This is a genomic window from Brevibacterium rongguiense, from assembly GCF_009857845.1.
GTDB classification, from domain to species: Bacteria; Actinomycetota; Actinomycetes; order Actinomycetales; family Brevibacteriaceae; genus Brevibacterium; species Brevibacterium rongguiense.
The window spans coordinates 57,081-103,857 of sequence record NZ_WWEQ01000003.1 but is presented as its reverse complement, the minus strand read 5'-3'; the positions used below and the strand labels follow the sequence as shown (position 1 = coordinate 103,857).

The window sequence follows — 46,777 nt, the reverse complement described above, 5'->3', positions numbered from 1 at the left end:
GGCGGCCAGGCGGGCGCCCTCGCCGGCGCCGGCGCGGGTGAGGCGGTGGGGTCGCACGACCTCGCCGCCCAGCGCGGCGAACGTCGCGCCCGGGCGCGCGAGGGCGGCGCTCAGCGCGGTGTCGAGGTCCGCGCAGACGAAGACGTCTGCCAGCTGGGCGTCGAGGAGGCGGCCGAGGGCAGGGTCGTCCGCGGCGAGGAGCGCGCGGGCCGGGATGGGTTCGGAGCCGGTCAGCGCATCGGCGGCGGTGGGCGGCGCGGGCGGGGTGGGTGCGGCCGGTTCGGAGGCGGGCGCGGACTCCGGGCCGGCGGCGGGGGCGGGGACGAGGAGGTCGATGTCGGCGTCGGCACCCACGGCGCCGAGCAGCTGGGCCGCGGCGCCCATGCCGTCGACGACGACCGCAGCGGCGAGCTCGCCGAGCACGGCGGCCAGCGCCACCTCGTAGCCCGGGGCGATCGCGACGAGCTCGCCCAGGGGCGCGCGCACACCGGGGACGCCTGCGGCCAGCAGGTCCTCGGTGGCCGCGGCCAGGCGGGCGGCCAGCTCGAGGGCCTCGGCGCGCGCGGTGAGCCGGTCGGCCTCCGCACGGTGGCGGGCGCGGGCGTCATCGCAGTCCGCGAGGGCGGCGGCGGCGGCATCCGCTGCGGCGAGCGCGGATTCGTGGGCTGCGTCGAGTGCGGTCTCGCCCTCCTCCTGCGCGGCCGCGGCGGCCTGGGCCGCGGAAAGGCGCTCGCGCACCCGCGCGAGATCGCCCTCGAGTGCGGTCGCCCGCTCGTCGAGGGCGGCCGCGGTGGTGCCGGCGTCGTCGAGGGCGCGCTGGGCGACGGTGCGCGAGCTCTCGAGCTCCGCGCGCTCTCTCACCTGGGCGGCGATCTGGGCGCGGCGGCGGGTGAGCGCGTCCTCTGCGGCGCGCAGCTCCTGCTGGGCGGCCTCCCTGTCCGCGGTGAGGGCGGCCAGCGCCTCCTCGCGCTCGGCGCGCTCGGCCTGCGCGTCCTGGGCTTCGGCGGCGAAGCGCTCGGCGCGCTGGGCCAGCGCCTCGGGACTGTCCTTGCCCGTCGACTCGAGCGGCTGGGCGCGCAGGAACTCCACCCGGTCGCCGGCGCGCTGGGCGAGCGCGCGGGCGCGGGCGGCCTGGGCACCGGCGGCGCGCAGCGCGGTGCCGAGCTCCTCGACCTCGGCCTCGTGGCCCTTGAGCTGGGCCTCGGCGGCGGCGATCGCGTCGTCCGCGGCCGCGACCCGTGCTTCGAGCTGTGCGCGCCGCTCGCCTCGGTCGGCCGTCCGCGGGTCGGATTCGAGGCGCGCCTGGGCCTGGACGATGTCGTCGGCGAGCAGGCGGGCGGCGGTGTCGCGCAGCGTGGCCTGCACGCCGGCGGCGCGCTTGGCGGCCTTGGCCTGGCGGCCCAGCGGACCCAGCTGGCGGGCGAGCTCCTGGCGCAGGTCCAGGAGGCGGTCGAGGTTGGCCTGCAGCCCGGTGAGCTTGCGCAGCGCCTTGTCCTTGCGGCGGCGGTGCTTGAGGACGCCGGCGGCCTCCTCGATGAACCCGCGGCGCTCCTGCGGGTCCGCGTGGAGGATCTGGTCGAGGCGGCCCTGGCCGACGATGACGTGCATCTCCTTGCCCAGCCCGGAGTCGTTGAGCAGCTCCTGGATGTCGAGCAGCCGGGCGGGCAAGCCGTTGACCGCGTATTCGCTGCCGCCGGTGCGGAACAGCGTGCGGGAGATCGTCACCTCGGTGTAGTCGATGGGGATCGCGCCGTCGGTGTTGTCGATGGTGAGCGAGACCTCGGCGCGGCCCAGGGCCTGGCGCTTGGCGGTGCCGGCGAAGATGACATCGTCCATCTTGCCGCCGCGCAGGTTCTTCGCGCCCTGCTCCCCCATGACCCAGGCGAGCGCGTCCACGACGTTGGACTTCCCGGACCCGTTGGGACCCACGACGCACGTGATCCCCGGCTCGAGCGCGAGCGTCGTCGCGGAGGCAAACGACTTGAAGCCGCGCATCGTGAGGGTCTTGAGGAACATGGTGGGCCCAGTTTACGGGGGCGGTGGCGTAGGCGCGGCCGGTTCCGCACCACCGGCCGCCAGGGCATCGACGAGCGCCGTCACGGCATGGCGGTCGTCCCCCGCACGGGTGAGGAGGCCGATGGTCCGCTCGATGCCCGTGGCGACCGGCACGCGGTGCGTGCCCGGCGCGTCCGCCGCGGCCGAGGCGGGCACGAGTGCGCACGCGAGTCCCGCCGCGACGAGCTCCAGCTGGGCGGGGTAGGAGCCGATGAGGTGGGCGTTGCGCGCGGGGCGGCCGTGGGCGCGGGTGAGCTGGCGGAGGGTCTCGAGCGCCCCGCTGCCCGGCGGGCATACCGTCCACGGGGTCTCGCCGAGGGCCGCGAGCACCGCGCGCAGCGAGCGCGGCTCCGGGGCCGCCAGGCGCTGCGGGACCACGAGGTGGACCGGTTCGCGCAGCAGCGTGCGCTCCGCGAGCCCGCGGCCGGCCCGCGCCGCATCGCTCGGCCAGCGCTCGACGATCGCGGCGTCCAGGCCGTAGTCGGCCAGGCGTGCGAGGAACGCCGCGGCCTCGCCGTCCTCGAGCCGCGGCTCGAGGTCCGGGTGGGTGGTCTGGAGGCGCGCCAGCGCCGGGGCGAGGAGGGGCGCCAGCACGCTCATGGGGGCGCCGATGCGCACAGGACCGGCCGCCTCCCCCGCCAGGGCGGGCAGGGCGCGCACGAGCTCGCCGAGCGCCCGGGCCATGCCGCGGGCCTCGCGCGCCACGCGATGGCCGGCGGAGGTGAGCACGATCCCGCGGCCCATGGGCTCGACGAGGCGCGTGCCGAGCTCGGATTCCAGGCGGCGCAGCTGCTGGGAGACCGCGGGCGCCGTGACGCCCAGGGCCTCGGCGGCACCGGCCACGGAGCCTGTGCGGCTGACCTCGGCGAAGACGCGCAGCCGATCCCAGTTGTGCAGCTCGCGCCGGGCGGGCGTTCGGCCGCTCATGGGCACCCCTTTGCATAGGCCAACTGAAGAATTTCGTTCACTTCTATTCAATAGACCTTATCTGTCCCGACGGTCAGAATGGGAGGCATGCAGACTTCCACCGGCGAGCGCCTGTTCGCGCCCCTGGCGATCACGGTGCTGGGCTGCGCGCTCGTGGGCGCCTCGTCAACGTTCATCCGCCTCTCCGGGCAGGGTGCCGTCACCGCCGCGTTCTACCGCTGCGCGCTCGCGCTCATCCCCCTGGCGATCTGCGGCGCCCTCGAGTACCGCCGCCTGGGCCGCCTGTGGCCCGGGGCGGGTCGGTGGGCCCTGGGCTCCGGGGTCTTCCTCGCGTGCGACTACCTCATGTGGACGCAGTCGATCCTGGACACGGGCGCAGCGGTCGCCACCGTGCTCATCGGCTCGCAGGTCATCGTCTACCCGCTGCTGGCCCGCCTCATCGAGGGCGAGCGGCTGCGCCCGCGGTTCTTCCTGGCGCTTCCCGTCATGCTCGCCGGGCTCGCGCTCACGGGCGGGATCGGCACGCGCGCACTGCAGGCGGACAGTCCCGTGCGCGGCACGGTCTTCGGCGTGGCCGCCGGCGGCCTGTATGCGGGATACCTCTACTGCAACCGCCGGGCCACAAAGCTCGATCGGCGGCGCATCTTCGCCCCGGTGGCGCTCGGCACGGGCTCCGCCGCCGCGGCCATCGGCCTGTTCGGGCTCGTCACCGGCACGATCGCGGTGCACATGCCGGGCGCCTCATGGGGCTGGCTCGCGGCGGTGGCGTTCGGCGGCCAGTTCCTGTCGTTCGTCTTCATCGGCATGGGCACGGTGCGCCTGCCCGCGGACCTCGCGGCCCCCGTGCTGCTCCTCCAGCCGCTGTCCGGCATCGTCATGGGCCGCCTCGTGCTGCACGAGCAGCTGGGCGCGCTCCAGTACGCGGGCATGGCGCTGACCGTGGGTGCCGTGGCACTCATGTCCCTGCCGGCGCGGCGCAGGCGCGTGCGCGTAGCGTAGGAGCGAGGCTGCGAGCCCTGCCCGCGGCGACGTCGGCCGCGCTCACCGCAGCCGCTGCACCGGCTGGCAGCGCGGGCAGACGTGCGAGGCGCGACCTGCCCCGGTCAGCCGCCGGATCGGCGTGCCGCACCGCCGGCACGGCTCCCCCGCCCGGCCGTAGACGGCCAGCGAGCGCTCGAAGTAGCCCGACTCCGAACGGCACTCGACTCGTGCGCAGGTCCCGGCGCATCGAAACTCCGCAGAACCGGCGGCCATCCACAGACTACGGAGCCTCGCCTCTGCTCCGTGCTAAGCTTGCACCATCATGATCAGCCCGCTGCCGCAAGGCGCGGGCTGATTTTCTTTCCCGGGGAGGAGCATGGCCGAGTACGCGAAGTCGTGGCTGTCCGTCGACGAACAGATCGATCGACTGATGAGGCATGGAGTCGAGATCGAAGACCACGCCCGGGCTGCGTCGGTCCTCCAGGCGGTCGGCTACTACCGCCTCACCGGCTACCTCTACCCGTTCCGTGAGTCCGAGGATGACATCGACGACGAAGGTCGCGTGCAGGTCCGCGTGCTCAGCGACTACAGGACCGGCACAACGCTGCAGCACGCCGAGGACCTCATCGACTTCGACCGACGCCTGCGCTTGCTCGTCATGGACGGCGCCGAGCGCATCGAAGTCGCCGCCCGAATGCGGATCGGATACGTGCTTGGCCGAAGGTCCCCCTTCGCCTACGAGGACCCCGCCTGTTTCACTGAGTCCTTCACCGGCGAGAGCACCGACGCGGGGGATCCCGCGCCGAGCAAGCACGCGCAATGGCTTCGGCGTGTCAACGAGAGGAAGATCCGCTCGGACGAGCAGTTCGTCAAGCACTTCCGGGAGAAGTACGACGATCGGATGCCGGTCTGGGCGCTCACCGAGATCCTCGAGCTGGGCCACCTCTCAGTCCTCTATCGGGGGATGAACCAGCAGGACGCCGAGGAGATCGCCCTGGCGTTCGGATTACCGACTAAGCGCATCATGAGCAGCTGGTTGGCCAGCCTGAACTACGTCCGCAACGTCGCGGCGCACCACTCCCGCCTGTTCAACAGGAAGCTCCAGTACGCACCGGCCCGCCCCCAGGTCGGGCAAGTCCCTATCCTCGACCACCTGCGTGATGAGGCGACGGCGAAGGGCGTCTTCGGCACCTACAGCGCCCTCGCCGTCATTGCGTATCTCCTGCCGATCATCGACCCCAGCTCCGACTGGGCGCAACAACTGACAGCGCTGCTGCGGAGGTTCCCGAGCTCGCACGCCCTGACGGTCGAGTCGATGGGCGTGCCACGCGATTGGGAGTCGATCGAGCTCTGGCGAGGCTGACGCCTGCAACCGGCTCCCGAAGGCGCTGCCGCCATCCGCGACGCCATCGACGTCCGCGTCCGCGTGCTCCTCGCTCACCTCGATGGGAACTGAACAGCGCGCCACCGAGGCCCTCCGCGCAGCCGCTGCGCCGGCTGGCAGCGCGGGCAGACGTGCGTGGTGCGCCCGGCCACGGTCAGCCGTCGGATCGGCGCACCGCAGCGCCGGCACGGCTCGCCCGCCCGGCCGTAGACGGCCAGCGAGCGCTCGAAGTACCCGACTCGACAAGTTTGTGACGTTCACTCACAAGCGAGTCGAGTCGCCAGTCGACTCGCGAATGAATCGGCACTCGACTCGCACTCCCAATCCAGTAGGGCAGGACGCGTTGAAGACCATGATACTGAGGTGAGTCGCCGGGGTGGTCCGGGCGCTTTAATGGAGGCATTCGGCCGCGGCGGCGACGTCGAGCCACTCCTCTTCGGGCGTCGGCGCTCCTCCAGATCTTCAACACCTGCCGGTCGTCGCCTCCTGTAGCCCGCCTTGGACGCTCGCCCTAACTGGACAGTTTTCTGAGACCGGCCCTCGCATGATCGCGGGGCATCGGTCTCGTCTCGAGAAGGAGATGCATACGAGCCGCTCCTAAACGACCAGCCGCATGACGGAGCCAGTCACCGCCAGACCGAGGCCACTCGGACAGACATCTCATCCACATTCGGCATGTGCTGCTTCACCGAACTCTCCGCCTCCGCGGCCAGCCGGTCGGCGTCGGAGAGGCTCGTCGCGGAGGTGCGGACGAGCGCGTCGCCATGGAGCCTGTGCCCGACCCAGCGCATCCGCACCCGTTCCACCGACTCGACCTCGGCCAGATGCTCCAGGGCGTGCTCGGCGCGGTCGACGAGCTCCGGCTCGACGCCATCCATCAGCCGTCGGCCGACCGAGCGCACGGTACCGACCAGCAGCACCGCGATCATGGCCGAGATCAGCAGGCCTACGATCGGGTCGGCGAGCGGGAAGCCGAGCAGCACGCCGATCCCGCCGGCCACGACGGCCAGAGAGGTGAATCCGTCGGTGCGGGCGTGGATGCCGTCTGCGACCAGGGCGGCCGAGCCGATCTTCCTGCCCACGCGGATGCGGTAGACCGCGACCGCCTCGTTGCCGAGGAAGCCGATGATGCCGGCGGCGATCACCCAGCCGATGTTCTCCATGGGCCTGGGGTTGAGCATGCGGTCGATCGCCTCCCAAGCGGCGATGACTGCCGACAGGGCGATCATCAGGACGATGAACAGCCCGGCGAGGTCCTCGGCCCGGTTGAAGCCGTAGGTGTACTTCCGCGTGGCGACCCGACGGGACAGCACGAACGCGATCCACAGCGGCACCGCGGTCAGGGCGTCGGAGAGGTTGTGGATCGTGTCGGCCAGCAGCGCTACCGATCCGGAGAACGCGACGACGGCGGCCTGCAGCACGGTCGTTGCCAGCATGAGCACCAGGCTGATCTTCAGCGCGCGGATTCCCTCGGAGTGGGCTTCCATCGCGTCGTCGATCGAGTCGGCGGCGTCGTGGGAGTGCGGGACGAAGATCCCGTACAGGAAGCCCTTGAACCCCGTCGGGTGGGAGTGACCGTGCTCGCCGTGGTCATGGGAATGGCCATGACCGTGCGTATGCCCGTGGTCCTGGCCGTGATCACGATCCGCGTGATCGTGCGCGGACGCTCCGCTCTCCTGCTCGTGGTCAGCGTGCGGATGGGCGTGGCTGTGCTCCGTCATGCTTCTGCTCGTTCCTCGTGGTGGTGTGCCGGGACCTGCCCATTGGCGACAGAGTGCTCGGCCTGGAAGATCGCGTCGGACACCAGCTGGGAGGCGTGCTCGTTCTCCAGCCGATAGAACACCCGCTGCCCCTCCTGCCGGGTCGACACGATCCGGGCCATCCGCAGCTTCGCCAGGTGCTGCGACACCGCGGCCGGCGACTTGCCCACGCTCTCGGCGAGGTGGTTCACCGACAGCTCGTCGCTGCGACGCAGCGCGAGGACGATCCGGACTCGGGTCGCGTCGGCGAGGAGCCCGAACACCTCGACGGCAAGTTCCACGTACTGACTGTCGGGGTCGAGCCCGCATATCTGCTTATCTGCGTCCATACGCAGATTATTGCATACTCGAACGTAAGTGCGCATCGATGAGTGCCCCACGAGACGCCACCGGCCGCCCCACGTTCGGCTCGCGAGGACGACGAATTGCCCTGGCCGGCGATTCGGCGGGTCAGTTGTGATCGTTGGCGGCGAAGGCAGAGTGCAGGGTGACGACGATGACGCGGGCAGCGTCATCTCTGTCGAGCCGGCCGGCGGTGACTTCCTCGGCTGCGGCGTTCATGGTCAGGTGAGTGACCGCGAGGAGCCAGTCGACAGGCAGATCCGCACGGAAGACGCCCTCGCGCTGGCCGCGCTCGAGAAGGCCCCGCATCCGGGCTTCGGCCTTCTCGTGCATCTCGCGGATGCGGGCCGGCTGCAGCTCGCGCTGAGCCACCACGAGCACGGCGCGAATGTGCTCCAGGAGCATCCAGCTCGGGGCGATCAGGGCCTCGAACGCCTGGCCCGGATCACCGTCGAGAGGCACGTCGGCCAGGACGGCCTCGGCTCGTTCCAGGCTGTCGGCGAGGGTCGCGTCGATGAGCTCGGCACGCGTCTTGAAATGCCCATAGAGGGTCATCCGACCGACCCCCGCCTCGGCGGCGATGCCGGCGACGGAGGCATCAGGGTCCTTCCTGAGCGCATCCGGCGTCGCCGCGAGGATCTTCGCCCGATTGCGCTGGGCGTCTGCCCTCTGGTTGGCCGTCTTTCCTCGCCGCACCGGCTTCTGTTCACCAGCGCCGGCCGCGCCCTTTCCGTTCGGCATACCCACCTCTAACTCGTACGGGAATATACGAGCTAGTATAGCGGTTAGAAGTCGTACACCGATGCTTGACTTCGGCTGAGGGCCTCCCGGCCCGTGACAACCCTGTCGAGAACGAATGGACCAATGGAGCCATGAGAACGACGACGCAGAACAAGGAGGTGCGCCATGTCTGAGACGAATGCACCTGCACCCCGGACCGGGGCGAAGCAGTGGTGGGGGCTCGCGGTCCTCGTGATCCCGTCGACCCTGCTGTTCATGATGCTGACGATCTTGTTCCTGGCGGCCCCGAACATGGCTGCTGATCTGAACCCGACTAGCGCACAGCTGCTGTGGATTCTCGACATCTACGGGTTCGTCATGGCCGGATTCCTCGTCGCGATGGGCGTCCTCGGCGACCGGATCGGCAAGCGTCTGCTTATGGTGATCGGCGCGGTCCTGTTCGGAATCGTGTCCATCGCTGCGGCGTTGACGACCAGTCCCGAGCTGATGATCGCCTGGCGCGCCATCCTCGGCGTGGGAGGAGCCATGATGCTCCCGTCCACGCTGGGGCTGATCTTCGTGCTCTTCGCCGACCCGAAGGCGCGAGGCGTCGCGATCGGCGTCTTGGCCGGCGGGATCTTCGCCGGTGTCGCCCTCGGACCACTGCTGTCCGGCCTGCTGCTCGAGGTCTTCGGCTGGCAGGCGACGTTCCTGGTCGCGGTGCCCGTGATGGCGCTGGTGGCCATCGGCGCGCCGCTGCTGCTGCCTGAGCACAAGGATCCGACCGCGAAGATCGATCTGCTCAGCGCATTGCTCCTGGTCGCTTCGCTGCTGGCCATCATCTACGGCGTCAAGCGCTTCGCCACCCAGGAGCCGGCCGGCCCGTCGATCGGCCTGCTGATCGCCGGAGTACTGGTCGGGCTGTGGTTCGTGATCCGGCAGCTGCGCGCGACCCAGCCCCTGCTCGACGTCCGGCTGTTTGCCAACCGCACCGTCAGCGGAGCACTCGCGGTGTTCCTTCTTTCGGCCGCGGCGCTGGGTGGGGTGTATTCGCTGTTCACCCAGTACCTGCAGCAGGTGCAAGGGCTCTCGCCTATGCAGGCCGGACTGTCGATTTTGCCTGCCGCGGCAGTTCTCATCGTCGTCTCGACCCTCTCGCCGATGCTCGCCCGGAGGTTCCGGCCGGGCAACGTGATCGCCGTGGGCCTGCTCACCCAGGTCGTCGGCTACATCCTGTTCACCCAGCTCGACGCCGTCACCGGTCTCGCGCTGGTGATCGCGAGCTTCGTCGTCACCTACCCCGGGGTCGCGCCCTCCATGGCGCTGACCACGGACCTGGTGGTGAGCTCGGTCCCGCCGGAGAAGGCCGGCGGTGCCTCCGGGCTCGCGACGACCGTCAACGACCTGGGCATCTCACTCGGTGTCGCGGTCATCGGCAGCATCGGGATCGCCGCCTATCGCAGCCAGATCAGCGACTCCTTGCCCGATGGGCTGCCACCGGAGGCGGCGGCCGCGGCCGAGACCGGGATCGACGGGGCCATCGCCGCCGCCGGACAGCTGCCGGGCGACGTCGGAGAGGCACTGACGACCGCGGCCCAGCAGGCGTTCACCAGCGGACTGAACGCCGCTGGGATCACCTCCGCGATCATCGCCGCCCTTGCCGCGCTCATCGCCGCGATCGGTCTGCGGCACATCCGCCCCACCGGGCAGGCTCACGTCGACGCCGAGAAGGAGCCCGCTCAGGAGTCGTGACGCATCCTCGACCGTTCGTGTCCGGCGGACGGATGAGTCCGCCGGACACGAACGCCGACACCCGCCGCAGGTACACCGAGACGGCGGCTGACCCGTCCCGCGACGAGGCCGCCGAAACACGCCGAAGGAGTCCCGATGACCACGCTCAGAACCACCATCGACACTGTCCGACACTCACCGACGTTGCGGCGTGTGCTGCACTGTCTGTTCCGATGCGCCGCGTCGGGGGCATCGGACCGTCTCCCCCGGGTCACGAAGACGCCATGTCCGCGCAATTGAGGCGCAGGGCCGCGCACCCGGTAAGGTGCGCGGCCCTGATGCGTCAGTTCTCCTGGTAGGCGATCGTCGTCATCATCCCGGCTTCCCCGTGGTAGACGTTGTGGCAGTGGGTGAGCCACCGCCCGGGGTTGTCGGCGTCGAACTCGACGCGCAGCGTCGTGCCGGGCAGGACGATCGAGGTGTCCTTGCGCGGCCCGCCGCCGGGAAGCTGGTAGGTGTGCCCGTGCAGGTGCATCGGGTGCCACATCGTCGTCGAGTTCTTGAACTCGAGGGCGACCCGCTCCCCGTCGGCGATGCCGAGGGCGTCGCGCATCGGTTGGTCCATGTTCATGCGCTTGCCGTTGATCGCCCAGTCGTACTTTTCCATGCTTCCGGTCAGCTCGAGGGTGAGCGTGCGGTCGACGCCGCGCTTGGGAAGTGCGACCTCGCCGGCTGCCCTGAGGTCGGCCGCTGTGGCGGGATTTTTCGTCTGCGGCAGCGTCGTGTCCTTCGCGGGTGCGCTGCCCGATGCGGTGCGCAGGACGGCGAGGGCCTGGTCCTGCTTCCCCAGGGCCTCGGCGACGACCGCGAACGCGCCGTCGCCGGCGGTGATGATCGCGTCGTAGCGCTCCCCCATGCCGAGCACGACGCTCTCGGCCTCGAAGGCCTCGACGGGGAATCCGTCGGTGTGGGTGATCGTCAGCGGGTGCTCGCCGATCCCGAAGCGGAAGGCGGTGTCGCCGCCGGCGTTGATGATCCTCAGCCTGATCCGCTCCCCGGGCTTGGCGGTGAAGGTCTGGGGGTCGTTCGCAGGCGTGCCGTTGATCAGGTAGAGGGGGTAGTAGACGTCGCCGGCGTCGCCGCCGAGTAGCGGCGAGGTCGCGCCCATCAGGGTGTTGCCCATCCGCATCGGCCCCATGTCCATGCCGCCGTGGTCCATCATCCCCTTCTCGAGCTCGGCGAGGACCTCGTCGGGCGTCGCGGTGACGCCGTCCAGCCAGTCATCAAGAACGATCACCCATTCCTGGTCGTAGTCGCCCTTCTCGTGCGGATCGTCGATGATCAGCGGCGCATACAGGCCGCGGTCGAGCTGCACGCCGACATGCGGGTGGAACCAGAACGTGCCCGGCTCGGGCAGCGTGAACTCGTAGTCGAACGACCCACCGGGCTCGATGGGCTCCTGGGTGAGGCTCGGCACTCCGTCCATGTCGTTGCGCAGCGCCAGCCCGTGCCAGTGGACGCTGGTCGGATCGGGCAGGTCGTTGGTGAAGTCGACCTTCAGGGAGTCACCGACGTTGCCGCGCAGCGGCTTGGTCGCCGACGCTCCCCGATAGGCCCAGGTCTTGGCGGTCTTCCCTCCGAGGTCCAGGGTGACCGGCTCGGCGGTCAGCGCACGCCGCACGATCGTTCCGGTGCGGCGGCGCTTCGCCTCCGCGGAAGTGACTGCGGTGCTGCTGGACCCAATGAACGAGGTTGTCTTAGTGGCGGTGGTGCTGCATCCGGCGAAGCCGGCGGCAGTCAGCGTCAATGCGCCGACAGACAGGAACTGTCGACGATTCAGGGTGGAATGCATGGGTGATGTCCTTCTGTGTCGATGGTGAACGGGACCACGACATCGCGCCCGCGCGCTCGACGAACACGGGTGATCGGAGGCACAGAGCCGCCTGGGCCCGGAAGATGGGCCAGCGTTTTGGGACACGGTGTCGTGGCAGGCACGGCAGGGTCGTGGACCCGCCGAGGTGGCTGACTGAGGAGCGCCGCATCGGCGCTCCTCAGTGCTCACGTTCGGTAGATCGACAGCTCCAGATGCGTCAGCGCGAACCGGCGGGGCGTCTCGGACGGCGACGACGGCATGGGCGCAGAGACGAGTGTGGGCACAGCTGCGACGGACGGAACGGGGAGGGCCGGAATGCTCTGGGTCGTAGGCGCGGAGACACAGGTGGAGTCGCCGCTGTTCATGGCGTCTGCGCAGCCTCCGGAGCCGTGCACCGGACCCTGTGCTCCGGTCGCGCTCGACATGGAGGCGATAGACGTCATGCCCGTCATGCCGGGCGACTGCGAGGACGCGTGAGCCGGCGACGCCATGGGGGTCGTCGCCGCTGCCGGTCCGCCGACCAGCGCGTGCATGCCGAGGAGACCCGTGATCAGCAGCGCCGTAAGAATGATCAGCTGCAGCCAGTGCCGGCTGCGGCAGGGTTCATCGGTCGCGGTCTCCACAGCCCCAGCATACCCCGGTGGTGTATCCCCTCGACACGTGGGGATCATTCAGCGGCGAGTCCGCATCCCCTTGCGGGAATACCCGTCAGGGGTATACGGTTGCACTCACACAGGTACCCACCGGGGGTACCCAAATTGAGGAGGTTATGCGATGACTGCGAACGAGTACCAGGTGACGGGCATGACCTGCGGGCACTGCGAGATGTCGGTCCGCGAGGAGGTCAGCGAGATCTCTGGCGTCACCGATATCCAGGTCAGCGCGCAGACCGGCAAGCTCGTCGTCTCCGCCTCCGGCGAGGTCGACGATGCGAAGGTCCTGGCCGCGGTCGAGGAAGCCGGCTATACGGCGGTTCGCGTCTGATGAAGGCACCGGTCAGGCTCGCGGCCTACGGCGCTGGGCTGGTGGTGGCGTTCGGCGCGGCCTTCGGGCTCGCCGGCGTCGTCGTCCCCGACAGCGTCTTGGCCGCCTGGGCCAAGAGCAGCGACACGGGCTCGCACGGCGAGGGTCACGGGGACACGGAGGAGCAGAACATGGAGCACGCGATGAACGGCGTCTCGGCCAGCGCTGCCGGCTACGTCCTCTCTCCCGTCACGGCCCCATCAGGCACCAATGATGCCGGCAAACTGAGCTTCCGGATCCTCGATGAGGACGGGAAGCCGGTGACGGAGTACACGAGGACTCATGAGAAGGATCTTCACCTGATCGTGGTGCGCACCGACGGGACGCAGTTCCGCCACGTGCACCCGGACTTGGACGAGGCCACCGGCACCTGGTCGGTGCCGTCGTGGAACTGGGACGAGGCAGGAACCTACCGCGTCTACGCCGACTTCACCCCCGCCGGGAAGGACGCCGAGGGCGTCACGCTCACCCGTGCCGTCGAGGTCGCCGGCGACTACGCCCCGGTCGAGGCGACGGTCTCGCGCACCGACGAGGTCGACGGGTACACCGTCACCCTGGACGGAGAATTAAACGCCGGGAGCACGAGCGACCTGACGGCCACCGTCGAGCGCAACGGCAAGCCGGTCACCGCGCTCGAGCCGTACCTCGGCGCATTTGGCCACCTGGTCGCGTTGCGCGAGGGTGACCTGGCCTACCTGCACGTGCACCCCGCCGGCGACGAACCCCAAGCGGGGTCGACCGGAGGACCAGACGTCAGCTTCGCCGCCGAGGTCCCCACCGCCGGCCGATACCTGCTGTACCTGGACTTCCAGATCGACGGCAAGGTCCGCACCGCACAGTTCGTGGTCGACGCCGGGCACGGCGACGGCACCCAGGCAGACGACGAATCACACTCGGGCGGCCACTGATCCCCAAAGGGCCAGTCCGTCGACGAAGAAGCAACAGGAAAGGACACGCGGTGAGCACCCAAGCTGCAGCGAACACCCAAGCGCCGCTAGTCGCGGACGCCGGCATCGAGCTCGAGATTGGCGGGATGACCTGCGCCTCCTGCGCGAACCGGATCGAGCGTAAGCTCAATAAGCTCGACGGTGTCTCCGCCACGGTCAACTACGCCACCGAGAAGGCCAAGGTCACCGTGCCCGACGGGTACGACCCCGCCCTGCTGGTCGCCGAGGTCGAGAAGACCGGCTACACCGCTGCCATGCCCAAGCCCAAGGACGCGACGCCGTCGGGCCCGACCACGGACGATGGTGAGGCTCCCGACTCCGAGCTGACATCGCTCAAGCACCGCCTCATCGGCGCAATCGTGCTCACCGTCCCGGTGATCGCCATGGCCATGGTTCCTGCGCTCCAGTTCACCTACTGGCAGTGGGCCTCCCTGGCCCTGGCCGCACCGGTGATCGTCTGGGCGGCCTGGCCGTTCCACAAGGCAGCGTGGACCAACCTGCGCCACGGCACCGCGACCATGGACACCCTCATCTCCATGGGCACGACCGCGGCGTTCCTGTGGTCGCTCTACGCCCTGTTCCTCGGCACCGCCGGGACGCCAGGCATGACGCATCCCTTCGAGTTCACCATCGCTCCCTCCGACGGCGCGGGCAACATCTACCTCGAAGCCGCGGCCGGGGTGACGATGTTCATCCTCGCCGGCCGCTACTTCGAGAAGCGCTCCAAGCGCCAGGCCGGTGCCGCGCTGCGCGCCCTGCTCGAGCTCGGCGCGAAGGAAGTCTCGGTTCTGCGCAATGGGGCCGAGGTCAAGATCCCGACCTCCGATCTGGCCGTCGGCGACGAGTTCGTCGTCCGCCCAGGTGAGAAGATCGCCACCGACGGCACCGTCGCCTCCGGAACGTCGGCCGTGGACGCGTCCATGCTCACCGGAGAGTCCGTGCCAGTCGAGGTCGTCGCCGGCGACCCGGTCACGGGCGCGACCGTCAACGCCGGCGGCCGCCTGGTCATCCGCGCGACCCGCGTCGGGTCGGACACCCAACTGGCACAGATGGCCAAGCTCGTCGAGGACGCCCAGACTGGCAAGGCCGCGGTCCAGCGCCTGGCCGACCGGATCTCTGGCGTGTTCGTTCCGATCGTCATCGCCATCTCGGTCATCGCCCTCGGCGCGTGGCTCGGTGCCGGGTTCCCCGTCTCCGCCGCCTTCACCGCAGCGGTCGCGGTCCTCGTCATCGCCTGCCCCTGCGCCCTCGGCCTGGCCACTCCCACCGCCCTGCTGGTCGGCACCGGTCGCGGCGCGCAGATGGGCGTGCTGATCAAGGGTCCCGAGGTTCTCGAATCCACCCGCAAGGTCGACACTATCGTCCTCGACAAGACCGGCACCGTCACCACCGGCAAGATGACCCTGGTCGAGGCGATCACCGAGCCCGGCGTCGACCGCGCCGAGCTGCTCCGCCTGGCAGGCGCTCTGGAGGACGCCTCCGAGCACCCCATCGCCCAGGCCATCGCCAAGGGCGCGGTCCAGGAGATCGGGCAGCTGCCCACTCCCGAGGACTTCGCGAACATCGAGGGCAAGGGCGTCCAGGGAGTCGTCGACGGCCGCGGCGTGCTCGTCGGCCGGGAGTCCCTGCTGGCCGACTGGTCGCAGCACCTCTCCTCCGACGTCGCCGCCGCCAAGGCCGCAGCCGAGGACGAGGGCAAGACCGTCGTCGCCGTCGGCTGGGACGGACAGGCCCGCGGAATCCTCGTCGTCGCCGACGCCGTCAAGCCCACCAGCGCCGAGGCGATCCAGGGCCTGAAAGACCTGGGCCTCACCCCGGTCCTGCTCACCGGCGACAACGAGGCCGCGGCCAAGCGGATCGCCGCCGAGGTCGGCATCGAAAAGGTCATCGCCGAGGTCCTGCCCAAGGACAAGGTGGATGTCGTTACCCGCCTCCAGGACGCGGGCAAGGTCATCGCGATGGTCGGCGACGGCGTCAACGACGCCCCCGCCCTCGCCCAGGCCGACCTTGGCCTGGCGATGGGCACCGGCACCGACGTCGCCATCGAGGCCTCCGACATCACCCTCGTGCGGGGCGACTTGCGGGCCGCGGTCGACGCGATCCGGCTCTCCCGCAGGACCCTGGGCACGATCAAGTCGAACCTGTTCTGGGCCTTCGCCTACAACGTCGCGGCCATTCCGGTCGCGGCGCTGGGCATGCTCAACCCCATGCTCGCAGGCGCGGCGATGGCGTTCTCCAGCGTCTTCGTCGTCGGCAACAGCCTCCGCCTGCGCGGGTTCCGCAGCGTCGCCAAGCAGTGACGCCGCAGAACCAACCATCATCCGAACACACGAAAGGGATCCACCGAGAATGAGAATCGAAGACCAGGCACCCACCAGCTGCTGCAGCACCTCCCCCGCAACCGAGACATCCGCAGCCGAGGCACCGGTCAGCGCAGGATCCGGCTGCTGCGGCACGACCGGCGCAGAGAACCACGCCGCGAATTCCGGCCATCGCGAAAACCTTCTCGTCGAAGGAAGCGACGACATGACCACCTGCCCCGTCATGGTCGGCAATCCGGTCAACAAACAGGACGCCGAAGAAAAGGGCCTCTTCCGTGACTACGACGGGCAGCGCTACTGGCTCTGCTGCCCAGGCTGCGGACCGACCTTCGACTCCGATCCAGCCAAGTACGCCGCCAACATGGCCTGATCCTTCGATGCCCCGGGGCTGCAGTATTACTACTGCTGCCCGGGGCGACTGGATCGAAGCTGAGCGATTCCACGCCCACCGATCGATATTTGACCTATACCCCATAGGGGTATAATGTTGATCGGACTACAATGAATGGATAGGAGACTTTATGCGCAAGCGCCTCATGACCACCGTCGCCGCAGGAGTGCTCGGCGGAGCACTCGTGCTCTCCGGCTGCAGCACCGGAGGAGACCAGGACCAAGCGACCCCCTCGTCGACCAGCCAGCACGAGGGCCACGGAAGCAGTGGCAGCAGTTCTGACAGCGGCGGGATGGAGCATCCGATGGACGGCGGCCCCGCCCCCGAGGGCATCGAGAAGGCCGCGTCGCCGAAGTATCCGGTCGGCACCGAGGTCAAGCTCACCGCCGATCACATGGAGGGCATGGACGGCGCACCGGCCACGATCGCCGGGGCCTACGACACCTATACCTACGCGGTGAACTTCACGCCCACCACCGGCGGGGATCCGGTCAAGGATCACAAGTGGGTCGTGCAGGAGGAGATCAAGGATGCCGGAGACCAGCGAGTGGCCGACGGCACCGAGGTCACGCTGGAAGCGGAGCACATGGAGGGCATGAAGGGCGCGAAGGCGACCATCGCCTCCTCCACCGACGAGACCGTCTACATGGTCGACTATGAGTCCGACGGCATGAAGATGACCAACCACAAGTGGGTCGTCGAGAGCGAGATCAAGCCGGCCTCCTGAGCCGGCCGCCGCGGGCCCTGAAGGGTCCGCGGCGAGACACGACCCGATCGAAGGGAAGACCGGGGAAGAACGAGGGGAAGCGAAGAGCAATGACGGACCCGACCACGCATCACCATCACCACGGCGACGTCGCCGACGAGACCACCGAGTCCGGCCACGTTGACGACTCGCATGCCGAGCACGAAGGCCACACCATGGAACACGGCGACCATGCCGGGCACGGCGATCACGGCAGTGGCCATGGTGGTCATGCGGGCCACGGCGACCACGTCGGCCAGTTCCGTCGACTGTTCTGGATCAACCTCGTCATCGCCATCCCGGTGGTCGCGTTCTCTCCCATGTTCGCCATGCTGCTGGGCTACTCGGTGCCCGGCTGGGCGGGCTGGGTCGCCGCAGTGCTCGGCACCGTCATGTACGCCTGGGGCGGCACCCCGTTCCTCACCGGTGCCGTCAGCGAGCTGAAGAGCCGCCAGCCCGGGATGATGCTGCTGATCGCGCTCGGGATCACCGTCGCGTTCCTCGCCTCCTGGGCCGCCACTCTCGGGCTCGTCCATCACGAGCTCGAGTTCTGGTGGGAGCTGGCGTTGCTGATCGTCATCATGTTGCTGGGCCACTGGATCGAGATGCGCTCCCTGGCCCAGACCACTTCGGCGCTGGACTCCCTGGCCGCGCTGCTGCCCGATGAGGCCGAGCGGATCGAGGGCGACGACGTCGTCAAGGTCGACCCGGCCGAGCTGCGCGTCGGCGATGTCGTGATCGTCCGCCCCGGTGGCAGCGTCCCCGCCGACGGCATCGTCGTCGACGGCCGCGCCGACATGGACGAGTCCATGATCACCGGCGAGTCACGCCCCGTCGCCCGCGGCGAGGGCGAGAACGTCACCGCCGGCACCGTCGCCACCGACTCCGGCCTGCGGGTGGAGATCACCGCCACGGGCGACGACACGGCGCTGGCGGGCATCAACCGGCTCGTCGCTGAGGCGCAGGGCTCTTCCTCCCGTGCACAGCGCATCGCCGACCGCGCCGCTGCCCTGCTGTTCTGGTTCGCCCTCGTAGCCGCCCTGATCACCGCAACAGTCTGGACCCTCTTCGGACTGCCCGACGACGCGGTCATCCGCACCATCACCGTCCTCGTCATCGCCTGCCCCCACGCTCTGGGCCTGGCGATCCCACTGGTCGTCTCCATCGCCACCGAGCGCGCCGCCCGCGGCGGCGTCCTGGTCAAGGACCGCCTCGCCCTGGAGTCCATGCGCCAAGTCGACGCGGTCCTCTTCGACAAGACCGGCACCCTGACCAAGGGCGAGCCCACCGTCACCGGCGTCGAACCGACCGCAGGCATGGATGCCGACCAGGTGCTCGCCCTGGCCGCATCCGCCGAGGCCGACAGCGAGCACCCCCTCGCCCAGGCCATCGTTACCGCCGCCAAGGAGAAGAGCCTCACCCTCGAGCCGTCCAGCGGATTCACCTCTTCCCCCGCGGTCGGCGTCACTGCGACGGTGGCCGACCAGGAGATCCGCGTCGGCGGACCCCGGCTGCTCGAAGAGACCGGGCAGGACGAGGTCGACACGGCAGACGCGTGGCGGGCAGAGGGCGCGATCATCCTGCACGTCCTCCGTGATGGCAAGGTGATCGGTGGCCTCAAGCTCGCCGACGAGGTTCGCCCAGAGTCCCGCGATGCCGTCGACGCCCTCCATGAGCTCGGCGTCGAGGTCGTCATGATCACCGGTGACGCCGAAGCGGTGGCGAACGAGGTCGGCCAGGAACTCGGCATCGACCGCGTCTTCGCCGGCGTTCGTCCCGAGGACAAGTCCGCGAAAGTCGCCGCGCTCCAGCACGAGGGCAAGAAGGTCGCCATGGTCGGCGACGGCGTCAACGACGCCCCCGCGCTGGCCCAGGCCGATGTCGGCATCGCCATCGGAGCCGGCACCGACGTCGCCATCGCCTCGGCCGGGGTCATTCTCGCCAGCTCCGACCCGCGCAGCGTCTTGTCGGTGATCCAGCTGTCGAGGGCCGCCTACCGGAAGATGAAGCAGAACCTGTGGTGGGCCGCCGGCTACAACCTCATCTCCGTCCCGCTCGCGGCCGGCGTCCTCGCACCCGTCGGGTTCGTCCTGCCGATGTCGGTCGGCGCGATCCTGATGTCGATCTCCACCGTCGTTGTCGCCCTCAACGCCCAGCTGCTGCGGCGCATCGACCTCACCCCCGAAGCCAGCACCCGCTCCGTCCTGGAGCGCCAGAAGTGAAGGACACAACCATGGCCAACGACACTGCCACCGACAGCACCGAGATCAGGACCGACACCGGGACCCACCAGCACGGCTACATCAGCGACAAGGACCGCTACCGCAACCGCATGAAGCGCATCGAAGGCCAGGCCCGGGGGATTACGAAGATGATCGACGACGAGAAGTACTGCATCGATATCCTCACCCAGGTCTCCGCCCTCACCCGGGCCCTGCAGGGTGTGGCGACCGGCCTGCTCGATGACCACCTCAAGCACTGCGTCCTCGACGCCGCCAAGCAAGGCGATGAGGACGCGGCTATCGCCAAGATCCAGGAAGCCAGCGACGCCATCAACCGCCTCGTCCGCTCCTAACACCTTGGGATTTCGCTCCGCGCAGGCGTGAGCTGAGCATCGTCCCGCCTTCGGTCCCGGGGCGGGACGGAGGCGGAGATCGGGCCTGACGACATGACCAACATCTACCCGAGAGAAGAGCTCGATATGACCCCTACCCTTGCCGCACCAATCCGACCCTCCAGAAGCCGGCAGGGACTCGGCGCGACCATAACCGCGCTGGCAGCCAGCGCCGTCCTCCTGCTCAGCGGCTGCGCCGGTGCTGACCCATCCCCTTCCGCAGGATCCGATCAGTCTCTGGTAGCCCACCACGGCCTCGATGGCCTGGACGCCCGGGAAATCATCAAGCGTCTTGACACGATGCCGGTCATAGACCGCTCAACCGAACTCATGGCTTCGATCGAGCCCGACCAACTCGTCCTCACCGACGATCAGAACAACCAAACCACTCTGCCGATGCCAGAGGACGACTTCTACGTCTCTATCGCCCCGTATCTCGAGCAGACCCACGAGTGCTACTTCCACAGCCTCACTACCTGTCTCGGCGAGCTCGCCAACACTGACGTCGATGTCACAGTGGTCAACACGACGTCGGGCGAGACCATCCTCGAAGATTCGCTCACGACTTACGACAACGGATTCATCGGACTCTGGCTGCCCCGCGGTATTGATGCGACGCTCACGGTCAGCACCGAAGACCGCACCGCGAAACAGGGCATCTCGACCCGCCTCGACGACCCTACCTGCTTAACCACTCTCCAACTGACGTGACGCCCGGATGCTGAAGACGCCGAGGAAGTGCGGATCACCGACGATCAGAGAGCCCCGCCTTCACGAACACCATCCGGTCGACGTGTAGCCGGCATCGACATCCTTCAAAATGGATGCATGTCTAATCAAGCAGTGCCTAGTACCGGCCGACCATCGACATCCTCGCCGCCGCCAAGGCGCTCATTGCTTGACCGTCGGAGTGCGGCAGCCCTCCGAGGACTCCTGCCGACCCGTTGAGGCGCGAGGGCAGCTTCGACTACGAAACCTACGCGGACGCGTCGGCAGCCGGCACGAGTTCCGGCACCAGCAGCGGCACGAACCGGACGAACACGACCATGGCGACGAGCTCGACGAGCGTCTGGGTGACCACGACCAGCGGTGCCAGGTCAAACGCCGCGGGCAACGCGAGCACCAGCGGGAGCACGACGAGCGAGTTCCGAGTCGCGCCGCTGAACACGACGGCGCGCCTGCCGGGCACGTCGAGGCCCGCCGCGCGGCTGACCAGCATCCCCACCGGCACCATGACGGCCGCGAAGAGGACGAAGACCGGCACCGCCAGGAGCAGGGAGCCGGACCGGGCGCTCACCCCGGCGACCTGCGAGGCGACCACGACCGCCAGGGTGGCGACCATCAGCGGCACCATCGCGCCCATGACGATCTCTTCGACCCTGCGCCCGATGCGCCATCGGGCGGCGGCGAGCTGCGTGAGCGCGGCGGCGACCAGCGGCAGGGCGATGATCAGGACGAAGGCCTCGACGAAGGGACCGAACTCGACGGAGCCGACGAACTCCGCGTCGATGAAGATCCACAGGTACAGCGGCAGCAGGAGCATCTGGGCGATCATCAGCAGCGGGGCCGCCGCCAGGAGGCGCTCCTCGTCGCCGCCCGCGAGGCCGGAAAAGACGATGACGTAGTCGATACACGGGGTCAGCAGCACGAACAGCACCCCGACGAACAGCGCCTGGTCGCCGGCGACGATCCGCGACAGCGGCCAGACGACCAGCGGCACCAGGACGAAGTTGACGACGAGGACCGTCGTGAGGAAGCGCCAGTCCTTGAATGCCCGGCCGAGCCTGCCGAACGCGATGCTGAGGAACGTGGCGTAGAGCAGAAGCGCCAGCACCGGGTGAATCGCGTGCTCTGCCGGGTGGGCGATCGTGGGCCGGGACAGTCGACGACGGCCCCGAGGGCCAGTCCCGCGACGTAGAGCGCGACCTGGTGCCTAACCATCCATTCCATACTCGCGCGCATGGGTCTCCTTCTCTGTCGGGCTGGGCGCATGCACTGCGCCGTTTTAAACGCTAGACCTTGAACCCGGGTTGAAGGTCAAGCCGGAGCGCCCTATGGTCGGAACATGAAGATCTCCGAGGTCTCCGAGCGCACCGGGGTGCCTGCGAGCACGCTGCGTTACTACGAGCGCCTCGGCATTCTCGCAGCGGACCGGAGCCCGAACGGGTACCGGGACTTCGACGAGGGCCACCTCGAGCGGCTGGACTTCATCACCGCGGCGAAGCGGCTCGGCCTCGAGCTGCCCGAGATTCGCCGGCTCATCGAGCTCGTCGACGACGGGACCTGCACGGGGGTGAAGGCAACGCTGCAGCCGCTGCTGGCCGAGCAGATCGCTGCCGTTGAGCAACAGCTTCGGTCACTGACACGGCTGCAGGACCAGCTGCGGCAGGCGCGGGACCACGTCGACGGCTGCCCCGACAGTGACGAGCCCTGCCGGTCGGAGTGCGCATTCAGGGCCTTCGCCGGAACGGCTGCCCAGCAGGGCTGATCGCACGGGCTGGCCAATCGGTCAGCAAACACTGTATGGTCAGTACATGCTGACCATTGCTTCACGCGTCGACGTCATGAACCGCCTCGGCCGCGCCATGTCCGACCCGACACGCTCACGGATCTTGCTGTCCCTCCTCGATGAGCCTGGGCACCCGGCAAGACTCGCCCGGGAGCTCGAGCTAACGCGCACGAATGTGTCGAACCATCTGTCCTGCCTGCGGGGCTGCGGGATCGTCGTCGCCGAGCCCGAGGGCCGGCAGACCCGCTACGAGATCGCCGACCCGCACATCGCCGCAGCCCTGACCGCGCTCGTGGACGTGACGCTGGCGGTGGACGAGAGCGCACCGTGCTTGGACCCGGAGTGCTCGGTGCCCGGCTGCTGCGACGCCGACGGGGCTGTGCGATGAACGATGAGTGCTGCGGCGTCGACGAGCCGCGCCATCCGAGGGCGGAAAACCGCCGCTCGTCCCTGCAGCCGATCGGCACGGACGCACCCAGGGCATCGGGCGATGCCTGCTGCGGGCCAGAGACCGTCCCGGCTGCGGTACACGACGACGGCGACGCCTGCTGCGGGCCAGACCCGGCGCGGAGCCCATCGGAACCTGGCGCGGAACCGGAGTCCCGCCCGCCGTGGTGGAGGGACCTCGCCCTGCTCCCCTCAGCGGTCGCCGGCCTGTTCCTCGTCGCCGGGTACGCGCTGGACTGGTCCGACCTGGACGTCGCCGCGCTGGTGACCCAGTGGATCGCGCTGCTGGCCGGCGCGTGGACGTTCGTGCCCGGCGCGGTGCGCCGCCTGATCCGTGGACGGCTCGGCGTCGGCCTGCTGATGACGATCGCCGCGGTCGGCGCGGTGCTGCTCGGCCACGTCGCCGAAGCCGCCGCCCTGGCTTTCCTGTTCTCCCTGGCCGAGACCCTGGAGGATCGGGCGATGGACCGCGCCAAGGAGGGACTGCGCGCGCTGCTCTCGCTGGTCCCGCAGACCGCCCGCGTCTCCCGCATGGGCGGAGTCGCGACCGTGCCGGTGGCCGACCTCCGCGAACTCGACCTGCTCGTGATCGGAGCCGGTGAGCATGTCCCGACCGATGGCGTGGTCGCCGAGGGCCGCTCGAGCGTCGACGCCTCCGCCGTGACCGGGGAGTCGATCCCCGTGGAGGTAGGACCGGGCGACCCCGTGCCAGCAGGCGCGGTGAACGGGTCCGGGTCCCTGCTGGTCGAGGCGACCGCAGACGGACGGGACAACTCGCTGACACAGATCGTCGCCCTGGTCGAGCAGGCCCACGCCCGCAAGGGAGAGCGCGCCCGGCTGGCCGACCGGATCGCCCGTCCCCTCGTCCCTGCCGTCCTCGTCGCCGCGGCCCTGGTCGCGCTGCTCGGGCTCGTCGTCGGCGACCCGTGGACCTGGGTCGAACGGGCCCTCGTCGTCCTCGTCGCGGCGTCGCCGTGCGCGATGGCGATCGCCGTGCCGGTCACCGTCATCAGCGCGATCGGGTCCGCCTCAAGGTTCGGCGTCGTCATCAAGTCCGGGGCCGCCTTCGAGCAGTTCGGCACCATCCGCACGGTCGCCTTCGACAAGACCGGCACCCTCACCCAGGGCCAGCCGCAGGTGACCGAGACCCGCACCGCGCCGGGCGGCAGCCAACAGGACGTCCTCGCGTGGGCGGCGGCCCTCGAGGCGACCAGCACCCATCCCCTGGCGGCGGCGATCACAGCGGCCGCGCCGGACTCCCCGGCGGCGAGCGAGGTGGCCGAGGACGCCGGGCACGGCATCGCCGGCCGGGTCACCGGCCGTTTCGTCAGGGTCGGCAGTCCACGCTGGATCGCCCCGGCCGGCCTGCGGACCGACGCCGACGAGCTGGCCGAAATGGGCATGACGGTCGTCGTGGTGGAAGCCGACGGTGAGGTCGTCGGCCTGATCGGCGTGCGCGACGAACTCCGCCCCGAGGCCACCGAGACCGTGCGCATGCTCCACGACCAGGGAATCGGCACGGTCATGCTCACCGGCGACGACGCCCGCACCGCCCGCGCCCTGGCCGCCCAGGCCTGCATCGACGACGTCCGCGCCGAACTGCTGCCAGCCGACAAGGCGGAGGCGATCACAGGTCTGGCCGCAGCGCGGCCGACGGCGATGGTCGGTGACGGCATCAACGACTCCCCCGCGCTGGCCACCGCGACCGTGGGCATCGCGATGGGAGCCACCGGTTCCGCGGCCGCGGTGGAATCCGCCGACATCGCCTTCACCGGCCACGATCTGCGCCTGATCCCCGCCGCGTTCGCGCATGCTCGCAGAGGCCGGCGCATCATGACGGCCAACATCGTCCTCGCGCTGGCGATCATCGTCGTCCTGTTCCCGCTCGCCCTCTTCGGGGTGCTCGGCCTGGCCGGAGTCGTCCTCGTCCACGAGGTTGCCGAGGTCGTCGTCATCCTCAATGGCGTACGCGCCGCGCGCAGGCCCATCGCGGCGAGCCGAGGGCTGCCTGCAGCCTCGGACCTCCAGCCGGCGCACGGGACGAAGGCGAACCGATGACCATCGAGGCCCAGCGCTTCGGGAGACGCCCGAACCGGGAGCCGCTCGAGGAGACCCGACGCCGACGGAAAGGACCACGACCATGAAGATCACGCTCCAGTACTTCGACGGCTGCCCGAACTGGGAGATCCTCGACTCCAAGATTGCCGAAGCCCTCGACGGGCGATCTGGCGCGGAGGTCGTCCACCAACGGGTCGAGACACCCGAGGACGCCTCGCGCCTCGGCTTCCACGGCTCCCCGACCGTACTGATCGACGGCGTCGACCCGTTCGCCGAAGACAGTGCGCCGGTCGGCCTCGCGTGCCGCATGTATCGGACTCCCGACGGGCGGGCCGGGTCGCCGACCGTCGCGCAGTTGCGCACGGCCATCCGTGGGGCCTCGCGGGACGTTCGCGAGAGCGCCCTGCAGGGTCTGCCGAACGCGGTGCTCATCGCCTGCACGCTCACGCCGGACGCCGGCAAGGAGCAGGTCGAGAAATGGCGGGCCTTCGACGACGGATATCTCCTCGACGTCGAACGCGGCGACGCCCGGATCATCGTCCACTACGCGAAAGCCGACGACTCCGTCCAGCGTCTTCACGACCTCGTGGCGGTCAAGAGCGCCTGCTGTTCGTTCGTCGACTGGTCGATCGACGAGAGCCACGCCGACCTGCGCCTCGTCGTCACCGGCAGCGCGGAGCAGCTCGCGGCCCTCGACGTCGGGTAAGCGTGCACTTCCGCCCAGTCGCCTCACTCCCCCGGGGCGCGGCAGGTCAGTCCGACTCTGCCCCTGGGCCGGGCTTTTCACGTCGATGCAGGACGATCCAGCGGCCGAGCAGGCCGACGGCGAACATGGCCAGTCCAGCGATGATCGACTGCCAGGGCAGGGTCGCGATCAGGACCAGGCAGCCGAGGACGCCGAGGACGTTGAGCCAGCGTGGCCAGCGGCGGTCGGACGGCGGCTGGGTGAATGCGGCGGTGTTGGCGATGCCGTAGTAGATGAGCACGCCGAAGGAGGAGAATCCGATCACGCCGCGCAGGTCGGTGGTCAGCACCAGGACGGACACGACGACGGCGAGGGCGATCTCGGCGTGGTGGGGCACCTTGTGACGGGGGTGGACCGCCGACAGCCAGAACGGCAGATCGCGATGCCGGGCCATGGCCAGGCTGGTGCGGCCGATGCCGGCGATCAGCGCCAGCAGCGCCCCGAGGCTGGCGACCGCGCCGCCGATCCGGACCACCGGGCCCAGCCCGCCGACCCCGGCTGCTTGCACGGCTGTGGTCAGGGGTGCTGTCGCGGCGGCGATCTTGTCCGGCCCGGCGGCGAGCAGGACGCTCACGCCGACGACCAGGTAGATGATCACCACGATGATCAGGGCGATGGGGATGGCGCGCGGGATGGTGCGCTGCGGGTCGCGGACCTCCTCGCCCATGGTCGCGATCCGGGCGTAGCCGGCGAAGGCGAAGAACAACAGCCCGGCCGACTGTAGGATCCCGTACGGCCCGCCGACGGTCAACGCCGGCCAGCCGCCCAGGTTCGTCGGCGAGGGTTGGCCGACGGCGAAGATGCCGACCACCAGCACCGCCAGCGCGACCAGGGTGATGGCGACCAGGATCCGGGTCAGGCCGGCGGTCTTGCTCACCCCGCGGTAGTTCAACGCGGCCAGTCCGACGATGCCGGCCACCGCCACCAACCGCTGGGCCCACCAGGGGCCGGGCACGGCGTAGGTGGCAAAGGTCAGCGCCATCGCCGCGCAGGAGGCGGTCTTGCCGACCACGAAGCCCCAGCCAGCGGTGAACCCGAACCAGTGACCGATGCGCTCTCGGCCATAGATGTAGGTGCCTCCCGAGGTCGGGTAGACCGCGGCGAGCTGGGCCGAGGCGGTGGCGTTGCAGTAGGCGATCACCGCCGCGATTCCCAAGCCGATCAGCAGGCCGGTGCCGGCCGCCTGGGCCGCCGGCCCGAAGGCGGCGAAGATGCCGGCACCGATCATCGACCCGAGCCCGATGATCACCGCGTCGCCGGTGCCCAGGCGTCGATCCAACTGCGGAGTCGGTTCACTCATCAGGTGTCATCCCATCGGGAGCGTCGGGGGTTTCGGTGTGGAGGATTTCGCGCGCGAGTTCGGTCAGGGCCTGGCGTTCGTCGGCCAATACGGCCCGGCCGGCGTCGGTGATCTGGTACAGCCGCCGGTTGCGCCCCTCCACCGTGGTCTGCCGCGAGGTCAGCAGCCCCTGGTCTTCCAAGCGATGCAGGGTCGGGTACAGGGTGCCGGGGCTGATCTGATATCCGTGATGGCCGAGCTCCTCGGCCATCCATGCGCCGTGGATCTCGCCCTCGGCGGCGTGATGCAGGATGTGCATCCGCACCGCGCCCCGGATGAACTCACTCATCGGCGGCACCGAGATCGAGGGTGAAGTCCAGGCTCGAGGGCTCGTCGGTGCCGGTCAGCGCCGACGCGCCGATGTGGACCCACACTCGATAGCTGCCTTCGGGGTCGAGGGCGACGTTGTTGCCGTAGTGCAGACCGGCCGTGCCCTTGCGGGGCCGGGCCACCGGCACCAGCCCCAGCCCCGTGAACTCCGGTCTATCGTCATCGTCGCCGTCGAGGCGGATGACGTCGACGGCGACGTCGAGGTACGGCACCGGATACCCGGTGTCGACGTCGTAGATGTGTGCGTCGAGGTTGAACAGATCCGCCGGTGGATCTGCCGGGCCGGGCTCGGCCGCGATGTTCTCCACCACTTCGTCCGCCCGGCCGGCGAACACGGCACCGCCGCCCGCATTGGCCGGCTGCTGCCAGTCCTCGGCGTCGAACATCCGGGCGATCGGCCCGACGGCCACATCCACCCGCAACCGGCCGAAGGTTCGCGTCTCCGGCGATCCCCATACATGCATCGCAGTCCCCTTCCCTGATCTATCGGATGCCGATATCGTAGACCGATATTGAAGGCCCAGTCAACGAGAGGAAGCCAGTCATGTCTGATCCGACACAGTTGGCCGAGCACGACCCCCGCCGCCACACCAGCCAGGTCCGCGAGCGGCTGTCAGAGGTGACCGCACACCTGTGTCAGAACGTCACCAAGATCGACGACTCTTGGGCCCAGGCGCTGTTCGAGACCACCGCCGAAGCCCTGGCCGGCCTGGAGAAGGCATATATCGACTTCGAATTCCGCGACGAACCCGCCTGGCGATCCTGATTCCTGAATCGGCCGGGACCGGCGCTTCCCTAGGCCGACGCCGCCCGGCAGGGAACTCGATCCAGCGGCGATGTCCTGCGGTGGCAGGTAGCTGCTCACCTCTGGAGGTCCGAAGTTGCCCACTGCATCGAAGCCTGTCAACATAGAAGCATGTCGAATCAAGCGGCGTTCGCCGCACCTCCCGTGACCCGACGGCTCTCAACCCTCGACAGGTGGCTGCCGGCCTGGATCGGACTCGCCATGGTCGCAGGCCTCCTGCTCGGCCGCCTGGTGCCCGGCGTCTCCGACGTGCTCGCCCGGCTCGAGATCGCCGGCATCTCAGTGCCGATCGCACTCGGCCTGCTGGTGATGATGTACCCGGTCCTGGCCAAGGTCCGCTACGACAAGGTCGCCGCGGTCACCGGCGACAAGAAGCTCCTCATCTCCTCTCTAGTGCTCAATTGGCTCGCCGGGCCGGCGATCATGTTCGCCCTGGCCTGGCTGCTCCTGCCCGACCTTCCCGAATACCGCACCGGGCTCATCATCGTCGGTCTGGCCCGGTGCATCGCCATGGTCGTGATCTGGAACGACCTGGCCTGCGGCGACCGCGAGGCGACCGCGGTGCTGGTGGCGATCAACTCGGTCTTCCAAGTCGTCATGTTCTCCGTCCTCGGCTGGTTCTACCTCAGCGTCCTGCCGAGCTGGCTCGGCCTGGACACACAAGGGCTCGAGGTGTCGATGGGCCAGATCGCCCTCAACGTCCTCGTCTTCCTCGGATTACCCCTGATCGCGGGATTCGCCTCGCGCTGGATCGGCGAGAAGCGCAAGGGCCGGGACTGGTACGAGGAGAAGTTCGTCCCGAAGATCGGGCCGTGGGCGCTCTACGGGCTGCTGTTCACCATCGTGCTGCTGTTCGCCCTCCAGGGTGAGCAGATCACGAGCCGGCCGCTGGACGTCGTCCGGATCGCCCTGCCGCTGTTGGTGTACTTCGCCGTCATGTGGTTCGCGGGCCTGCTGTTGGGCAAGGGCATCGGCCTCGGCTATGCACGGTCGACCACACTTGCATTTACCGCGGCGGGCAACAACTTCGAGCTCGCCATCGCCGTCGCGATCGGCACCTTCGGTGCGGCCTCTGGCCAGGCTCTGGCCGGCGTCGTCGGACCGCTCATCGAGGTGCCCGTCCTCGTCGGCCTCGTCTACGTCTCCCTCTGGGCCGCCAAGGCGTGGTTCCGCACCGATCCCTATAACCAGGAGGTACGAACGTCATGACCGACATCGCGCTGACGCCAGCCGCCCCCGATGAAGACTGCCCACCCCAGGTGCCGCCGATCTCAACAGCCCTCGGCCAGGAGGTTGCCGCGACTCTCGCGGGCACACTCAAGGCCCTCGCCGACCCATTGCGTCTGCGGATGCTCTCGGCAATCGCTGCCGATCCTCGCGGAGAGTCGTGCGTGTGCGATCTCGCCGACCTCGCCGAGGTCTCACAGCCGACCGTCTCCCACCACCTCAAGGTCCTCCGGACAGTGGGGCTGCTCAATTCCGAGCGCCGTGGGACTTGGGTCTGGTACAGCATCGCGCCAGGGAAGAGTGCCGCCGTCGCCGCCTTGCTCGAGGGGTTCGCGCCCGCGGCCGTTGCCCCCAGCGTGGAACCGGAGACGACGGCCGACGCGGAGCTGGAGAGCATGGACGAGCACATCAGGCGTCTGGCCGCCGACCTCGCGGACGCGACGTCACAGCTGCCGCGGGAGACCGTCACCAGCATCGTCCGGGAATCGTACACGGCGCTGGCCCGGTCGGCGAAGATCACACGCTACCTGGTGCCCCTGACCGAGCGCTTCGCCCGGCAGCGACTGGCCGACCTCACCCGCAACCGAGCAACCGCACCGCCTCAGGTGCTGTTTGTCTGCGTCGCCAACGCAGGTCGTTCCCAGCTGGCCGCGGCGCTGACCCGCAGCCTGTCCGAGGGCAGGGTCATCGCCCGGTCCGCCGGCTCGACCCCGGCGACGGGCATCCACCCGCACGTGCGCGACCTCGTCGCCGACATCGACCGCGAGGCCGCCGACGAGGCGTTCCCCAAGCCGCTCACCGACGACGCCATTCGCGCTGCCGATGTCGTGGTGACCATGGGCTGCGGCGACGCCTGCCCCATCGTCCCCGGAGTCCGGTACGAAGACTGGGCTGTCGGCGACCCGGCACTGGCATCGCCGGAGGGACTCGCCGCTATACGCGACGACATCGCTGCACGCGTCAGCCGGCTCCTCGCCACCTTCACCACCGAATGAACGAGAGAAGCACAGACATGAGCGATCAAACACCCTCCGTCCTGTTCGTCTGCGTCCACAACGCCGGCCGCTCCCAGATGGCCGCCGGTTGGCTGCGCCACCTCGCCGCGGACCGCATCGAGGTCCGCTCGGCAGGGTCAATGCCCGCCGAGCAGATCAACCCGGTCGCTGTAGAGGCCATGGCTGAAGAGGGGATCGATATCATCGCCGAGGAGCCCAAGGTCCTCACCACCGAGGCCGTGCAGGACTCCGACGTCGTCATCACGATGGGCTGCGGTGACGCCTGCCCGTTCTTCCCCGGCAAGCGCTACGAGGATTGGAAGCTCGACGATCCCGCTGGCCAGGGCATCGAGGCGGTGCGCCCGATCCGCGACGAAATCAGGTCCCGGATCGAGACGCTCACTTCAGAGCTGCTCGGCCAGGACCCGGCGCTGGCGTGAGTGACGTCGTCGTCATCGGAGGAGGCCAGGCCGGACTCGCCGCAGGATACTTCCTCCGCCGCGCCGGCCTGGACTTCGTCATCCTCGACGAACAGGAACGACCGGGCGGGGCCTGGCAGCACGGCTGGCAATCGCTCAGGATGTTCTCCCCAGCCCAGTACAGTCCTCTACCCGGATGGCCGATGCCTGCCCAGACCGGCGAGGTGTTCCCCACCGCGAGCCACGTCGTAGACTACCTCGAACGATACGAGGAGCGCTACGAGTTGCCTGTGCGCCGTTCGGTCGGCGTCACAAGCGTCCACCGGGAGCACGAGCGTTGGACCGTGGACACGGACGCGGGCTCTCTGAAGGCCGCTGCGGTGATCAGTGCCACCGGCACGTGGCAGAGCCCCTACCTGCCGTACGTCCCCGGTCAGGACACGTTCTCCGGCAGGCAGCTGCACACCGTCGACTACGACTCGCCCGACATGTTCGCCGGCCAACGGGTCGTGGTCGTCGGAGGAGGGAACTCCGCCGCACAGATCCTCGCCGAGGTCTCCACGGTCGCCGAAACGCTGTGGGTCACGCGGCACCCACCGCGATTCATGCCAGACGATGTCGACGGCAGAGTGCTCTTCGACGTCGCTACCGCCCGCGAGGCAGCCCGTCGCTCTGGCCGGGACCACGACGGTGTGTCCGGACTTGGAGACATCGTCATGGTGCCTCCCGTGCAGGCCGCTCGAGATCGCGGCGTCCTGGACCGTTCGCCCATGTTCGACCGCCTCAGCCCGACGGGAGTCTCCTGGAACGACGGCCGCGAGCACGAGTGCGATGCGATCATCTGGAGCACCGGCTTCCGCCCTCACCTAGGCCACCTGAGCGGGCTCGGACTGACGCGCGAGCACGGCCATCCCGCCACCGACAGTACTCGGAGCATTGACCACCGCGGGCTGCATTTGCTCGGCTATGGCGACTGGACCGGATTCGCCTCCGCCACCATCATCGGCGCGGCTCGCACCGCCAAGCCCGCCGTCGCCGAGATCGGCGCTCGGATGGCTAGGGCTTAACGCTGATGTCGGACGTATCGATGGCGCAGATGATATTGACGTCTATCGATGCGTCGCGTAGATTCTATATAGATCATCATCGAATCAAGGAGTGGCAGATGGACTGCTGGGAACACGAAACGGCCGGCCAGGGTCCTGTCCCCGCCGTCGCATTCTGCCGGCACTGCGGCGCGGCGCTGTGCCGGGATCATGCGACAGTCTGTACGGACGAACGCGTTCGCCAGAACGGCATGGGATCGCCCACGCGCCTGCTGCCTGACGGCCGGAAGATCTGCTGCTCGACCTGCCGCGAAGCTTTCGTCGAGTCCGTCCCCGTGCACCGAGCGGAGCAACGCCTGCGCGATCTGGCAACCACCGGGCCAGAGTCCGCAACCGCGTCGTGCTGACGCGGCTGGCGCGCCTCTGTTGATGAGTGGTGGGCATAAACGCCATCCACTGGTCCCTCGACAATGACGAGCCGCTGGCATGCGGGGACTGCTCGGCCGCGATGACATCGCGGCCCGTGCCCGCGAGCTCCTGGTGGCTCTTAACATCGACTGAACAAAGGTAGACATCGTGATCGAGAAGAAGCCGTCCATCCTATTCGTCTGCGTCAAGAACGCAGGCAAGTCGCAGATGGCCGCCGCACTCATGCGCCAGGTCGCCGGCAACTCCGTCCGGGTGCACTCGGCGGGCACCTCCCCCGGGACGGGGCTCAATGCCCTGTCCGCTGCCTCTGTCGCCGAGGTCGGGGCGAGCATGGCCGACGAGCACCCGAAGCCGATCGATCCCACTATGTTGCAGACTGCGGACCGCGTCGTCGTAATCGGCGACGAGGCTGTCGTCGAGCCCGTGCCGGGGATGGCCGGGACTATCGAGAAATGGACGATCGACGAGCCCTCGGCGCGAGGGATCGAGGGCGAGGAACGAATGCGCCTGGTCCGCGACGAGCTCGCCGAGAAGGTGCGCCAACTTGTCGGCGAACTCGCTGCAGGGCCCGTGGCCTGAGCTGGGTCAGGCCGCTCGCGAGGACGCGACGCCCGCCGAACGCGGGGTCCCCGTGGACGAGCTGGCGACCATGAGCACGGTCCCCACCGCGGCAACCGCGGCCAGGACCGCAAACCCGGTTGCGTAGCTACCGGTGACCTCGGCAAGGACCGCACCGGCCCCGGGAGCCAAGGCGGTGGCCAGCAGGACCGGGAGGCCGAGGACGCCGGAGAGGCGGCCGTATCCGCGCGCGCCCCACCGGTCGGTGACCGCGGTCGCCTGAAGCAGCGTCGCGATGCCGCGCCCGACCCCGGCGGTCATCGACGCCGCGACCAGCAGACCGACCGGCCCGGGGACCACAGCGAGCACCGCGGTGCTGACGGTGACGAGGCCGAACACGGTCGCGGTGCGCACGGTCAGCGAGGCATGCCGGGCAAGAGCGGTGTAGACGAGCCGACCGGCGACCTGACCGAGTCCGCCGAGGCCGAGCACCCAGGCGGCGGCCTGAGGACTCAGGCCGCGCTCGAGCATAAGAGGCACCAGAGCCAGCAACGCAGCGTACATGGCCAAGGCGACCAAAGTCAGTCCAGCGGCAAGCCACCGGAACCGTGAGTCCCGGACGACGCCGGCAGCGTAGGCCTTCTCGGCCTCTGGCTCCTCCGCGTCGGCATGCACCGGGTGGGGCCAGGGGCGTCGCAGCACGAGCGAGTGGATCGGGACGGTGAGGGCCGCCAGCACGACCGCCGCCCAGAAGTACGTGCCTCGCCATCCCAGCTGTTCATACGCAACTGCGGTCAACGGCGCGAAGACCGTGCTCGCCAGTCCGGCCACCAGCGTCAGCGTGGTCAGCGCGCCGAGCCGGCCGGCAGCGAACCAGCCGGTGATCGCGGCGAAGGCCGGCGGATAGAGGACTCCGGCCATGGCGACTCCGGCCAGCGCCCAGCCGACGATGAACACCAGCAGGTTCGTCGACGCGGCGATCACCACCAGCGACACGACGCCGAGACCCGAGCCAGCGGTCATGACGAGACGGGGTCCGTGCCGATCGATGAAGCGCCCGACCGGCACCCCGGCCAACGCCGACACGGCCAGGGCCACAGAGAACGCCGAGGTGACGGCCACCGGCGACCAGCCGGTATCCACGCTGATCCGCGGAGCCAGGACCGGGAAAGCGTAGTAGAGCAAGCCCCACGAGACGATCTCGGTCACGCACAGCGCAGCCAGCACCATTGCCCGCCCAGGCTGCACAGCAGCCTCAGCCAACGACGACGCCTCGCAGTTGCCTGGCCAGGGCATCGACGACGTAACCCGCGTCGCGGTGGACTCCACGCAGGGTGTTCGACGAGAACGAGCGCTGGAACTCCAGGCCCAGGAAGGCTAGGCCGGGCCGCACGGTCGAGACGCCGCGATCGTGCCTCGGCGCGCCGGACTCGTCGAGGACGCCGAGGGATCGCAGGTACGGCAGGTGCGGCCGATAGCCGGTCGCGAAGACCACCGAGTCCACGCGCTCCCGCGAGCCGCCAGGCCACACGACGCCGTCCGGGACGTACTCCGCGAACATCGGTCGCTCGTCTGGATGCGCTGCCTCGAGCGCCGCCCTGTACTTTCCGGCGTCGATGACCGGTGTGCCTGTGATAATCCTGTTCAGGACCGACGGCGGCAGGAGGTCGGCGCGGGTGAGTCGCAACCACCAGTGCAGGTCACGCCCGGCGATGACCTGCGGCGCGTACCGGACCCGGTCCCGCACCGCCAGCGAGGCCTGGGCGTGGTCGGCGAGCTCGTGGGCGATCTGGACGGCGGAGTTGCCCGCCCCGACGACCACGACCCGCTGACCGGCGAACTCCTCGGGCGACCGGTAGTCGGCCACGTGCAGGACCCGGCCCCGGAATGCCTCCCTGCCTGGGATCGTCGGCACGTAGGGGCTGGCAAACGAACCCGAGGCAGCGATGAGCGCGTCCCCAACCAGGCGGCTCCCGTCGGCCAGATCCACGGCAAAGCCCGGGCCGTCGGCGGCGACCTCGGTGACGCGGGCACCAGTGCGGACCTCGACGCCCAGCCACTCTGCGTAGCTGCGCAAGTAGTCGGCGACCTCGTCGCGTCCCGGGTACCCGTCGGGGTCGCCGGGGAACGGGTGACCCGGGAAGGCGCTGTACCGGCGCGGAGAGAACAGCCGCAGGCTGTCGTAGTAGCGCGGCCACGACCCGACTGGCTCGTCACCGGCCTCGAGCACCACCGGCTCCCAGCCTCGGTCGCGCCCGGCACGGGCCGCGGCGAGGCCGGACTGCCCGCCGCCCACGATCAGCAGGCGACCGCGGCTCATCCGTCGGTCCTCGTGCCGATCTGGACCAGCTGGGGCGCGGGTGTGCAGCACCCGCCCGACGTCGCCTGCTCCGGGGCGTCGAACAGGCCGGACCCGCCGCACACGCCGGTGTCGGGCAGCTCCAGCTCGACACGGTCAGCCGCCTCGTGATCCCCGGCGAGCTCGGCGACGACGCTGCGGACCTGCTCGTATCCGGTCATCGCCAGGAACGTCGGCGCGCGGCCGTAGGACTTCGCGCCGACGATGTAGAAGCCCGGCTCCGGGTGGGCGAGGTCAGCGGCTCCCGTGGCGCGCACTGAGCCGCAGGAGTGAAGGTTCGGGTCGACTTCAGTGGCGACCTTCGTCGGAGCCTGCAGGCGGACGTCGAGGTCGAGGCGGACCTCGGAGAGGAACGACAGGTTCGGTCGGAAGCCCGTCGCGACGACCACTCGGTCCGCGGGCTCGAGCCGCCGCCCGTCTTCGCCCACCAAGACTGCCCGACCATCCTCGACGAGGACCCGCTCGACGCGGAACCCGGTGACGAGGTCGACGTAGCCGTCCTCGACGGCCTTCTTCGCCCGCTGGCCCAGGTCACCGCGCTCGGGCAACTTGTCAGCCGACCCGCCACCGAAGGCGTTGCCGACGGTACCGCGGCGCAGCGCCCAGGTCACCCGGGTGCCTGGCTCGCGGCGGACCACTGCCGCGAGGTCGCCGATTGCTGTCGCGGCCGAGTGGCCGCTGCCGACCACGACGACGTGCTTGCCAGCCAGTTCGGCGGCCTCGTCGCGGCTCGGCGTGCGGTGATCAAGCAGGCCGGCTTCGACGGCGGCGTGTTCGCCGAGGGCGGGCAGTCCCTCCGCGCCCGCCGGGCTCGGGGCCCGCCAGGTCCCGGAGGCGTCGACGACGGCCTGGGCTTCGAGCCTCTCTTCTTCGCCGTCAGCGCGGCGGACGTGGACGACGAACGGCTGCTCCGCGCGGCCGGCGTCGACGGAAAGGTCGCGGCCCTTACGGCCCACGCCGACGACGCGGTAGCCGTACCGGACACGGTCGCTCAGAGTCTCGGCCAGCGGCGTCAGGTACTCCTCGACCCACTGGGCCCCGGTCGGGTAGCCGGTCTCGGGCGCGCTCCAACCGGTCGGCTCGAGCAGCCGGCGCGACGCTGGGTCAATGAGTTCAGACCATGGCGAGAACAGGCGGACGTGGCCCCACTCGGCCACGGCCGACGCTGGACCGTCGCCCGACTCCAGAACCAGGGACTCCAGGCCTCGCTCGAGCAGATGAGCGGCGGCGGCCAGGCCCTGCGGACCGGCTCCGATGATGACGACGGGATTCACTTCAACCTCCATGTATTGATGTTCTTCGATGGGTCGAGCTTGCCTTACGTATCGACAGATGTCAATGCGTGAGGCAGAATGGAGGCATGAGCACTCCCCCAGCCATCGAATCCGCGGCCGACGTCGCGCCCTGCTGCGTCCTCGGCGAGACGATCGACGACACGGTCGCCCAGGATCTCGCCAGGGTGTTCAAGGCCCTCGGCGACCCCACCCGGGTCAAGCTCATGTCCCTCATTGCCGGAAGCAGCGCGGGCGAGATGTGCGTCTGCGATCTCACCGAGCCCGTCGGGCTATCACAGCCGACCGTCTCCCACCACATGAAGCTGCTCGTCGAGGCCGGCCTCGTCGAGCGCGAGCAGCGCGGCCGCTGGGCCTACTACCGGCCCACCATCGACACTCTCGCCGCCGCAGCCAAGGCGCTCATCACCTGATGGAAGGCGTGTCGACCAGGCCCATGACGCCGACCGACTGGCCCGCCGTCGAGGCCATCTACCAAGCAGGCATCGCGTCCGGGCACGCCACCTTCGAGACCGAACCGCCGCCTGACTGGTACACGTTCGCGTCGAGCAAGCGCCCGGACCTCATGCTCGTCGCCGTCGGCGGTGACGACTGCGTCCTCGGCTGGGCCGCAGCCGGCCCCGTCTCGACCCGCGCCGTCTACCGAGGTGTCGTCGAGCACTCGGTGTACGTCGATCCCGACGCGGCCGGATGTGGCGTCGGTTCACGGCTCCTCGCCGACTTCCTCGGCGTCGCCGACCGATCAGGCGTCTGGACGCTCCAGTCCTCGGTCTTCCCCGAGAACGCAACCAGCCTCAGGCTCCACCAGAGAGCTGGCTTCAGGGTTGTCGGACGGCGCGAGCTCATCGGGCTGATGCCGTGCGGACCTCTTGCCGGTCAGTGGCGGGACACCGTGCTCATCGAGAGACGTGTCCCCAAGTCTGGCTGAGTTCTTCCCTGACAAGGCAAAGAAATCGCATCGCAACGCCTGAACCAAGGCGACAGCCTGCGGAAACCACGTCGCAGCGACCGCGTCGACCAGGACCAGCCTGTGCTACCTTGAGAGCACTACATCCCCCACGCCTCTCCACGATGCGCACTTGGGGGATTTTCTCTGCCCATGTTTGCAAGTTCAGACCTGTCGGTGCTGAGCCTTATCGAGCTCCGCCAGCACCCGGCTTGGATTCTTGATGAGGTCGAACAGGCTGCTTACCCGGCGCGCCCACCGCGCTGGGTCGTCACCCTCAGCAAACGCGGCAGCCGAGGCGAATTGGTCATGGAGGTTGACCGGTAATCGGTCAGCCAGCTCCGTACCGAGCTCGCCAGCGAGGCCGGCTCGAGGAGACGAAGGCCGCAAGAATCTGCCCAGCTTCCCGGTCGCTGGGACCGGTTTGTCCGATGCACCCTCAAGGGCTGTGACGGCGTCAATCACCCAGTCGGCCTTCCAGGAATCCGAGAGCGGCACGGCGACCCGCTGGACCCCGGCGATCGCATCTCGTCCCAGCGCCAGGGAGAGCCCTCCGGGGTCCTCGTGGTAGTTGAGGTACCGGGTGACGTCGACTCCTGGAGGACAGACCTCGGCGAGGACGACGTCGCCGAGCCAGTTGCTGGGATCGACGATCCAGCCCTCCCGCTCGGTGACAGATGGCTTCAGGTGCACTCGGTAGAGGTAGAACTGGCTGCCGTGGTCAGCCTGGTCGCGCATTCGCCGCAGCATGTTGTGGACCGCGGCCTCGTACGTGCCGACATGGAGCGCCTTCGCCTGCTGCCTCGCGGCCCACGCGGCGACCCTCTCGTCGCCGCCCATCATCCTTCGGATCCCAGGCGTCAGGTCCGCCGCCGGGTCGAACTCGCTTGTCGGCCAGTCCGGCTGCGTGCTCGTGTGGTACCAGGAGAACTGAGCGACTTGGTCGTCGTTCAGGGCCGGGTCGCCAGCATCGACCGTCACGCGTGGTGCGTCCTCGTGCTCGCACGTCAAGCCGCAACCGGGTACTTCTCTCCGCTCTGCTCCCAGCGGTCGATCCAGTCCAGGTCGACGACGAAACAATGGCCGCAGCCGGTACACAGCATGCGCCGATCGCGCCAGAAGTTGATGAATCGTTCCATGGCTCCATTGTCTCGGCAAATCTCGTGGAGCCGTGGGACCCAGGACGGCACGAATCTCTCGTAGCTATGGAAAGTGTGCGAGGATCTCGTCCGGCCAGTCGTAGTCGTGCCGGGCACAACCGCCGAAGCTAGCGTTTCCGTTGGCAGCGCGGGCAAAAATGGCTCGAGCGGTTCCTGAACTTCTCCCGTACGATTGGAGTACCGCAACGGTTGCACGGGTGACCTTCCCGCCCATAGACATTCAACGCATAACGTCCCGACTCCCCGTTCACGTGGACGTAGAGCGCATCGAAGCTCGTGCCGCCGGCGTCCAAGGCCGCGGCCATGACCGACCGCGCCGCCTCGAGGACCGCGCGCAGGCGGGCCGGTCGCAGTCGCGCGGCGAGCGCCGCGGGGTGGACGCCGGCTGCGTGGAGCGCCTCGTCGGCGTAGATGTTGCCGATCCCGCTCACCACGCCCTGGTCGAGCAGCACCGCCTTGACGGGGCTGCGCCGCAGGCCCATGACGCGCGCGGTCGCCGCGACATCGAAGCCCTCCTCGAACGGGTCCGGGGCGATCTCCGCCGCCGAGGCGCCCACCGGCCGCCGCTCGGCCGAGCCCCAGTGCGCGCGCCCGTACACGAGCGGCTCGATGCCCACGTGTCCGAAGATCCGCTGGTCGACGAAGCGCAGTTCGACCCGCTCCTCGGCGGCGGGGCCCTGCCCGGGCGGCTCCGGAGGGGCGAGCTCGAAGACCGCGCGGGTGTGGCGGTGCAGCGGCTCATCGGGAGTGTGGATGCGCAGCTGGCCGCTCATGCCCAGGTGCAGCGCGAGCGCGCGCTGCCCATCGGACAGCGGCACCCACAGGAACTTGCCGCGGCGCTCGGGCGCCAGCAGGCCGGCGCCATCGACCTCGGCGGCGAGCACCCGGCCGGCGCCGGCGGGGATGTCGCGCTGGGAGGTGGTGCCCAGGATCCGCTCGTCGAGCACGCGCACGCCTTCCACGCGCGCGCCCGTCACCCAGCGCGCCAGGCCGCGGCGGACGGATTCGACCTCGGGCAGCTCGGGCACGGCTCAGGGGCGCCGGTAGTCCGGGAACTGCGCCCGGATGGCGCCCACGGCGGCCTTGGCGGCCTGCGCCTCGGCGCCCTTCTTCGATGACCCGGCACCGGAGCCCCACTCCCGCTCCCCCAGCAGGGCGACGGCGGTGAAGACGCGCGCGTGGTCGGGGCCAGCGGCGGTGAGCTCGTAGGTGACGGTCCCCAGGGCAAGGTCCGCGGCGGCCTCCTGGAGCGTGGTCTTGTAGTCCATCCCGGCGCCCAGCGTCACGGCCTGGACGAGCATGTCGTCGATGAGGCGGTGGACGAGCGCGAACGCGGCCTCGCGGCCGCAGGAGACGTAGGCGGAGCCGATGAGCGCCTCGACGGTGTCCGCGAGGATCGAGTCCTTGTCCCGGCCCCCGGTGGACTCCTCGCCCTTGCCCAGCAGCAGGAACTGCCCGATCCCGGTGCGCCGGGCGATCTGCGCGAGCGCCTTCGTGTTGACCACGGCGGCGCGCATCTTGGCCAGGCGACCCTCGGGCAGCTGCGGGTTGTCGTAGAACAGCGACTCGGTGCTCACCAGCTGGAGCACGGAGTCCCCCAGGAACTCGAGGCGCTCGTTGGTGGGGATGCCGCCCTGCTCGAACGCGTAGGAGCGGTGTGTGAGCGCAAGACGAAGCGTCTCGGGGTCGATGTCGACCCCGAGACGCTCGGTGAGTTCACGCAGGCTCTGCGCTGACACGTGAGGCTTGCTCAGGCGTCGGCGACCTTGCGGCCCTTGTACTCGAGGAACAGCGGGGTGCCCGCGGAATCCTCGACGACCTTGGCCTGGTGCGGGCGCGAGTACACGACGCGGCCGTTCTCGACGGTCTTGACCAGGGTCGGAACCTGGGCCTTCCACTGCGAACGGCGGTGGCGGGTGTTGCTGCGCGACAGCTTGCGCTTGGGAACAGCCACGACTAGCTCTCCTTCTCTTCTTCCAACAGACTTCTCAGTGCGGACCAGCGCGGATCGGAATCCTCCTCAGGTTCGAGGTCCTCGCCCACGGTGTAGTTGAACTCCCCGTGATCCGGCTGCGCGAGCGGCCGGAACGGCAGAGCCATGACCACCGCGTCCCGTATGGCGGGATCGAGGTCCAGTGTGCCGTGCTCGACGGCATACGAGTCCTCGTCCTCCGGCTCCCGTTCGTACACGTAGAGCTCGTTGATCGCCACGTCGAGCGGCAGTTCGAGGTGCTCCAGGGTACGTGCGTCTTCGCCCTCCGCGGTTGCCCGCACGCTGCCGGAGACGTAGATGCCCTCGACGACGCTTTCGAGCTGGAGGCTCAGATGCAGGGGCGAGCCAGCAGGCACCCCGATCATTTCGATCCGCAGGTCCTCCGGGGCGGGCACCGACTCGTCGAGCTTCGTCCACTCACCCGGCTTGTCCAGCAGGTTCATGGCGCGGAGGTCGAGGATCAGGGGATTGCTTCCCTTCACCCGTCTCACCTCTTCTCGACATCGGCCAGCCGGTCACTGCCCCGAATTGACACGCAAACAACCACCTTAGCCGCTCCCGGGCCCGGGCGCCAACCGCGCACCCGGGCCCGAGGTGTGACGGTGGGCGCGCTCACGCGCGCGGCTCGCCGCTCTCGCCCGCGGGGCCTCCCTCGCCCGCGGGGCCATCGCCGACCGCGCCGCGCGCGCTGGCCCACGTCGCCGCGCTCGAGGCGAGCAGCAGGCCACCGGACATCGCGAAGATCGAGCCGGTGGCGAACACCGCGCTCATCGCCGATGCCAGCGAGGGCAGCACGACCTGGCTCAGCCGGTTGCCGGCCAGCCGGATCGACATGACCGCCCCGCGGTTGGCGGCATCGGCCAGGTGGGACACCCAGCCCATCGTGAGCGGCTGGGTGAGCCCGAACGCGAAGCCGCTGATGACCATGAGCACCGCGAGCACGGGCACCGTCACCCACACCGGGAAGAGCAGCAGGCAGATGCCGGCCGCCGCCGAGGACAGCCACAGCAGCGTCGTCAGCCGCACCCGGGCCATGAGCGCGCCCATCGCGGTGCGCGCCACGATCGTGGCCAGCGTGCGCACCGTGAGCAGCAGCGTCACCGCCTGCACACCCACCCCGTGGGCCTGCCCGAGCACGGGCAGGTAGGCGCTCATGAGGTCGATGGCCGCCAGCGTCGCCATCGAGGCGAGGATCGCGGGCTTCATGCCCCGGATGCGCAGCAGGGCCAGCGGGGAGCGGGCGGCGGCGCGCGCCTCGGCGCGGGCGATGCGCGGGCCGGCCGGGCGGGCCATGACGCCGAGCATCGCGGGGATGGCGAGCGCGGCGAGGCCCGCCATCACCCACATGCCGCGCACCGCGTCCGGGTGGCCGCCCGTGCCCGCGGCGAAGCCCGCGATCGGCATGCCCACCGTCTGTCCGATCGACACGCCCAGGGTGAGCGTGCCGAAGCGGGCCGTGACGTCCGCGGGCTCGAAGCTCAGCGGGATGAGCGCCTGCCCGGCCACCGTCATGAGCAGCTGGCCCAGGCCCACGGCCATCGCGGCGCCCATGAGCACGGGCAGGGCGCCCGCGAGCGCCGCGGCGACGATGCCGCCCACCGACAGCAGGGTGCCGGCCCACATGATGGGGATCGCATAGCCGCGGTCCACCCGCCGGCCCACGGGGATGGCCAGCAGCAGCGGGGCCAGCGAGTACACGGCGGTGAGCAGCCCCACCGCGACGCTGCCGCCGCCCATGTCGAGCGTGCGGTAGCTCATGAGGACCTTCGACGCGTTGTAGACCCCGTGCAGCGCGATCGTGTGCGCGACGAGGGCTGCGAACCACGCCGGCCTCATCGGGCGTCCATCGCCTCCAGCACGGCCGCGGGGACGAGCCCGGAGATGTCGCCGCCCAGCGCGTGGACCTCGCGGATGAGCGAGGAGGACACGTGCTCGAAGCGCGGATCGCCCGGCACGAAGAGGGTCTCGAGGTCTGTCAGGTGGCGGTTCATGAGCGCCATGGGCAGCTCGTAGGCGAAGTCGGTGCCCGAGCGCAGCCCCTTGAGCACGGCGCTCGCGCCGATGTCGCGGCAGTAGTCGACGAGCAGGCCGCCGGCCACGTCGTCGATCGCGATGTTGTCGGCCCCCGCGGTGCACTCGTCCTCCGCGAGCCCCGCCCGGATGAGTGCGATGCGCTCGTCGACGGGGAAGTGGCCGGTCTTGGCGGGATTGTGGACGACGGCGACGACGACCTCATCGAACAGCGCGGCGGCGCGGGCGACGATGTCGATGTGGCCCACCGTGACGGGATCGTACGAACCGGGGCAGACGACCTTCATGCGCCCATCGTAGCCGGGCGCGCCGCCCGCCTAGCGCGCACGCTCGAACAGGTAGACGGCAGTCTCCCCGTAGGACTTCGTGTCGTAGAGCGCGAGCCCGGCGCCCGCGGCATCGGGCTCCGGCGAGCGCGCCGAGCGCTCGAGGACGAGGAGCGAGGCGTCGTCGGCCAGCAGCACGGCGGCGGCCGCCAGCACCGCGGACACCTGGGCCTCGGGCAGCGGATACGGCGGATCGGCGAGCACGAGGTCGAAGGCGCGCCCCTCCTGGGCGAGCGCGGCCAGGGCGGGCAGCGCGGCCTGGACGCGCACCTCGGCGGCAGTCCCCTCCCCCAGCGCCGCCACGTTGGCCGCGATGACGCGGGCGGGGCCCGCGGCGCGCTCGACGAAGACGGCGCGCGCGGCCCCGCGGCTGAGCGCCTCGAGGCCCAGCGCGCCGGAGCCGGCGAAGACGTCGAGGACCTGCGCGCCGGCGAGCATGCCGAGCGATTCGAGCGAGCCGAAGAGCGATTCGCGCACCCGGTCCGAGGTGGGCCGCGTGCCGTCGCCCGGCGGCGTGCGCAGCGGGCGGGAGGCGTGGCGGCCTGCGACGATGCGCACTAGGCCCGCCTTCTCCGGGCGCGGGCGCTCACGACGTCTCCATCCAGTCGGAGTCGTCGCGCACGAGCAGCCGGTCGATGTAGGCCCGCAGCGCGCGGTGGCGGTCCAGCTCCGGATCCTCGTCGACGAGGCGGTGCGCGGCGGTGCGGGCGGCGAGCACAATCGGCTCGTCGCGGATGACGGAGAGGTAGCGCAGCGAGGTCCGCGCGCCCCACTGCGAGCGGCCGAGCACATCGCCCTCGCGGCGCTGCTCGACGTCGTAGTCGGCCAGCGCGAAGCCGTCGAGCGTGCCCGCCACCGTGGCCAGCCGCTCGGCGGACTCGTGGGCCTCGGGCCGGTTCGTGGCGAAGAAGCACACGGCGTCGTCGCCGGCGCGCCCCACGCGCCCGCGCAGCTGGTGGAGCTGGGCGATGCCGAAGCGGTCGGCGTCCATGATGACCATCGTGCGGGCATTGGGCACGTCGACGCCCACCTCGATGACGGTCGTCGCGACGAGCACGTCGAACTCGCCGTGGGCGAAGCGGGACATGATGACGTCCTTCTCCCCCTGCTCGAGCCGGCCGTGGAGGACCTCGATGCGGGCCCCGCGCAGCGCGGGCAGGGCGGCGATGCGCTCGGCGAGGTCGGCCACGCCCACCGCCTCCGGCACGGGCTCGCCCGTCTCCGGGTCGGTGAGCGCCTCCTGCGTCTCGATGCGCGAGGCGACGACGAAGGCCTGCTGGCCGGCGGCGACCCGCTCGCCGACGACCTCCCACATCCGCGCGGCCCAGTGGGGGTGGTCGGCAAGCGAGACGACGTGGCTGGCGATGGCGCGCGGGCCGCCGGGCAGCTCGCGCAGCACGGAGACGTCGAGGTCGCCGAACACGGTCATCGCCACGGTGCGCGGGATGGGGGTGGCGGTCATGACGAGGGTGTGGGGCACGGCCCCGCTGCCCTTGGCCCGCAGCTGCTCGCGCTGGCGCACCCCGAAGCGGTGCTGCTCGTCGACGACGACGAGGCCCAGGTCGTGGAAGATCGTCGAGTCGCTCAGCAGGGCGTGGGTGCCCACGACGATGTCGATCTCGCCCGCGACGAGGTCGAGGGCGATCTTCCGGCGCTCCTTGGCCGGCGTGGAGCCGGTGAGCAGCGCCAGCCGCACCCCGCTGGGGTTGGCGAACAGGGAGCCGTCCTCCGCGAGCGGGCCCAGCATGGCCGACAGCGACCGGAAGTGCTGGCCGGCGAGCACCTCGGTGGGGGCCAGGAGCGCTGCCTGCTTGCCGGAGTCGACGGCCTGGAGCATGGCGCGCAGGGCCACGAGCGTCTTGCCCGAGCCCACATCGCCGTGCAGCAGGCGGTTCATGGGCGAGGTGGAGGCGAGGTCCTTCGAGATCTCCGTGCCCGCCCGCCGCTGCGAGGCGGTGAGCTCGAACGGCAGCGACTCGTCGAACGCGCGCAGCTGGCCGCCGGCCTCGCCGGGCAGGGCCACCGCCGGCTCGAGCTCCGTGCGCACGCGGCGGGTGCGCAGCTCCGCCTGGAGGGCGAACGCCTCCTCGAACTTGAACCGCTCGAGGGCCTGCTCGGGCTCCCGCTCGCCCATGGGCCGGTGGACGTACTCGAGCGCCTGGCGGTAGTCCGGCAGGCCGTGGGCCAGGCGCACATCGGCCGGCAGCGGATCGGCGAGGGCCTCCGGGGGCGCGGAGTCGAGCAGCACGCGGATGAGGCGCTGGATGCGCTGGGTGGAGATCTGGGCGGAGGCCCGGTAGATGGGGATGGGGTGGGAGATCTCGTCGAGGTCCGGCGCCTCGCCCGCGGCCTGGTTGAGCAGCACGGGGTTGCTCAGCTGGAGCTGGCCGCGGTACAGGCTGGCCTTGCCCGTGAGCGCCACCCACTGCTCCGGCAGGAGCTTGGCCTCCAACCACGGCTGGTTGAAGAACGTCGCGGTGATCGTGCCCATCCCGTCGCTGAGCGTGACGGTCGTGAGCTTGCCGCGGCGGTTGCGCATGTGCCGCGAGCTCACGCCCACCACCCAGGCCAGCACAACGGCCGTGGACTCCGGCTCGAGGTCGCGGATGGGGGTGGGCTGGCCGGGGTAGATGTAGCGGCGCGGGAAGTAGCGCAGCGCGTCCTCGAGCGAGTACAGCCCGAGCTTCTCCAGCGCCCTGACGTCGCGCTTGGCGGTGATGAGGTCCGCCAGCTGGGGCGGCCGAGGCGCGGGCCCGGTCTCGCTCATGGTGCCCCGCCGCTCACTCGACGCCGATGCTCGCGCCGTAGGCGGGGTCGTCGCCGGCGACGAGGTCGACCGACGCGTCCGGGTGGGCCGCGCGGATGCGCCCCCGGGCGGCCTCGAGGGCGCCGGCGGGGGCCTGGGCGCCGCCGATGACGGTGATGAGCTCCCCGCCGGGGGCCATGAGGAGGTCCGCGAGGGCGGCGAGCGCGCTGCCGAGGTCGTCCTCGAGCGCGCGGGTGCGCCCGGCCACCCGCAGCAGCCACGCGTCCGAGTCGTGCATGACGGGCCCGGCCATCGAGCGGCGGGCGCGGACGAGCTCGCCGCCGCGGACGTTCGCGGCGGCCGCCGCCATCTCCTCGGCGGCGGCCTCGGCCGGCAGCTGGGGGTCGTAGACCGCGAGCGCGGCCAGTGCCGCGACGGGCCCGTCGACGGCGACGATCCTGGCGGCGGGGCCGCGCGGCTCCGCGCCGTCGAAGACCGCGTGGGCCAGCCGCGCATCGGCCTGCGAGGAGGCGAGCACGACCTGCTCGGTGCCGGCGGCCGCCGCGTCGTCGCGCAGCCCGGTGAGCACCGTGCGGGCCTGGGCATCGCCGGCGGCCACGGCCGTCGCCTCGGCCAGGGCCGCGGGCAGCAGGAGCCCGGGGGCGCGGGTGAGGACGAGCACCTCGGCCTCCCGGTGCACCCCGCCCGCGACCGTGAGGTCCTCGGCGCGCAGCTGGAGGATCGGCAGGGGCGCCATCGCCGCGAGAGCGCGCTCGGCCGCGGCCTCGTCCGGGACGTGGACGTGGACCTTGGGCCAGGAGACGACGACCGAGGTGCCGCCGGCCTTCGCAAGCGCCCGCTTGACCGGCCGGGAGCGGTCGCGGGGGCCGCCCAGGAGGTACACGAGCTCGATCCCGGCCTCCGCGCTGACCTGGGGCACGGCGGCGGGCCCGTCCGCGCGCACGTGCGCGGCGGCGCTCACGGCCTCGAGGTCGTGGCCGGTGACCGTGAGGTAGAGGAGGTCGAAGAGCTCGACAATGCCGGTGGAGCCCGCGTCGACGACGGAGGCGTCGGAGAGCACGTCGAGCTGGCCGGTGGTCTCCGCGACCGCGGTGCGCGAGCGGGCGCGCACGGCGGCGATCTGTGCGAGGAGGTCCGCGCCGTCGTCGGCCTGCTCGCGCGCCTCCTCGGCCATGGCGTGGA

Annotated in this window: 50 protein-coding genes (1 of these 50 running past the window's edge); 23 read left to right on the top strand and 27 right to left on the bottom strand. The window is 70.0% G+C overall.

All coding sequences use genetic code 11. The features are described 5' to 3' along the window. Together GSY69_RS01470 and GSY69_RS01465 are read right to left on the bottom strand one after the other, a co-directional pair. A partial coding sequence (locus GSY69_RS01470) for a chromosome segregation SMC family protein (protein ID WP_160952119.1) occupies positions 1 to 2,016 on the bottom strand: 2,016 nt, incomplete at its 3' end. Between the two features lie 12 nt (positions 2,017 to 2,028). Beyond that, positions 2,029 to 2,982 carry a LysR family transcriptional regulator gene (locus GSY69_RS01465; protein WP_160952118.1) on the bottom strand — a complete coding sequence of 318 codons (954 nt, stop codon included), beginning with the start codon at positions 2,980 to 2,982 and terminating at the stop codon, positions 2,029 to 2,031. An 87-nt stretch (positions 2,983 to 3,069) separates the two neighbouring features. On the opposite strand from GSY69_RS01465, the gene GSY69_RS01460 reads away from it, so the two are divergent. Next, positions 3,070 to 3,981, top strand: coding sequence for a DMT family transporter (locus GSY69_RS01460; protein ID WP_160952117.1), 912 nt, complete (start codon positions 3,070 to 3,072; stop codon positions 3,979 to 3,981). A gap of 42 nt (positions 3,982 to 4,023) precedes the next feature. Here GSY69_RS01460 and GSY69_RS01455 read toward each other — a convergent pair whose 3' ends face one another. Beyond that, entirely contained in the window at positions 4,024 to 4,236 is a 213-nt protein-coding gene (locus tag GSY69_RS01455; protein ID WP_160952116.1) for a zinc finger domain-containing protein, read from the bottom strand. Between the two features lie 157 nt (positions 4,237 to 4,393). Between GSY69_RS01455 and GSY69_RS01450 the strand changes: the two genes are divergently transcribed. Further along, on the top strand, positions 4,394 to 5,326 hold the full coding sequence (locus GSY69_RS01450) for an Abi family protein (RefSeq protein WP_160952115.1): 933 nt from the start codon (positions 4,394 to 4,396) through the stop codon (positions 5,324 to 5,326). A gap of 74 nt (positions 5,327 to 5,400) precedes the next feature. On the opposite strand, the gene GSY69_RS01445 is transcribed toward GSY69_RS01450, so the two are convergent. From GSY69_RS01445 to GSY69_RS01430, 4 genes are all read right to left on the bottom strand, one after another. After that, complete coding sequence (locus GSY69_RS01445) at positions 5,401 to 5,565, bottom strand: zinc finger domain-containing protein (RefSeq protein ID WP_160952126.1); 165 nt, start codon at positions 5,563 to 5,565, stop codon at positions 5,401 to 5,403. Between the two features lie 408 nt (positions 5,566 to 5,973). Beyond that, positions 5,974 to 7,068: a cation diffusion facilitator family transporter gene (locus tag GSY69_RS01440; RefSeq protein WP_160952114.1), complete on the bottom strand. Its 1,095-nt coding sequence runs from the start codon at positions 7,066 to 7,068 to the stop codon at positions 5,974 to 5,976. Continuing rightward, the gene (locus GSY69_RS01435; RefSeq protein WP_047978437.1) at positions 7,065 to 7,436 is read right to left on the bottom strand and encodes an ArsR/SmtB family transcription factor; all 372 of its coding nucleotides are present in this window, start codon (positions 7,434 to 7,436) and stop codon (positions 7,065 to 7,067) included. Before GSY69_RS01435 ends, GSY69_RS01440 begins: the two co-directional genes overlap by 4 nt. Positions 7,437 to 7,557: 121 nt before the next feature. After that, positions 7,558 to 8,190, bottom strand: coding sequence for a TetR/AcrR family transcriptional regulator (locus tag GSY69_RS01430; protein ID WP_030014533.1), 633 nt, complete (start codon positions 8,188 to 8,190; stop codon positions 7,558 to 7,560). Positions 8,191 to 8,355: 165 nt separating this feature from the next. Here GSY69_RS01430 and GSY69_RS01425 point away from each other — a divergent pair, with 165 nt between their 5' ends. After that, positions 8,356 to 9,921: an MFS transporter gene (locus GSY69_RS01425; protein WP_160952113.1), complete on the top strand. Its 1,566-nt coding sequence runs from the start codon at positions 8,356 to 8,358 to the stop codon at positions 9,919 to 9,921. Positions 9,922 to 10,243: 322 nt separating this feature from the next. Here GSY69_RS01425 and GSY69_RS01420 read toward each other — a convergent pair whose 3' ends face one another. Beyond that, complete coding sequence (locus GSY69_RS01420) at positions 10,244 to 11,752, bottom strand: multicopper oxidase family protein (RefSeq protein WP_160952112.1); 1,509 nt, start codon at positions 11,750 to 11,752, stop codon at positions 10,244 to 10,246. A gap of 206 nt (positions 11,753 to 11,958) precedes the next feature. Next, positions 11,959 to 12,396 (bottom strand): DUF6153 family protein, encoded by a 438-nt coding sequence (locus tag GSY69_RS01415; RefSeq protein WP_030014537.1) that lies wholly within the window; start codon positions 12,394 to 12,396, stop codon positions 11,959 to 11,961. 151 nt (positions 12,397 to 12,547) lie between these two features. Between GSY69_RS01415 and GSY69_RS01410 the strand changes: the two genes are divergently transcribed. From GSY69_RS01410 to GSY69_RS01375, 8 genes are all read left to right on the top strand, one after another. Continuing rightward, positions 12,548 to 12,757 carry a heavy-metal-associated domain-containing protein gene (locus tag GSY69_RS01410; RefSeq protein WP_030014538.1) on the top strand — a complete coding sequence of 70 codons (210 nt, stop codon included), beginning with the start codon at positions 12,548 to 12,550 and terminating at the stop codon, positions 12,755 to 12,757. Next, positions 12,757 to 13,704, top strand: coding sequence for a hypothetical protein (locus tag GSY69_RS01405; protein WP_030014540.1), 948 nt, complete (start codon positions 12,757 to 12,759; stop codon positions 13,702 to 13,704). Before GSY69_RS01410 ends, GSY69_RS01405 begins: the two co-directional genes overlap by 1 nt. Positions 13,705 to 13,754: 50 nt before the next feature. Further along, the gene (locus tag GSY69_RS01400) at positions 13,755 to 16,043 is read left to right on the top strand and encodes a heavy metal translocating P-type ATPase (protein WP_328698713.1); all 2,289 of its coding nucleotides are present in this window, start codon (positions 13,755 to 13,757) and stop codon (positions 16,041 to 16,043) included. Positions 16,044 to 16,092: 49 nt separating this feature from the next. After that, positions 16,093 to 16,434, top strand: a complete 342-nt coding sequence (locus GSY69_RS01395) for a hypothetical protein (RefSeq protein ID WP_030014542.1) — start codon at positions 16,093 to 16,095, stop codon at positions 16,432 to 16,434. 151 nt (positions 16,435 to 16,585) lie between these two features. Further along, positions 16,586 to 17,182, top strand: a complete 597-nt coding sequence (locus tag GSY69_RS01390) for a YdhK family protein (RefSeq protein WP_030014544.1) — start codon at positions 16,586 to 16,588, stop codon at positions 17,180 to 17,182. 89 nt (positions 17,183 to 17,271) lie between these two features. Beyond that, positions 17,272 to 19,422 (top strand): heavy metal translocating P-type ATPase, encoded by a 2,151-nt coding sequence (locus GSY69_RS01385; RefSeq protein WP_030014545.1) that lies wholly within the window; start codon positions 17,272 to 17,274, stop codon positions 19,420 to 19,422. Between the two features lie 11 nt (positions 19,423 to 19,433). Continuing rightward, positions 19,434 to 19,775 carry a metal-sensitive transcriptional regulator gene (locus tag GSY69_RS01380; RefSeq protein ID WP_202410719.1) on the top strand — a complete coding sequence of 114 codons (342 nt, stop codon included), beginning with the start codon at positions 19,434 to 19,436 and terminating at the stop codon, positions 19,773 to 19,775. Positions 19,776 to 19,868: 93 nt separating this feature from the next. Beyond that, positions 19,869 to 20,525, top strand: a complete 657-nt coding sequence (locus GSY69_RS01375) for a CueP family metal-binding protein (protein ID WP_235936189.1) — start codon at positions 19,869 to 19,871, stop codon at positions 20,523 to 20,525. A 265-nt stretch (positions 20,526 to 20,790) separates the two neighbouring features. Here the strand turns inward: GSY69_RS01375 and GSY69_RS01370 are convergent, their stop codons facing one another. After that, complete coding sequence (locus GSY69_RS01370; protein WP_328698711.1) at positions 20,791 to 21,648, bottom strand: arsenic resistance protein; 858 nt, start codon at positions 21,646 to 21,648, stop codon at positions 20,791 to 20,793. A gap of 231 nt (positions 21,649 to 21,879) precedes the next feature. Here GSY69_RS01370 and GSY69_RS01365 point away from each other — a divergent pair, with 231 nt between their 5' ends. The 4 genes from GSY69_RS01365 to GSY69_RS15080 all read left to right on the top strand — a co-directional run bounded on the left by GSY69_RS01365 (position 21,880) and on the right by GSY69_RS15080 (position 25,534). Then, the gene (locus tag GSY69_RS01365; RefSeq protein ID WP_030014548.1) at positions 21,880 to 22,302 is read left to right on the top strand and encodes a MerR family transcriptional regulator; all 423 of its coding nucleotides are present in this window, start codon (positions 21,880 to 21,882) and stop codon (positions 22,300 to 22,302) included. Positions 22,303 to 22,348: 46 nt separating this feature from the next. Further along, positions 22,349 to 22,711 carry a Cd(II)/Pb(II)-sensing metalloregulatory transcriptional regulator CmtR gene (gene cmtR / locus GSY69_RS01360; RefSeq protein ID WP_160952111.1) on the top strand — a complete coding sequence of 121 codons (363 nt, stop codon included), beginning with the start codon at positions 22,349 to 22,351 and terminating at the stop codon, positions 22,709 to 22,711. Beyond that, on the top strand, positions 22,708 to 24,828 hold the full coding sequence (locus tag GSY69_RS01355; RefSeq protein WP_160952110.1) for a heavy metal translocating P-type ATPase: 2,121 nt from the start codon (positions 22,708 to 22,710) through the stop codon (positions 24,826 to 24,828). The genes cmtR and GSY69_RS01355 overlap by 4 nt, the downstream gene beginning before the upstream one ends. A gap of 82 nt (positions 24,829 to 24,910) precedes the next feature. Further along, positions 24,911 to 25,534: a hypothetical protein gene (locus GSY69_RS15080; RefSeq protein WP_223841873.1), complete on the top strand. Its 624-nt coding sequence runs from the start codon at positions 24,911 to 24,913 to the stop codon at positions 25,532 to 25,534. 46 nt (positions 25,535 to 25,580) lie between these two features. Here the strand turns inward: GSY69_RS15080 and GSY69_RS01345 are convergent, their stop codons facing one another. The 3 genes from GSY69_RS01345 to GSY69_RS01335 are packed head-to-tail and all read right to left on the bottom strand — an operon-like array spanning position 25,581 to position 27,658. Next, on the bottom strand, positions 25,581 to 26,873 hold the full coding sequence (locus GSY69_RS01345; RefSeq protein WP_030014552.1) for an APC family permease: 1,293 nt from the start codon (positions 26,871 to 26,873) through the stop codon (positions 25,581 to 25,583). Then, entirely contained in the window at positions 26,866 to 27,201 is a 336-nt protein-coding gene (locus GSY69_RS01340; protein ID WP_030014553.1) for a PadR family transcriptional regulator, read from the bottom strand. The genes GSY69_RS01345 and GSY69_RS01340 overlap by 8 nt, the downstream gene beginning before the upstream one ends. Further along, positions 27,194 to 27,658, bottom strand: a complete 465-nt coding sequence (locus GSY69_RS01335) for an iron transporter (protein WP_160952109.1) — start codon at positions 27,656 to 27,658, stop codon at positions 27,194 to 27,196. Before GSY69_RS01335 ends, GSY69_RS01340 begins: the two co-directional genes overlap by 8 nt. Before the next feature lie 128 nt (positions 27,659 to 27,786). Between GSY69_RS01335 and GSY69_RS01330 the strand changes: the two genes are divergently transcribed. The 6 genes from GSY69_RS01330 to GSY69_RS01305 all read left to right on the top strand — a co-directional run bounded on the left by GSY69_RS01330 (position 27,787) and on the right by GSY69_RS01305 (position 32,742). Then, complete coding sequence (locus tag GSY69_RS01330; protein ID WP_030014555.1) at positions 27,787 to 28,008, top strand: hypothetical protein; 222 nt, start codon at positions 27,787 to 27,789, stop codon at positions 28,006 to 28,008. A gap of 150 nt (positions 28,009 to 28,158) precedes the next feature. Then, a complete protein-coding gene (gene arsB, locus GSY69_RS01325; protein WP_030014556.1) occupies positions 28,159 to 29,256 on the top strand; it encodes an ACR3 family arsenite efflux transporter in 1,098 nt (365 codons plus the stop codon). Further along, the gene (locus GSY69_RS01320; protein ID WP_102613466.1) at positions 29,253 to 30,269 is read left to right on the top strand and encodes a metalloregulator ArsR/SmtB family transcription factor; all 1,017 of its coding nucleotides are present in this window, start codon (positions 29,253 to 29,255) and stop codon (positions 30,267 to 30,269) included. The genes arsB and GSY69_RS01320 overlap by 4 nt, the downstream gene beginning before the upstream one ends. Before the next feature lie 17 nt (positions 30,270 to 30,286). Continuing rightward, positions 30,287 to 30,709, top strand: a complete 423-nt coding sequence (locus GSY69_RS01315; protein WP_030014560.1) for an arsenate reductase ArsC — start codon at positions 30,287 to 30,289, stop codon at positions 30,707 to 30,709. Next, positions 30,706 to 31,755, top strand: coding sequence for an ArsO family NAD(P)H-dependent flavin-containing monooxygenase (locus tag GSY69_RS01310; protein ID WP_030014561.1), 1,050 nt, complete (start codon positions 30,706 to 30,708; stop codon positions 31,753 to 31,755). The genes GSY69_RS01315 and GSY69_RS01310 overlap by 4 nt, the downstream gene beginning before the upstream one ends. 555 nt (positions 31,756 to 32,310) lie before the next feature. Beyond that, on the top strand, positions 32,311 to 32,742 hold the full coding sequence (locus GSY69_RS01305) for an arsenate-mycothiol transferase ArsC (RefSeq protein WP_035810208.1): 432 nt from the start codon (positions 32,311 to 32,313) through the stop codon (positions 32,740 to 32,742). Between the two features lie 6 nt (positions 32,743 to 32,748). On the opposite strand, the gene GSY69_RS01300 is transcribed toward GSY69_RS01305, so the two are convergent. The 3 genes from GSY69_RS01300 to GSY69_RS01290 are packed head-to-tail and all read right to left on the bottom strand — an operon-like array spanning position 32,749 to position 36,366. Further along, on the bottom strand, positions 32,749 to 33,930 hold the full coding sequence (locus tag GSY69_RS01300; RefSeq protein WP_202410718.1) for an MFS transporter: 1,182 nt from the start codon (positions 33,928 to 33,930) through the stop codon (positions 32,749 to 32,751). Positions 33,931 to 33,976: 46 nt separating this feature from the next. After that, the gene (locus tag GSY69_RS01295; RefSeq protein ID WP_160952108.1) at positions 33,977 to 35,041 is read right to left on the bottom strand and encodes a flavin-containing monooxygenase; all 1,065 of its coding nucleotides are present in this window, start codon (positions 35,039 to 35,041) and stop codon (positions 33,977 to 33,979) included. Further along, positions 35,038 to 36,366 carry an FAD-dependent oxidoreductase gene (locus tag GSY69_RS01290; RefSeq protein WP_160952107.1) on the bottom strand — a complete coding sequence of 443 codons (1,329 nt, stop codon included), beginning with the start codon at positions 36,364 to 36,366 and terminating at the stop codon, positions 35,038 to 35,040. The genes GSY69_RS01295 and GSY69_RS01290 overlap by 4 nt, the downstream gene beginning before the upstream one ends. A gap of 74 nt (positions 36,367 to 36,440) precedes the next feature. On the opposite strand from GSY69_RS01290, the gene GSY69_RS01285 reads away from it, so the two are divergent. Together GSY69_RS01285 and GSY69_RS01280 are read left to right on the top strand one after the other, a co-directional pair. Next, positions 36,441 to 36,785, top strand: coding sequence for an ArsR/SmtB family transcription factor (locus GSY69_RS01285; protein WP_030014567.1), 345 nt, complete (start codon positions 36,441 to 36,443; stop codon positions 36,783 to 36,785). Positions 36,786 to 36,808: 23 nt separating this feature from the next. After that, positions 36,809 to 37,300, top strand: coding sequence for a GNAT family N-acetyltransferase (locus GSY69_RS01280; RefSeq protein WP_223841871.1), 492 nt, complete (start codon positions 36,809 to 36,811; stop codon positions 37,298 to 37,300). 183 nt (positions 37,301 to 37,483) lie between these two features. On the opposite strand, the gene GSY69_RS01275 is transcribed toward GSY69_RS01280, so the two are convergent. The 11 genes from GSY69_RS01275 to GSY69_RS01230 all read right to left on the bottom strand — a co-directional run. Then, positions 37,484 to 38,299: a hypothetical protein gene (locus GSY69_RS01275; RefSeq protein ID WP_202410717.1), complete on the bottom strand. Its 816-nt coding sequence runs from the start codon at positions 38,297 to 38,299 to the stop codon at positions 37,484 to 37,486. Positions 38,300 to 38,325: 26 nt separating this feature from the next. After that, positions 38,326 to 38,457, bottom strand: coding sequence for a hypothetical protein (locus tag GSY69_RS14850; RefSeq protein ID WP_268892133.1), 132 nt, complete (start codon positions 38,455 to 38,457; stop codon positions 38,326 to 38,328). A gap of 128 nt (positions 38,458 to 38,585) precedes the next feature. Next, complete coding sequence (gene mutM / locus GSY69_RS01270) at positions 38,586 to 39,506, bottom strand: bifunctional DNA-formamidopyrimidine glycosylase/DNA-(apurinic or apyrimidinic site) lyase (RefSeq protein WP_160952106.1); 921 nt, start codon at positions 39,504 to 39,506, stop codon at positions 38,586 to 38,588. Between the two features lie 3 nt (positions 39,507 to 39,509). Further along, positions 39,510 to 40,217 (bottom strand): ribonuclease III, encoded by a 708-nt coding sequence (gene rnc / locus GSY69_RS01265; protein ID WP_160952105.1) that lies wholly within the window; start codon positions 40,215 to 40,217, stop codon positions 39,510 to 39,512. 11 nt (positions 40,218 to 40,228) lie between these two features. Next, the gene (gene rpmF, locus GSY69_RS01260; RefSeq protein ID WP_160952104.1) at positions 40,229 to 40,432 is read right to left on the bottom strand and encodes a 50S ribosomal protein L32; all 204 of its coding nucleotides are present in this window, start codon (positions 40,430 to 40,432) and stop codon (positions 40,229 to 40,231) included. Between the two features lie 2 nt (positions 40,433 to 40,434). Beyond that, positions 40,435 to 40,953, bottom strand: coding sequence for a YceD family protein (locus tag GSY69_RS01255; RefSeq protein ID WP_268529166.1), 519 nt, complete (start codon positions 40,951 to 40,953; stop codon positions 40,435 to 40,437). Between the two features lie 130 nt (positions 40,954 to 41,083). Then, positions 41,084 to 42,307, bottom strand: a complete 1,224-nt coding sequence (locus GSY69_RS01250) for an MFS transporter (RefSeq protein ID WP_160952103.1) — start codon at positions 42,305 to 42,307, stop codon at positions 41,084 to 41,086. Then, complete coding sequence (gene coaD, locus GSY69_RS01245) at positions 42,304 to 42,789, bottom strand: pantetheine-phosphate adenylyltransferase (RefSeq protein ID WP_160952102.1); 486 nt, start codon at positions 42,787 to 42,789, stop codon at positions 42,304 to 42,306. The genes GSY69_RS01250 and coaD overlap by 4 nt, the downstream gene beginning before the upstream one ends. 30 nt (positions 42,790 to 42,819) lie before the next feature. Then, on the bottom strand, positions 42,820 to 43,503 hold the full coding sequence (gene rsmD, locus GSY69_RS01240; protein WP_328698715.1) for a 16S rRNA (guanine(966)-N(2))-methyltransferase RsmD: 684 nt from the start codon (positions 43,501 to 43,503) through the stop codon (positions 42,820 to 42,822). Continuing rightward, complete coding sequence (locus GSY69_RS01235) at positions 43,415 to 45,595, bottom strand: ATP-dependent DNA helicase RecG (protein ID WP_160952100.1); 2,181 nt, start codon at positions 45,593 to 45,595, stop codon at positions 43,415 to 43,417. The genes rsmD and GSY69_RS01235 overlap by 89 nt, the downstream gene beginning before the upstream one ends. Positions 45,596 to 45,608: 13 nt before the next feature. Next, positions 45,609 to 46,777, bottom strand: partial view of a DAK2 domain-containing protein gene (locus tag GSY69_RS01230; RefSeq protein ID WP_160952099.1) — the 3' portion only. 418 nt of this gene lie beyond the right edge of the window; the window shows 1,169 of its 1,587 coding nt (coding positions 419-1,587); its start codon lies off the right edge, out of view — the gene reads right to left on this strand; the stop codon is at positions 45,609 to 45,611.

Excerpts from the sequence above, each read along its gene's own strand:
- GSY69_RS01465 (WP_160952118.1), bottom strand. The coding sequence starts at position 2,982 with ATGAGCGGCCGAACGCCCGCCCGGCGCGAGCTGCACAACTGGGATCGG.
- GSY69_RS01460 (WP_160952117.1), top strand. The coding sequence starts at position 3,070 with ATGCAGACTTCCACCGGCGAGCGCCTGTTCGCGCCCCTGGCGATCACG.
- GSY69_RS01455 (WP_160952116.1), bottom strand. The coding sequence starts at position 4,236 with ATGGCCGCCGGTTCTGCGGAGTTTCGATGCGCCGGGACCTGCGCACGA.
- GSY69_RS01450 (WP_160952115.1), top strand. The coding sequence starts at position 4,394 with ATGAGGCATGGAGTCGAGATCGAAGACCACGCCCGGGCTGCGTCGGTC.
- GSY69_RS01440 (WP_160952114.1), bottom strand. The coding sequence starts at position 7,068 with ATGACGGAGCACAGCCACGCCCATCCGCACGCTGACCACGAGCAGGAG.
- GSY69_RS01435 (WP_047978437.1), bottom strand. The coding sequence starts at position 7,436 with ATGGACGCAGATAAGCAGATATGCGGGCTCGACCCCGACAGTCAGTAC.
- GSY69_RS01430 (WP_030014533.1), bottom strand. The coding sequence starts at position 8,190 with ATGCCGAACGGAAAGGGCGCGGCCGGCGCTGGTGAACAGAAGCCGGTG.
- GSY69_RS01425 (WP_160952113.1), top strand. The coding sequence starts at position 8,356 with ATGTCTGAGACGAATGCACCTGCACCCCGGACCGGGGCGAAGCAGTGG.
- GSY69_RS01420 (WP_160952112.1), bottom strand. The coding sequence starts at position 11,752 with ATGCATTCCACCCTGAATCGTCGACAGTTCCTGTCTGTCGGCGCATTG.
- GSY69_RS01410 (WP_030014538.1), top strand. The coding sequence starts at position 12,548 with ATGACTGCGAACGAGTACCAGGTGACGGGCATGACCTGCGGGCACTGC.
- GSY69_RS01405 (WP_030014540.1), top strand. The coding sequence starts at position 12,757 with ATGAAGGCACCGGTCAGGCTCGCGGCCTACGGCGCTGGGCTGGTGGTG.
- GSY69_RS01395 (WP_030014542.1), top strand. The coding sequence starts at position 16,093 with ATGAGAATCGAAGACCAGGCACCCACCAGCTGCTGCAGCACCTCCCCC.
- GSY69_RS01390 (WP_030014544.1), top strand. The coding sequence starts at position 16,586 with ATGCGCAAGCGCCTCATGACCACCGTCGCCGCAGGAGTGCTCGGCGGA.
- GSY69_RS01385 (WP_030014545.1), top strand. The coding sequence starts at position 17,272 with ATGACGGACCCGACCACGCATCACCATCACCACGGCGACGTCGCCGAC.
- GSY69_RS01380 (WP_202410719.1), top strand. The coding sequence starts at position 19,434 with ATGGCCAACGACACTGCCACCGACAGCACCGAGATCAGGACCGACACC.
- GSY69_RS01375 (WP_235936189.1), top strand. The coding sequence starts at position 19,869 with ATGACCAACATCTACCCGAGAGAAGAGCTCGATATGACCCCTACCCTT.
- GSY69_RS01365 (WP_030014548.1), top strand. The coding sequence starts at position 21,880 with ATGAAGATCTCCGAGGTCTCCGAGCGCACCGGGGTGCCTGCGAGCACG.
- cmtR (WP_160952111.1), top strand. The coding sequence starts at position 22,349 with ATGCTGACCATTGCTTCACGCGTCGACGTCATGAACCGCCTCGGCCGC.
- GSY69_RS01355 (WP_160952110.1), top strand. The coding sequence starts at position 22,708 with ATGAACGATGAGTGCTGCGGCGTCGACGAGCCGCGCCATCCGAGGGCG.
- GSY69_RS15080 (WP_223841873.1), top strand. The coding sequence starts at position 24,911 with ATGAAGATCACGCTCCAGTACTTCGACGGCTGCCCGAACTGGGAGATC.
- GSY69_RS01345 (WP_030014552.1), bottom strand. The coding sequence starts at position 26,873 with ATGAGTGAACCGACTCCGCAGTTGGATCGACGCCTGGGCACCGGCGAC.
- GSY69_RS01340 (WP_030014553.1), bottom strand. The coding sequence starts at position 27,201 with ATGAGTGAGTTCATCCGGGGCGCGGTGCGGATGCACATCCTGCATCAC.
- GSY69_RS01330 (WP_030014555.1), top strand. The coding sequence starts at position 27,787 with ATGTCTGATCCGACACAGTTGGCCGAGCACGACCCCCGCCGCCACACC.
- arsB (WP_030014556.1), top strand. The coding sequence starts at position 28,159 with ATGTCGAATCAAGCGGCGTTCGCCGCACCTCCCGTGACCCGACGGCTC.
- GSY69_RS01320 (WP_102613466.1), top strand. The coding sequence starts at position 29,253 with ATGACCGACATCGCGCTGACGCCAGCCGCCCCCGATGAAGACTGCCCA.
- GSY69_RS01315 (WP_030014560.1), top strand. The coding sequence starts at position 30,287 with ATGAGCGATCAAACACCCTCCGTCCTGTTCGTCTGCGTCCACAACGCC.
- GSY69_RS01295 (WP_160952108.1), bottom strand. The coding sequence starts at position 35,041 with ATGAGCCGCGGTCGCCTGCTGATCGTGGGCGGCGGGCAGTCCGGCCTC.
- GSY69_RS01290 (WP_160952107.1), bottom strand. The coding sequence starts at position 36,366 with ATGGAGGTTGAAGTGAATCCCGTCGTCATCATCGGAGCCGGTCCGCAG.
- GSY69_RS01285 (WP_030014567.1), top strand. The coding sequence starts at position 36,441 with ATGAGCACTCCCCCAGCCATCGAATCCGCGGCCGACGTCGCGCCCTGC.
- GSY69_RS01280 (WP_223841871.1), top strand. The coding sequence starts at position 36,809 with ATGACGCCGACCGACTGGCCCGCCGTCGAGGCCATCTACCAAGCAGGC.
- GSY69_RS14850 (WP_268892133.1), bottom strand. The coding sequence starts at position 38,457 with ATGGAACGATTCATCAACTTCTGGCGCGATCGGCGCATGCTGTGTACC.
- GSY69_RS01250 (WP_160952103.1), bottom strand. The coding sequence starts at position 42,307 with ATGAGGCCGGCGTGGTTCGCAGCCCTCGTCGCGCACACGATCGCGCTG.
- coaD (WP_160952102.1), bottom strand. The coding sequence starts at position 42,789 with ATGAAGGTCGTCTGCCCCGGTTCGTACGATCCCGTCACGGTGGGCCAC.
- GSY69_RS01235 (WP_160952100.1), bottom strand. The coding sequence starts at position 45,595 with ATGAGCGAGACCGGGCCCGCGCCTCGGCCGCCCCAGCTGGCGGACCTC.